General features: G+C 52.9%; 43 protein-coding genes (1 of these 43 running past the window's edge). 28 read left to right on the top strand and 15 right to left on the bottom strand.

Going from position 1 to position 57,671, the window contains the following annotated elements:
• From ACVBEF_RS03560 to ACVBEF_RS03540, 5 genes are all read right to left on the bottom strand, one after another.
• Positions 1-624, bottom strand: partial view of an insulinase family protein gene (locus ACVBEF_RS03560; RefSeq protein ID WP_447122566.1) — the 5' portion only. 2,250 nt of this gene lie to the left of the window's left edge; 624 of the gene's 2,874 nt are visible here — the first part of the coding sequence; it begins with the start codon at positions 622-624; its stop codon lies off the left edge, out of view.
• Positions 625-952: 328 nt separating this feature from the next.
• Complete coding sequence (locus ACVBEF_RS03555; RefSeq protein WP_447122565.1) at positions 953-1,372, bottom strand: type II toxin-antitoxin system VapC family toxin; 420 nt, start codon at positions 1,370-1,372, stop codon at positions 953-955.
• The gene (locus ACVBEF_RS03550) at positions 1,369-1,620 is read right to left on the bottom strand and encodes a type II toxin-antitoxin system Phd/YefM family antitoxin (protein WP_447122564.1); all 252 of its coding nucleotides are present in this window, start codon (positions 1,618-1,620) and stop codon (positions 1,369-1,371) included. Before ACVBEF_RS03550 ends, ACVBEF_RS03555 begins: the two co-directional genes overlap by 4 nt.
• 51 nt (positions 1,621-1,671) lie before the next feature.
• Complete coding sequence (locus tag ACVBEF_RS03545; protein WP_447122563.1) at positions 1,672-2,688, bottom strand: FAD:protein FMN transferase; 1,017 nt, start codon at positions 2,686-2,688, stop codon at positions 1,672-1,674.
• The gene (locus ACVBEF_RS03540) at positions 2,688-4,811 is read right to left on the bottom strand and encodes a 4Fe-4S binding protein (RefSeq protein WP_447122562.1); all 2,124 of its coding nucleotides are present in this window, start codon (positions 4,809-4,811) and stop codon (positions 2,688-2,690) included. Before ACVBEF_RS03540 ends, ACVBEF_RS03545 begins: the two co-directional genes overlap by 1 nt.
• 411 nt (positions 4,812-5,222) lie before the next feature.
• Between ACVBEF_RS03540 and ACVBEF_RS03535 the strand changes: the two genes are divergently transcribed.
• The 3 genes from ACVBEF_RS03535 to ACVBEF_RS03525 all read left to right on the top strand — a co-directional run bounded on the left by ACVBEF_RS03535 (position 5,223) and on the right by ACVBEF_RS03525 (position 9,222).
• On the top strand, positions 5,223-6,365 hold the full coding sequence (locus ACVBEF_RS03535) for a porin (protein WP_447122561.1): 1,143 nt from the start codon (positions 5,223-5,225) through the stop codon (positions 6,363-6,365).
• Between the two features lie 284 nt (positions 6,366-6,649).
• Complete coding sequence (locus ACVBEF_RS03530) at positions 6,650-8,365, top strand: PQQ-dependent methanol/ethanol family dehydrogenase (RefSeq protein WP_447122589.1); 1,716 nt, start codon at positions 6,650-6,652, stop codon at positions 8,363-8,365.
• A gap of 263 nt (positions 8,366-8,628) precedes the next feature.
• A complete protein-coding gene (locus ACVBEF_RS03525) occupies positions 8,629-9,222 on the top strand; it encodes a hypothetical protein (RefSeq protein WP_447122560.1) in 594 nt (197 codons plus the stop codon).
• A 17-nt stretch (positions 9,223-9,239) separates the two neighbouring features.
• Here the strand turns inward: ACVBEF_RS03525 and apnL are convergent, their stop codons facing one another.
• The 6 genes from apnL to ACVBEF_RS03495 all read right to left on the bottom strand — a co-directional run bounded on the left by apnL (position 9,240) and on the right by ACVBEF_RS03495 (position 16,664).
• The gene (gene apnL, locus ACVBEF_RS03520; RefSeq protein WP_447122559.1) at positions 9,240-11,156 is read right to left on the bottom strand and encodes a D-apionate lactonase; all 1,917 of its coding nucleotides are present in this window, start codon (positions 11,154-11,156) and stop codon (positions 9,240-9,242) included.
• Between the two features lie 23 nt (positions 11,157-11,179).
• Positions 11,180-12,208 carry a Gfo/Idh/MocA family protein gene (locus ACVBEF_RS03515; RefSeq protein WP_447122558.1) on the bottom strand — a complete coding sequence of 343 codons (1,029 nt, stop codon included), beginning with the start codon at positions 12,206-12,208 and terminating at the stop codon, positions 11,180-11,182.
• Positions 12,209-12,210: 2 nt separating this feature from the next.
• Positions 12,211-13,281: an ABC transporter permease gene (locus ACVBEF_RS03510; protein WP_447122557.1), complete on the bottom strand. Its 1,071-nt coding sequence runs from the start codon at positions 13,279-13,281 to the stop codon at positions 12,211-12,213.
• The gene (locus ACVBEF_RS03505) at positions 13,278-14,828 is read right to left on the bottom strand and encodes a sugar ABC transporter ATP-binding protein (RefSeq protein ID WP_447122556.1); all 1,551 of its coding nucleotides are present in this window, start codon (positions 14,826-14,828) and stop codon (positions 13,278-13,280) included. The genes ACVBEF_RS03510 and ACVBEF_RS03505 overlap by 4 nt, the downstream gene beginning before the upstream one ends.
• Positions 14,825-15,481, bottom strand: coding sequence for a DUF2291 family protein (locus ACVBEF_RS03500; protein WP_447122555.1), 657 nt, complete (start codon positions 15,479-15,481; stop codon positions 14,825-14,827). The genes ACVBEF_RS03505 and ACVBEF_RS03500 overlap by 4 nt, the downstream gene beginning before the upstream one ends.
• Before the next feature lie 241 nt (positions 15,482-15,722).
• Positions 15,723-16,664 (bottom strand): substrate-binding domain-containing protein, encoded by a 942-nt coding sequence (locus tag ACVBEF_RS03495; protein WP_447122554.1) that lies wholly within the window; start codon positions 16,662-16,664, stop codon positions 15,723-15,725.
• A gap of 486 nt (positions 16,665-17,150) precedes the next feature.
• Between ACVBEF_RS03495 and ACVBEF_RS03490 the strand changes: the two genes are divergently transcribed.
• The 6 genes from ACVBEF_RS03490 (at position 17,151) to ACVBEF_RS03465 (ending at position 23,562) form a co-directional block, all read left to right on the top strand.
• Positions 17,151-17,825 carry a hypothetical protein gene (locus ACVBEF_RS03490; RefSeq protein ID WP_447122553.1) on the top strand — a complete coding sequence of 225 codons (675 nt, stop codon included), beginning with the start codon at positions 17,151-17,153 and terminating at the stop codon, positions 17,823-17,825.
• A gap of 171 nt (positions 17,826-17,996) precedes the next feature.
• The gene (locus tag ACVBEF_RS03485) at positions 17,997-19,316 is read left to right on the top strand and encodes an MFS transporter (protein ID WP_447122552.1); all 1,320 of its coding nucleotides are present in this window, start codon (positions 17,997-17,999) and stop codon (positions 19,314-19,316) included.
• A 31-nt stretch (positions 19,317-19,347) separates the two neighbouring features.
• Positions 19,348-20,178 (top strand): phosphogluconate dehydrogenase C-terminal domain-containing protein, encoded by an 831-nt coding sequence (locus ACVBEF_RS03480; RefSeq protein ID WP_447122551.1) that lies wholly within the window; start codon positions 19,348-19,350, stop codon positions 20,176-20,178.
• A gap of 28 nt (positions 20,179-20,206) precedes the next feature.
• Positions 20,207-21,451, top strand: coding sequence for a ribulose-bisphosphate carboxylase large subunit family protein (locus tag ACVBEF_RS03475; RefSeq protein ID WP_447122550.1), 1,245 nt, complete (start codon positions 20,207-20,209; stop codon positions 21,449-21,451).
• Positions 21,448-22,824, top strand: a complete 1,377-nt coding sequence (gene oiaK, locus ACVBEF_RS03470) for a 3-oxo-isoapionate kinase OiaK (RefSeq protein WP_447122549.1) — start codon at positions 21,448-21,450, stop codon at positions 22,822-22,824. The genes ACVBEF_RS03475 and oiaK overlap by 4 nt, the downstream gene beginning before the upstream one ends.
• Before the next feature lie 30 nt (positions 22,825-22,854).
• A complete protein-coding gene (locus ACVBEF_RS03465) occupies positions 22,855-23,562 on the top strand; it encodes a transcriptional regulator NanR (protein ID WP_447122548.1) in 708 nt (235 codons plus the stop codon).
• A gap of 25 nt (positions 23,563-23,587) precedes the next feature.
• On the opposite strand, the gene ACVBEF_RS03460 is transcribed toward ACVBEF_RS03465, so the two are convergent.
• Complete coding sequence (locus tag ACVBEF_RS03460) at positions 23,588-25,498, bottom strand: sigma-54-dependent Fis family transcriptional regulator (RefSeq protein WP_447122588.1); 1,911 nt, start codon at positions 25,496-25,498, stop codon at positions 23,588-23,590.
• A 416-nt stretch (positions 25,499-25,914) separates the two neighbouring features.
• Here ACVBEF_RS03460 and pedF point away from each other — a divergent pair, with 416 nt between their 5' ends.
• The 10 genes from pedF (at position 25,915) to ACVBEF_RS03410 (ending at position 44,431) form a co-directional block, all read left to right on the top strand.
• Positions 25,915-26,358: a cytochrome c-550 PedF gene (gene pedF / locus ACVBEF_RS03455; protein ID WP_447122587.1), complete on the top strand. Its 444-nt coding sequence runs from the start codon at positions 25,915-25,917 to the stop codon at positions 26,356-26,358.
• A 78-nt stretch (positions 26,359-26,436) separates the two neighbouring features.
• Entirely contained in the window at positions 26,437-27,276 is an 840-nt protein-coding gene (locus ACVBEF_RS03450) for a substrate-binding periplasmic protein (protein ID WP_447122547.1), read from the top strand.
• A gap of 146 nt (positions 27,277-27,422) precedes the next feature.
• Entirely contained in the window at positions 27,423-29,609 is a 2,187-nt protein-coding gene (locus ACVBEF_RS03445; protein ID WP_447122546.1) for a hypothetical protein, read from the top strand.
• Between the two features lie 180 nt (positions 29,610-29,789).
• Complete coding sequence (locus ACVBEF_RS03440) at positions 29,790-31,058, top strand: hypothetical protein (RefSeq protein WP_447122545.1); 1,269 nt, start codon at positions 29,790-29,792, stop codon at positions 31,056-31,058.
• 370 nt (positions 31,059-31,428) lie between these two features.
• Positions 31,429-33,174: a hypothetical protein gene (locus ACVBEF_RS03435; RefSeq protein ID WP_447122544.1), complete on the top strand. Its 1,746-nt coding sequence runs from the start codon at positions 31,429-31,431 to the stop codon at positions 33,172-33,174.
• Between the two features lie 244 nt (positions 33,175-33,418).
• Positions 33,419-35,041 (top strand): hypothetical protein, encoded by a 1,623-nt coding sequence (locus tag ACVBEF_RS03430; RefSeq protein ID WP_447122543.1) that lies wholly within the window; start codon positions 33,419-33,421, stop codon positions 35,039-35,041.
• Between the two features lie 440 nt (positions 35,042-35,481).
• Positions 35,482-36,864 carry a hypothetical protein gene (locus ACVBEF_RS03425; protein WP_447122542.1) on the top strand — a complete coding sequence of 461 codons (1,383 nt, stop codon included), beginning with the start codon at positions 35,482-35,484 and terminating at the stop codon, positions 36,862-36,864.
• Positions 36,865-37,355: 491 nt separating this feature from the next.
• Positions 37,356-40,733: a transglutaminase family protein gene (locus ACVBEF_RS03420; RefSeq protein WP_447122541.1), complete on the top strand. Its 3,378-nt coding sequence runs from the start codon at positions 37,356-37,358 to the stop codon at positions 40,731-40,733.
• An 87-nt stretch (positions 40,734-40,820) separates the two neighbouring features.
• On the top strand, positions 40,821-43,481 hold the full coding sequence (locus ACVBEF_RS03415) for a circularly permuted type 2 ATP-grasp protein (protein WP_447122540.1): 2,661 nt from the start codon (positions 40,821-40,823) through the stop codon (positions 43,479-43,481).
• The gene (locus tag ACVBEF_RS03410; protein ID WP_447122539.1) at positions 43,478-44,431 is read left to right on the top strand and encodes a transglutaminase family protein; all 954 of its coding nucleotides are present in this window, start codon (positions 43,478-43,480) and stop codon (positions 44,429-44,431) included. Before ACVBEF_RS03415 ends, ACVBEF_RS03410 begins: the two co-directional genes overlap by 4 nt.
• A gap of 7 nt (positions 44,432-44,438) precedes the next feature.
• Here the strand turns inward: ACVBEF_RS03410 and ACVBEF_RS03405 are convergent, their stop codons facing one another.
• From ACVBEF_RS03405 to ACVBEF_RS03395, 3 genes are read right to left on the bottom strand one after another with little or no spacing between them, the layout of a single operon-like run.
• Positions 44,439-44,804, bottom strand: a complete 366-nt coding sequence (locus ACVBEF_RS03405) for a hypothetical protein (RefSeq protein WP_447122538.1) — start codon at positions 44,802-44,804, stop codon at positions 44,439-44,441.
• Positions 44,801-45,304 (bottom strand): hypothetical protein, encoded by a 504-nt coding sequence (locus tag ACVBEF_RS03400; protein WP_447122537.1) that lies wholly within the window; start codon positions 45,302-45,304, stop codon positions 44,801-44,803. The genes ACVBEF_RS03405 and ACVBEF_RS03400 overlap by 4 nt, the downstream gene beginning before the upstream one ends.
• Complete coding sequence (locus tag ACVBEF_RS03395; protein ID WP_447122536.1) at positions 45,279-46,352, bottom strand: type IV toxin-antitoxin system AbiEi family antitoxin; 1,074 nt, start codon at positions 46,350-46,352, stop codon at positions 45,279-45,281. Before ACVBEF_RS03395 ends, ACVBEF_RS03400 begins: the two co-directional genes overlap by 26 nt.
• Positions 46,353-46,594: 242 nt before the next feature.
• Here ACVBEF_RS03395 and ACVBEF_RS03390 point away from each other — a divergent pair, with 242 nt between their 5' ends.
• The 9 genes from ACVBEF_RS03390 to ACVBEF_RS03350 form a co-directional block, all read left to right on the top strand.
• The gene (locus ACVBEF_RS03390) at positions 46,595-47,602 is read left to right on the top strand and encodes an aldo/keto reductase (protein WP_447122586.1); all 1,008 of its coding nucleotides are present in this window, start codon (positions 46,595-46,597) and stop codon (positions 47,600-47,602) included.
• Positions 47,603-47,648: 46 nt separating this feature from the next.
• Positions 47,649-47,873, top strand: coding sequence for a type II toxin-antitoxin system RelB family antitoxin (gene relB / locus ACVBEF_RS03385; protein WP_447122535.1), 225 nt, complete (start codon positions 47,649-47,651; stop codon positions 47,871-47,873).
• 188 nt (positions 47,874-48,061) lie between these two features.
• The gene (locus ACVBEF_RS03380) at positions 48,062-50,257 is read left to right on the top strand and encodes a type I secretion system permease/ATPase (RefSeq protein WP_447122534.1); all 2,196 of its coding nucleotides are present in this window, start codon (positions 48,062-48,064) and stop codon (positions 50,255-50,257) included.
• Positions 50,247-51,665 carry an HlyD family type I secretion periplasmic adaptor subunit gene (locus ACVBEF_RS03375; protein ID WP_447122533.1) on the top strand — a complete coding sequence of 473 codons (1,419 nt, stop codon included), beginning with the start codon at positions 50,247-50,249 and terminating at the stop codon, positions 51,663-51,665. Before ACVBEF_RS03380 ends, ACVBEF_RS03375 begins: the two co-directional genes overlap by 11 nt.
• 101 nt (positions 51,666-51,766) lie before the next feature.
• Positions 51,767-52,879 (top strand): WD40 repeat domain-containing protein, encoded by a 1,113-nt coding sequence (locus tag ACVBEF_RS03370; protein ID WP_447122532.1) that lies wholly within the window; start codon positions 51,767-51,769, stop codon positions 52,877-52,879.
• Positions 52,880-52,954: 75 nt separating this feature from the next.
• Positions 52,955-54,061: a hypothetical protein gene (locus tag ACVBEF_RS03365; protein WP_447122531.1), complete on the top strand. Its 1,107-nt coding sequence runs from the start codon at positions 52,955-52,957 to the stop codon at positions 54,059-54,061.
• Positions 54,061-55,530: a TolC family protein gene (locus ACVBEF_RS03360; protein WP_447122530.1), complete on the top strand. Its 1,470-nt coding sequence runs from the start codon at positions 54,061-54,063 to the stop codon at positions 55,528-55,530. Before ACVBEF_RS03365 ends, ACVBEF_RS03360 begins: the two co-directional genes overlap by 1 nt.
• Positions 55,531-55,845: 315 nt before the next feature.
• Positions 55,846-56,826, top strand: coding sequence for an agglutinin biogenesis protein MshI (locus tag ACVBEF_RS03355; protein ID WP_447122529.1), 981 nt, complete (start codon positions 55,846-55,848; stop codon positions 56,824-56,826).
• Positions 56,823-57,671 (top strand): PilN domain-containing protein (locus tag ACVBEF_RS03350; RefSeq protein WP_447122528.1); only part of this gene is annotated, 849 nt, incomplete at its 3' end. The genes ACVBEF_RS03355 and ACVBEF_RS03350, both read left to right, overlap by 4 nt.

The raw sequence follows: 57,671 nt of genomic DNA, 5'->3' as shown, positions 1-57,671 counted from the left end.
AGGGTGATAGTGCTTAGCGTGGAATTCTTTCAAGGCCGCGTGCGTCAGATCGGGAATCGCCAAAGGGTCGCCGCCGGATTCCACGCTATACGTGGTGTTGTTAAACAGTTGCTGACTAATGCCCTGATCAAGCGCCCGAATCGGGTCCGAAAACGCGCCCTTCATTTCATTTAATACCACCCCTTGATAGGTCAGCTTGCCGTCCTCCAGAACCAGCCGCCAGCCTTCTTGCAAGAAGTCGTAATAATCCAGCGTAGGGAAAAAAGCCGCATCGAGGTACACATCGAGCAAATTGAAAAAGTCGGTCTTGTCGGTGGTCGCAAACGGATACACCGTTTTATCGGGATAAGTCAGTGCATTCATCCACCCCAACGAGCGCCGTGTCATTGAAAAAAACGGATCGCGCACCGGAAAGTGCGCTGAACCGCACAGTGACAAGTGTTCCAAAATATGCGCACGCCCGTCGCTGACGTCTGGAATCGTGGGAAACGCCACCAGAAATACCATTTCCTGACTATCGGTGCGCAGATGGATATGACGCGTGCCGAATGCCGCATCTTCGTATTCTTCGACAACTGCGCGGATTGCTGGGACGGGATGGAGGCGGGTCTGTTTAAAAGCCATTTATAGAATTGTTTGAAGAGTTTGATGATCGATTTTCAATAGTGCCTGAAAAACGTGGGGAAGGGTTTTCATGGTCTGGTTAACTCAGGGTAATCGCAGAAAGCGTACTTCTCGCTTCTTATAGGACGCTCACGCACAGGCTTTAGTTGCGCTAATTCGTCATTAGTCCAAGGCTGGTTGTCAGGGTCTGATAAAGCGGCTGCAGTGATTGCTGCGTCTTCTTCGACTGTGGGATAAATAATTGTATGCTTGTTTGTCATGGTCTTTCACCACTCCCAAATTCGCCTTTCTCAGGCGGATGATGCTGATGTGGCGACCTTCAGGTCGGCTACTCAAATACGATGCCACCAGCATTGCGCATGGCGTTTGCCAGTTTGTTATCAAATGTCGCCAGTACCGAGCCAGTACGCAATGCCAGGTCGAGATAAGTCGCATCGTAAGCAGTTAATCCATGCTCACGTGCAAGCGCCATCACCTGATCGCGCCGCATTTCAGGTGAAGTGTCGCTAATCGAAATGGGGAGTCGATCCAGACGCGCTAAATAATCGATCACCTGCGCTTCTGTTGCCACTTTACGGCGCTCACCGACCAGAAGTGCATTCGTGATTTCGATGTGCCAAAGTGATGGCACCACCGTTCCCGTCTCTGCTATTGCTTGTATAGCCCGGTCAGCGCATTCGGCCTCTTCCGGTTTTGTGCGTTCAAAGATCCATGCGAGTGCCATTGAGGCATCAACGACGATGCTCATCGACGGCCCTCCTTGATCCAATCACTAATGTCCTCACTCGGAATGCCACGTATCTTTTTAAAGGCCAGCATGGACGCGATAGCGGCTTGAGTGCTCTGTGCGGTTGTTGTGCTTGGCACCAGATTGGCAACCGCTTCACCCCGGACAGTGATGGTGTAGGAATGCCCCGCCCGTACTGAGCGTAGCAATTCAGATAATTTGGCTTTTGCATCAAAAGCACCGATTTCCTGGAAGGTAAGAGTTTCCATTGATATCTCCAATCAACCTAGTTTATTGAACTAGGTCAGTATATAGAGATATTAAGACTCACGCAAATTCGCCGTCTTCCAGGTCCGCCCCCGTTTATCCACCAACAACACATCGACCCGCTCCAGTTGCGCCGCCAATCGGATTGCTTTCTCCGAGCCAAGCACAAACAGCGCCGTTGACAATCCATCGGCCAGCAAGCCGGTCGGAGCAACAACGGTGACGCTCGCCAATTCCAGAGGCGAGTCGCCGGTGGATGGATCAAAAATATGATGGTGAACAAAGTCCGGCGAAAAGGTCGTCTCATAATCGCCCGAAGTCGCCACGCTGCGGCCATCCATTTGCAGCGCCGTGGTGAACGCATCGGTGTGGCGGGGGTCTTGCACGCCAACGATCCAGCGCCGATCCGGGGTTTTGGTTCCGGTGGAGATAAATTCGCCGGTATCGAGTAGCGCGTCTTGAATCCCTCTTGCCCGCACCGCTGCCAGCGCCAGATCGACTGCGTAGCCTTGGGCTACGCCATTCAAGGTAATGGCCATGCCGGTTGTGCGTAATCGGATTTGCTGTGCATCAACTGACAAGTCTTGCCAATTCACGAGGGTATTCGCATGCGCGACCTCGGCAGGGGAGGGTAGCTTATTGCTGAGCGCCGCCGTGCTGAACAATTGCCACAACGGTTGCACGGTGATGTCGAAGGCGCCGTTGGTGAGTGCAGAAAGACGCTGGGATTCTTTCAGGACCACCAGTAAATGCGGATCGGGATTGCTTAATCGGCCATCTCGATTCAACTGAAAAACCTGACTCTTTTCGCTATAGATACTCATGAGCGTATCGATTTTTTTTGCCGCATGGATTGCATCTTCAATCGCCAGCTCGGCCTGGCGCTGATCGTGATGCAATACCTGAAGGGCGATGGTGGTCCCGAACGCCAGATCGGCACCGGAATACAGTCGCAAGCCGGACGGTAATATAGCGCTACGCGTAACCGTGCTTGGTTGCAGGAATTGCCTGCCAATCACGCCAACCAGCGTGGCACCAATCGCGGCTGAAATAAATGTGCGTCTTCGCATTACGACTCCACTAACGGTTGAATAGAGACCGGCACAATAGCAATCGTTCGGGCGCGTTTTTTCTCCATGATCAGCGGCGCGCATTTGTCGTCGCTGGCGTAAATGACGACGCAATCCATGCACTGAAAACATTCTTCATAGACGATTTTTCCATCGGGTTTGATCGCCTGATAATCACAGCGATGCCGACAGGTTTGACAGGGCGTGCCGCACGCTTTGCGGCGCGGTATCCAGTTCAATAGTCGAACGCGTCCCAGCACCGCCAGCCCGGCCCCAAACGGGCAAAGAAAGCGACAAAAAGCTTTGTAGACAAACACATTGGCAAGCAAGAGCGCCAGCGCATACGCCACATACGGCCACGAGCGGATAAAGTTGAGGGTGATAGCGGTTTTGAAAGGTTCAACCTCGATCAATTTGTCAGTCAATGCGGTTGAAAACACGGCGCTCACCAGTATCGCAAAGAGCACAACATATTTGATCCGTTTGAGTTTTGCGTCGGTATTCGATTTGATGGTGAGCTGCGGAATTTTCAGAAACTGCGCCAGCTTGCCGATACCTTCCTGCAACGCGCCGAACGGGCAGAGCCAGCCGCAAAATGTTCCGCGTCCCCATACAAATAAAGACACCGCGACAATGGCCCACAGCACGACAGTCATCGGGTCATACATAAAAAACGCCAGACTACGCCTGCCGATTACGGCTTGCAAAAATCCGGTGATATTGACGATCGATAATTGCCCTTGCGCATACCAGCCGATAAAAAATAGCGTGAACGTCAGAAAGCCGCGCCGGAACCAGACGAAGGCAGCGCCGTTTGCGGTGAGCCGTTTTTGCAAGGTCAAGGCAAGCGCAAGAACGGCCAGCGCGGTGATTAGCAAAGCAATCTCCGGCCAGCGTTTGATCCAGCTGCTTTCCCAGGATTTGGCGTCGCTTTCTGCCGCGGTATAAAACCGCGACGGCAAGGTAAAGCTGAATGGGAAATTTTCGCTAAACCGCTCAGGATAAACATACCCTTTGGAGCGCGTGACGGTGAGTGAAAAATCGAGCGGCTGCGCAGGGTCTAATCCAGCCTGGCTAATGACGCGGAACACTTTCACCGAGTCCATGTTGATGAACGTACTGTTTGCAGCAAACACAAGGTCCAGATTGAGATCGCGCATTTCAATGGGCAACTTGTCTTGCTGCAACTGAAAACGATCAGGAATCGTGCCGCTGACAAACGCATCGCTGACCACGCTATAGTGGCCTTTGGACATCACCAGAATGGCGTGGTCGTCAGCATCCAGACGATTTTCCAACTTGCTCCAGCTAGCTGCATTCAACAGATTGCGACCGATGCCGGGGACTGAAACATAGGCCAGCCAGAGATCGATAAACATGGCTTTGGGATCGCTTAGCGTTTCTGGATCAAGACCTGCGCCAGCGGTTTTTTTAAACGCGTTTTCTACGTCGCTATTGCGTAAAACTACGTGTTTGATTAACCCTGCGTCGATCAATTGCGCCACGCTTTTTGTCGCAAATAGATCGGTCTTTATGCGTGCAATTAAATCGGGATCGCGGCCTTCGGCAAAGCCCAATTTTTTACGCGCCACTTTCAATGCCGCCGCCAGCACCGTCTGATTCATGATCCGCACCGAGGCTGTGGCTTTGGTGACGCCATCGAGATAGACATTCACACCATGGGTTTTGTTGGTGTTATTTTTTTGGGTCTCTATCTTGATGTTCTGGAATAAAGACAGGCCTTTATATTGGCTGACAAATTGAAACATCGGCGCTTCGCCTAAGCCGTCCAGAAACACCGGTTCGTGATGCGCGATGACGCTGACGTCGAGAAAATTGCCTTTGGGGTCAAGCGCGATAAGCAGATTGATCGGCAAACCGGAAAAGCCCGACACCGGGGCCAGATCGATGGATTCAAAAACATATCCCACCAACTCGTTAGCTGTGGCGTTCTGTTTGAACATCGGCCACACCGGTATCGCGCTGTCTTTTTCACCAATGATGAACGGCGCGGGGAAGCGCTTCACCAGTGCATCGTGCGTCATCACACCAGCCGATGCAGGGGTCTGGCAGGACGCAATGGCGATGATGAAAATGATGAAGCAATGTAACCAGAAGCGCATCGGGGGCCTTAACGATGAGTGGAAACGAGGAGGACATTGTTGAGTCGATTCCAATTGCTTTGCAATAAATGTGCCATCGCTGAGGAAAGTGGTGAGAGGGTGTTTTGTCACGCATGACGGACCGATCAAATTATGAACAAGTTGCTGCGATGTGATTCAAATTTATACATACGGTGAAGAGAAAATGCTGCCAGCGCTGTACGATTAAATGCTTGTTTCGGGGATGGCAGATGGCGGATAAATGGCGATCTTTCATATCAATTTTCATAGGGCGCAGGGCGACTATTTCACAGAAAAAAATTATTTCCGGGACAAAAATCTTTTGCCAATGGCATGCCTTTTGCCAAGTCACAGATACTGCGGGACTCAAACCCGCAGCAATTGAAAAATACAATAATGAATGGAGATTCTGTGAAAAAAATAGTCAAGGGTAAAACGTCGGCACTAGCGGTACTGATGGCGTTTGGGGCAATCGCCGGTACTGCGCAGGCACAGTCGTCGGTCACCATTTATGGCGTGGTCGATGCAGGACTCGTGTATGTCAACAATCAAAAGACGCCTTCCGGCGGTACGGGCAGCGTCACTGCATTAAACACTGGCGGCGTGACACCGAGTATTTTTGGATTTAAAGGTGCGGAAGATTTGGGCGGCGGTCTGAAAGCGAATTTCAATCTTGAAGGCCATTTCTTTGCCAGTACCGGTCAAGGCGGTCAATGGGGTGGCCTGTTCGGACGTCAATCGAATATTGGTCTGTCCAATAGCTACGGAACGATTACTCTGGGTAAACAATATTCGCCTGCCGTGCTGGCCTTTGCTGCGACCGATCCGCGCGGGTTGAAAGAAACCTTTTCGGGCCTGATTTCATGGGCGTTGACGCAAAGTCCGTTGAATGTCGGCACCGCCACTGCACCAGCGAATTCAAATACGCCGATTGATGTTTTCGTCGCCAATGCTTTGGCGCTGAGCACCAAAATTGCAGACGTTAATCTGAACGGTTCATATAGCTTCGGCGAAGTCGCTGGCAGCAACGCCGCCAACCGTGTCATCGCGTTGGGTGCGGTCTATACCGGCCCGGTCACGCTATCGGCGGCCTACCAGTCTGATAACGGTCAGAAGGCCGCATTGGTGGGTGGAACCGGCACGCAAACCAGAAAATACAGCGTAGGTGCGGCTTACGCGTTTGGCGATGCCACACTGACGGTCAACTACCTCAACAATAAAAACAGCGATCCATCTTCCGGCGTTGAGCTAGCGCAGTATCGGGTGTATGGGGCGGGTTTGAATTATCGGACCTCGGTTGCCAATACGGCCACGCTGGCTTACTACTATTCCAATAACAAAGACGGTACCAGCGATACCTCCAGAACATTGATTCTGAGCGATGACTACGCCTTGTCGAAGCGCACCACGCTTTACGGCTTGCTCGCCGGTGTGAAGGCTGGCAACGGTTATACGACTGGCGCGGCGTTTGGTGTCGCCAATAACAATGTCTACCTGGCGAGCGGCGGCAAAACAACCACTGCTGTTGAAGTGGGTATCAAGCATACGTTCTAGTTGTTTGACGGTCCTTGCCCAACGCCAGCCTTCTTCTCTTGATCTGTTCAGTTCTGAGACAGTTGCTAAGTTTTAGCGCAGTTCAGCAGGGAACATATATTGGCTTTGGTGCAGCAACCGACAGAGTTATGGGTCTTGGCGACAGATGGCATGCACCTTGCCTATAGAGCTGTGACGAATAGGCTGAAAAGAAAATATTCGATTAAAACATTCGATTAATACGTTCAATTAAAACAGTGGAGGAAGACATGCATAAGAAACTCACAGGAGTGCTGTTCGGCGCGATGCTCAGCAGCGCGTTTGCGGCCCCGGTCCCGAACGTCACCGATGCCATGATTGCCAACGACGCCAAAGCGCCAGGCACAGTGCTGACGTGGGGAATGGGCACGGAAGGGCAGCGCTATTCCACGCTCACGCAGATCAATACCAAGACGGTCAGCAAGCTCACGCCAGCCTGGTCTTTTTCGTTCGGCGGAGAAAAGCAGCGCGGACAAGAATCGCAGCCGTTGATCTATAACGGCAAGATGTTTGTGACCGGTTCGTACTCGCGCATTTATGCCATCGATATGAAGACCGGCGCGAAAATATGGAAGTATGAACACCGGCTGCCAGACGGCATCATGCCTTGCTGCGATGTGGTCAATCGCGGTGCGGCCTTGTATGAAAATCTGGTAATTTTCGGCACGCTCGACGCGCAATTGGTCGCCCTGGATCAGGATACCGGCAAGATCGTCTGGAAAGAAAAAGTCGCCGATTATGCCGCCGGTTATTCGATGTCTGCGGCACCCTTGATTGCCAAAGGTTTGTTGCTGACTGGCGTGTCCGGCGGTGAATTTGGCGTGGTTGGACGCGTCGATGCGCGCAATCCGCGTACCGGTCAGTTGATCTGGTCGCGTCCAATGATCGAAGGCCACATGGGCTATAAATACGACAAAGACGGTAAGGCAGTGGAAAACGGGATTACCGGCACGACCAATGCCTCCTGGCCGGGCGATTTGTGGAAAACCGGCGGGGGCGCTACCTGGTTGGGTGGAACATACGATCCATCGACCGGTCTGGCGTATTTCGGTACCGGCAATCCATCGCCGTGGAACAGTCATTTGCGCCCTGGCGATAACCTCTATTCATCCTCTACCGTCGCGCTCGATCTGGACGCCGGCAAGATTAAATGGAGCTATCAGACTACCCCGCATGATGGTTGGGATTATGACGGCGTCAATGAGTTTGTGACCTTTGATATGGATGGCAAGCGCTACGGCGGAAAAGCCGATCGTAACGGTTTCTTTTATGTCATTGATGCGAATAACGGCAAATTGCAAAATGCCTTTCCGTTCGTTAAAAAGATTACCTGGGCGTCGGGAATTGATCTGAAAACCGGCCGTCCGGAATACCTTGAAGCGGGACGTCCTGGCGATCCGACCAAGGGTGAAGAAGGTAAAAAAGGCTCGACCTCATTTGTCGCACCGGCCTTCCTCGGCGGTAAAAATCAAATGCCAATGGCGTATAGCCCGCAGACTAAACTGTTCTATGTACCCGCCAACGAATGGGGTATGGATATCTGGAACGAGCCGGTCAGCTACAAAAAAGGCAGCGCGTATCTGGGTGCCGGTTTTACTATCCGTCCGATCAATGACGACTACATCGGTGCGATGCGTGCCATCGATCCGAAGACAGGAAAAATCGTCTGGGAAATCAAAAACAACGCGCCGCTATGGGGTGGTGTGATGACGACGGCTGGCGGCTTGGTGTTCTATGGCACACCGGAAGGCTTTCTTAAAGCAGTGGATGCCAAAACGGGTAAAGAACTCTGGAAATTCCAGACCGGCTCTGGTGTCGTAGCACCCCCTGTGACATGGAAAGATGGCGATACGCAGTATGTTGCTGTGGTCTCTGGTTGGGGTGGCGCGGTGCCATTGTGGGGCGGTGAAGTTGCCAAGAAAATCAATACGATCGAGCAAGGCGGATCGGTGTGGGTTTTCAAATTAAGCAGCGCTTCATAAACATGACAATATTTCCTCTTCAGATTGAAGAGGAAATATCTCATTACGCGGATGGCTAAAATATTTTCTCCTCCTCGGGCGATTTGGCTGACAACAATGGTTGTCAGCTTTTTTTTATGGTGCGCGCGTGGCGTATTTTTAAACCCGACGGAGGAACGAATTTTTGAGCAGTTTGTGATATTCGGCGCTATTTTGTGGGTCGATAAATTCTCTGATTAGGGCTAATCTGACAGCCACTAATTATTTTAATATGGGAGTTTTTCATGAAGACCACGTCATTCTCAGCCCCTGCCACATCGACCACCTACACATCGCTTGAGCCCGTCTCTCAGACCCAGTCTTCATCTGCGCAATCCCAATCGCAATCACTGTTGATCAAGCGCGGCCTGTGTTCCGTGGAGGTGGTCAAATCGGGGCTGAGTTCTGCTAGTCGCGTGAGCGCGCGCTTGTCAGGAGATGGCAATAAAGAGCGTGCAAATACGGCAGACGATGCGGCGCAAAAAAAAGCACAGTCTATGTATTTCATACAAAATTTAATCTCAAGAAAGCGCGTATGGGCCGACTATTTGAAGCCCGGTGCGACGTCAAGTAAGGTCACCATTGAGGCGATACCGGACTCATCTGAAACTCCATTGCCTGCCTGCGAACTCCCGGCCGGATTTACTGAACCATCGACCGATCTGCTGAAATACCTGACACCATGGTTGCGTAGTCAGGTCGTCGAGCAAGGTGCACTCCGATCACCGCAACGCATACATCCCGCCGGATCAATTTCAGACGATGCTGCTGTGGACGAGCAACAAGCAGAAGAGGGGCCACCTGTAAAAAAGTGTGCCGTTCCTCCAGAACAGACTTAATCGGATTGATGAGTGCTTTATTTCCAGAGCAAATGGATGCAGCCGTAAGGCAGTAACTCCAGTAAGCATCCATCTTGAGCAGCGCGCAGTTCTTGCGCCTGATAACCATCTTCATCCAACACCATCATCGTTGCCAATCCAGTCGGTATCTGTCCATCGATATGACATGACTGCAAGCTAGCGCTCAGATTCGCCACCCACATCGACGTTCGTCCCTGCCGGTCGATCCCGGCAATGGCCAGTATCTTCTCAGGATGCGTGCTGCGGCATGTCATCAATGCCGCCTGGGCCAGTTGCGCCAGACCGGCGATGACGTGGAATTGCGGAGTGCGCTCCGACTGATCTAGCACGCCGCGCGGCCCGACCAGTCCGCCCAGCGTCAATACCGCCAATCCTGCGCTGGCAACCTGCGCCGCATAACCGACTAACCATGCCGCCCCAAACAAACCTTGTTGGCGTGGATCGCTGCTGGCCATCGGTATGCGCAACTGATCTGGATTTGGCATGGTCCGGCTGCCGTAGGGATTTTGTCGCATACCCAGAGTCACCGGGCCGATCCAGTAGGCTTGGTCAGCGCCGATCATGGCGCGGCAGGAGCGCGTTATATGCGGCAGTGTTTCCAGCGTTTGCATCACGCTCAGATCGTCAGCAGCGTGCACGATGGGATTGGTGGCGTGGGTCACCCAGTCCAGTTGTTCAAACGGCGCACGCTTGCGATTGAGCTCGGTAAAGTAACTCAACATGCCGCCACCCAGAGGCAGGTCGGGAAAGGCGACACGCGCTGCCTGATAAATTTCTTCAAAGCCCGGACAAGGCGGCCACGGGCTGCCCGGCGGGACCGATTGTCGGTCCACCGAAGGGCAGATCACGACGCCCTGCGGTTGAAATCCTGCCGCCTTGAGTTGCGCGGCGATGGCCGTTAATTCAACGGCGGGCGTATCGACGCAGGGTAGTGCGCATTCCAGTATGTATTGCCCGGGATACTGCGCTGCGATAGCCGCAAAGCCGGTCAGCACCTCGATCCCATGACCGCAGCCGGGATCGAAGTGACACAGCAGAACGTGGACCCCGAGCGCCTGCAGCGCGGCGATATTGTCCAGGGTCGAGGCGATCTCTTCCGGTGCAATCGCCAGACCGATTTTGGGCGCAAGCAAGGGCGCAGGGCCGGGTTGGGTGAGCGTGATGACGGTGGGCTGTACTAATGGCAGCGGTATGTCCGATGATGCGCTATGGTCCTCAATGGTAAGCAAGACCGATTGTGTACCGGTTTCGCCTTGCGCAATCAGGTAAGGCCACGGGCGTGCCAGCGGGCGCACATAGGTCTTGAACGATGCATCGGACCAGTTGCGCTGATCTTCCATTTCAAACACGTCGCCTAAAAGCGCACAGCGCGCTTGCACACCGGCTGCGACCTGATGCGTGATGACGGAGATATCTTTGAACGGCTGCCAGGGGGCAATCAATTCCGGGAATACCGCGTCTTCATGACTCCCATCGGTATGCGTGATCACCACCGCTTGACCCGCCACGCCTGCGATGGGATGGAGCACGCAAAACCCGGTGCGAGCGGTCACAAAATCGGTGGCTGCGGTGTAGCTGGCTTCGAACTGCAAACGGCCCGATGCAGTACCGATGATGTGCACCGTGTAATGCAGCAGCTGCCCTTGAGGATCGCTGCAACTGGCGTCAAAGGCGATGCGAAATTCAGTGTTTTTATGCAAGATGTGCAGATTGCGCAACGCTGGCGTATAGGTTCCCCAATCCTTGTCGCGCACGACAAAATGGATGGCGCGTAATACTTCAATTCCGGCATAGCGGATGTTGCGTAAGCCGCCATCGATAAAATCAACCGACAGCAAACCGGCGCAGAGCCGCTGGCCCGGATCGGATGCAAGCGCGGTACCGTAGTAGCGTAGATTTTGTGCGGTAGTCATCCTTACTCCCCAATAAGTCCTATTTAATCCGCGATGGCAACGCTTAATTGCTGATGCGCGGCAGAGTGATACGCCGCCTCCACCATCGCCAGTGTTTGCAGATTGTCGCGTCCTGAGGTGGCTGGCGCTTGGTTGTTGCGCAAGCAGTCCAGCCAATGCTGCTGAATATTAGAGACACTGCCCTGAATGTTGTGCCACGGTCGCTCAGCCCACGGCAACAGCGGCGGCTGGCAATCGATGGTCTGCGTGCCGAGCGCGTTGTGTATTTGCAAGCGATAACCGGAGAGCAGGCGCAAGCTGCCTTCGCTGCCGTCGATTTCCACCAACACTTGCGGGAACGGATCTTCGGCCAGCAGGGTGGCGTAACTGCAATCGACGATGCTGGTGACACCGTTGCGGTGGGTCGATAACATCGTCGCCACATCTTCGCCCACGATGTTCGGATTGACGCGTCGGGTGGTCGCACTCAGTTGCGCCACATCGCCAAACAGACAACGTGCGATGTCGAGCAAATGTATCCCCAGGTCTTGAATGATGAAACGCGCATCGGTGGCCAGATAGGGTTGGCCGCGATAGACGTCATAGGCTGAGCGAAACGATATCCGGCCCCAGAATGGCTGTCCGATCGCACCCTGTTCCAGCGCTGCACGCAAGGCCAGAATCGGGGTTTGCCAGCGAAAGTTTTCATGCACCATCAGCGCTACGCCAGCAGCGGCGCAATACTCGGTCATGGCGCGTGCGTCTGCCAGATTTTCTGCAAACGGTTTTTGGCAGATCACATTGACGCCCGCTTTGGCCGCCATTTCGACCAGAATCCGGTGACTGCCGACGGTGGTGGCGATATCGACAAAATCGAGTTGTTCCTGCGCTAGCATGGTGGCGGCGTCGGTGTAGAGTCGGGTGATGCCAAACAGTTTGCCGCTGCTGTGCAAGCGCTCGGTATCGGCGTCGCACAACGCCACGATCTCAACACCGTCCAGATCGCGCCATGCATGCAGATGGTTCTGGGCAAAGAAGCCGCAGCCGATCAGTGCGCCTTTGAATATGCGCATGATCAGCTCCCCATCAACGCTTGTTGACGCAGGGCGAAACGTTGCTGCATGCGTTGCTGAATCTGATCGATGACCACCGCGGTAATGATGACCAGACCCTTGATGACGGTTTGCCAAAACGAACTCACACCCATCATCACCATGCCGTCAGCCAGTATGCCGATGACGAACGCGCCGATAATCGTGCCGCCGATTTTGCCGCGTCCGCCTGACATGGAAGTGCCGCCCAGCACCGCTGCGGCAATCGCATTGAGCTCGAACGATTCGCCAGTAAGCGGATGGGAGGCGACCAATTGGGAGGAGATCACCAGGCCTACCAAGGCCGCACAAAAACCTGAAAACATATACACAAACATCTTGACCCGATTGACTTTGACGCCCGACAAGGTGGCGGCGCGTTCATTGCCGCCGACCGCGTAGATGTGACGTCCCAACGGTGTTTTAGCCGCCAGATACGCCGCGCCGCAACCAACCGCAATCAACAGCCAGATCAGCAACGGGATACCAAGGATGCTGGCCGTTCCGAGCAAGGGAAAGCCGGTCGTGCCATACGCCGCATTGCCGATCAGATTGGGAAAAGTTGCGCCGTCCGACGACAGCAATGCGCTGCCGCGTGCGATATACAGCGTGCCCAGCGTGGCGATGAAGGGCGCGACATTCAAGCGCGTAATCAAAAAACCATTGAGTGCGCCGATGGCAACCCCGACCAATAGCGTGATGCCGATGACTTCGACCACATTGAAGTAAAGCGTCGAGTCGCCGAGATTAATTCCATGCAAAATCAAGGCACCGGCGACCATCCCGCACAGGCCGACGATGGAGCCGACCGACAGATCAATGCCGCCCGAAATAATCACATACGTCATGCCGATCGCCAGCAGGGCGTTGAGCGCCACATGTTTGCTCATGATGAGCATGTTGGCGAGATTGAGAAAATTCGGAATCGTCAGCGAGAAGAACACCACGACGACAAAGAGGGCGATGAGCGTGCGCAGTTTGAGCAGCAGCAAGACGGCGGCTCCCTGGACGTTTTGCGGTTTCTGCGCAGGGGCAGCGAGAGTGCTTGTGTTCATGATGCGGATGTCTCCTCAATAGTGTTATGACCCATAGCCGAGGCCTTGACCAACGCGTCGCGGGTGGCGGCCTCGCACTCAAATTCAGCGGTAACGCGGCCGTTGGACATCACGATGATGCGGTCCGAGAGCGCCATGACCTCGTCCAGATCGGACGTCACAAAGAGGATGCCCAGACCTTTGAAGGCTAAGTCGCGCATGACTTTGAAGACGTCGGCTTTCGCGCCGACATCGATGCCACGGCTGGGCTCGTCCATCAACAGCACTTTGGGGTTGGTCATCAGCGCCCGGCCGATCACGACTTTTTGTTGATTGCCGCCGCTGAGCGAACTGACTTCCAGCGCCGGGTTGGCAACCTTGATCGCCAGTTGTTGGATGAAAGAGCGGATCGCGCCTTGTTCACGTTCGGCGCGGATATGGAAGCCGGTGGCAAAGTCATGCAGGCTCGATAAGGTCAGATTGCTGCTGATCGATAAGCCCGACACCAGACCTTCGGCTTTGCGATCTTCGGGAATCAAGGCCATGCCGTGCCCGATACGTTGGGCGACCGTTTTACCTGCCAGCGCCTGACCATTGAGCGCAATCTCGCCCTGCGCATGGGCATGCAGGCCAAAAATGCATTCGAATAATTCGGAGCGCCCAGCCCCCATCAAACCGTAGATGCCGACGATTTCACCGACGCGCAATGTGAGCGAGACGTGATCGACCAGATAGCCTTGCGTCTTGCCGCGCAGGCAGACATTTTTAATGCTCAGAATTTCAGGGCCCAGCGTATGGTCAGTCGCCCGTGAGAAGTCGCGGGTGTCGGCGCCGACCATTTGCCGGACGATCCATTTCACGTCGACATTTTTCATTGACTGGCTGCCGGTGATGCGGCCATCGCGCAAGACGGTGATGTAGTCGCCGATCCTGATCAATTCTTCAAGCCGGTGCGAGATATACACAATGGCCACGCCTTGCGACTTGAGTTCGGCGATGACCCGAAACAGGATGTCAACCTCGGTTGCGCTCAAGGCGGAGGTCGGCTCATCCATGATCAGGATGCGGGCATTTTTTGACAGGGCCTTGGCGATTTCGACGATTTGCTGTTGGCCGATACGCAGCTCACCCACCAGCGTGGCCGGATTGATCGGATGCTCCAGACGCACCATCAGTTCGGTCGCCAGCCGTTCTTGCTCGGCGGTATTGATGTGGCAGGCGCGGCCTGTGATTTCTCGGGAAATAAAAATATTTTCAGCAATTGACAGGTTGGGAAACAGATTGAGTTCCTGGAACACAATCCCGATCCCGTGCGCAACGGCGTCATCGATGCTGTTCAGATGGACTTCGGTGTCGCCGATCATGACGCGTCCGATGGTCGGTTGCTCTACCCCGGCGATGATCTTCATCAGCGTGGATTTGCCCGCGCCGTTTTCACCCACCAGCACGTTGACTGCGCCCTGACGCACGGCAAAGCTGGCGTTTTTGAGGGCGATTGTGCCGGGATAGACTTTGGTGACGTCTTCGACGCGTAAGACGATTGCGTGGGTTTCAGTGGCCGCGCTCATTTGGCCGCTTCCACCGAAAAACTCACCGGCATCAGCGACGGCATCTCCGCCGAACTGTCATAGGTGAAGGTTGCGGTTACTTTGATTTTTTTGCCTTTGATATCGGCGGGCACTTTGTCTTTAAGCGCGATGGCGTACGCATGATCGTTGAGGGCCGAGGCAAAGCGGGCGAAATCGATCTGATTGGCAAATTTAGTAAAGCTGATGAAGTCGAGCGCATCGCGCAACGATGCGCCGCTGAAAATTGGGCCGAGTTGGATTTCGACATCGGCCTTGCCATCGGATTGAGTGGCCACTTGCAGCGCCGGGGCGCTGGCTTCGGTATCGACATCGACGACCGTGCCTTCGACAGTGGTGACGAAATTCCAGGCGGCATCTTCACCCTTTTCGCGATACCCGTATTGGGCACCGGCGGCGTCCAGATCTTTTTCGATAGCGGCTTGCAAAATCGTGAAATCGACGGCTTTTTTATTGATGTAGGGCAGAATTTGTGGCGTCCAGAGCTGATCGGCCATGCGTACCGGATCGAAGGCGCTGCTATTGAAGGAGGATGTGTCGGACGCGGTTTTGTCGCTGTTTTTGACGAGTTTGCAGCCGCCCAGCAGGCTGCTGATAACGAGCACTGTCAACGCGCAAGCAATGCGTTTGTTCATGTCTTGAATTCCATTGATTGAATGCAGAATGCAGAGGGGCGCGGCCCCAGCGGTTGGCCAGGTCGTGTTGACGTTTGAGTTTTAAGAAACTCCGTTCGTACTGAGTAGCCCGTAGGGCGTATCGAAGTATATGCATGCGGTGGTGCGTCTTCGATACGGCACTACGTGCCTACTCAGTCCGAACGGGTTATATATCAACACGCTCTGTTCGACGATGAGTAAAGTCGTGCGTCAATTCCGCTTACTTCTTGACTGCAAACAAATCCAGTTTCGGTGCGTTGCGTGCATTGATCAGGACGCAATCCATCAACTGTTTTTCAGGCAAGCCAGTTTTGCCGGTTTTCAGGAATTTATCAGCTTGTTCAACCGCCAGTTGCGCTTGACGAAATGCCGGTTGCAGTACGGTTGCCTTGATGCCGCCATCCTTGATTGAATCGCGCACATCATTGCTGCCGTCAAAACCGACCAGAATTACATCGGTGCGATTGGCGGCTTTGAGTGCGGCCCAGGCGCCCATCGCCATCGTGTCATTGCCGGAAATAACGCCCTTGATGTCCGGATGCGCTTGCAAAATGCTTTCCATGATCTTGAACGCTTCTGGCTGACTCCAGTTGGCCGATTGGCGGGCAACCATTTTCATGCCGGTCGCGCGGTCGATGATGTCGTGATAACCCTTGGAGCGCACGCCCGCATTGATATCGGCTTCACGGCCTAGCAATTCAACGTAGTTGCCCTTGCTTTTCATCAGCTTGACGAACTCTTGCCCGCCGAGTTGTGCGCCTTGATAGTTGTTGGAGACGATCTGTGTCACGGCGATGCCGGTGGCATTGATTTCGCGGTCGATCAGAAACGATGGAATCCCTGCATCCTTGGCTTTTTTGACCGCTGCGATCGACGCTTCAGAACCGGCGTTATCCAAAATGATGGCCTTGGCCTTGCGGGCAATGGCGGTATCGAACAATTCGTTTTGCTTGTTCGCATCATCGTCATGGATCAATACCAATGTGTCGTAACCCATTTTTTTCGCTTGCGCAGTGGCGGCGTCGGATTCTGCCTTGAAGAATGGGTTGTCGTGCGATGGCGTGATGATGGCGATCAAATCTTTCGCGCTCGATGGAATAGCGGTCATCCCCAGCGTGGCAATGGAAAGGCTGGCGATAGCGAGTTTCTTGATAAACAACATTGTGTGTCTCCTGATGGGATGAAAGGACTGCCTCGCTCTGCGGCGAGGTGTGCTATTGGACTAACATTTTCGATGGTATGATGAGTATGTCAGCATGTCAATGGGGCAATTGAATAATTCCGATGAGAGATATTTGTTCCCCTTTGCATATTGATGATGGTGGGGTAGTTGTTTGACCGTGTTCGTTGGAGTGGGCCAAGCGAATTGTTGCTGGTATCAGAAACAGTACAAGAAAGTAGTTATGGCGGCGTTTGCTGTTGCACATGCCGGCATATGCTTTTGGTCTTCTGAGGTAGGAGATTACTGGCCCAAAACGACACAACCCGCCATAAGGCGGGTTGTGTTTTAAATCCGGGCGGTCCCGTGTAACGGGACCAAATCTAACCTAGTGTCATCACCGGTATGGGAGGCGGGAGAGGGCTTGGTCTAGGGCTGCTCGGCTATTGTATCATTCCCGCTCAAATTTGATCAAGGACAGTGGCACGAATGAACAGTAGCGACCTGGAAAAACATTTTTCGCCCGCAAGAATTGGACGGTATAGCGCCGCATACGGCGGTGATATCGACAAAGCGACCATAGCGTATCCCCATAATATGCTGCTCGCTGAATCCATGATGCCATTGCTGAATATAGTCGAAATCGCTCTTCGTAATGGCATTCATCAACGCCTCACGCACCTGTATGGTCGAGCCGACTGGTGGGAGCTGTGGACGGATATGGCGTTATTTGTTTGGCAGAACAAGGAGGTATCGAATGCCAAGGCAAAATTGAGCCGTCGAAGAGAACCATTGACGCCGGACAAGATTGTGGCCGAGCTCACTTTTGGTTTTTGGAGTTCGCTGTTCAATACGCACTTTCAAGATCACCTTTGGAAAGATCTGCGATTGGTATTTCCACGTTGTCCCAAACCACAACGTCAGCGAAAAACAATTTCATCAGCACTCAATCAGATAAGGGATTTACGCAATCGCGTCTTTCATCATGAGCCTTTATTATGGCTGGTTCCAACGCTCATGGATCAACATACGCTCGGCTTACAAACGATTAATTGGCTCGATCCCAAGCTCGTCGATTGGCTCAGGCCACACGACCGATTACTAACTACCTGGGTTAGTTGGAGCTGCGTTGAAAAAACGCTGATGGTCGATTCTTCCAGATAAGAATCAGTTATCCCCGCCCATCATGTCTACCGCATTGTAGATTTCCCTTGTGTCACCTCAAATCATGATGATATGCTCATCATACCAGCTGGACTGGTGTGAACGACGGTAACAAGCCGTCGTCGCTAATCAATCAAAAACACATAAAACAGCATGACCCGAGGAGACACCGTGACTACCGCACTATCTGCGATTGAAAAATCCGCCATCCGAAAGGTCTCGCTTCGGCTAGTTCCTTTTGTGGCCTTGATGTTTTTTATTAATTTTCTGGACCGGACTGCGATTTCGTTTGCCGGTCCCAACGGGCTTAACCAGGATCTCGGGCTGAGTGCGGCACAGTTCGGGTTTGCTGCCGGGGTATTTTTTCTGGGCTACATTTTTCTGGAAATTCCCAGCAATCTGGCGCTGTATCGCTTCGGTGCGCGGCGTTGGCTGGCGCGCATTATGGTGACGTGGGGTGTGGTGACGGTGGCGATGACCTGGGTCAATAGCATCCCCCAGCTGTACACGTTGCGCGTGCTGTTGGGCATCGCTGAAGCCGGATTTTTCCCCGGTGCCATTCTGTTTCTGAGTCTGTGGGTCCCGGCCAGATATCGCAGCCATATCCTTGGATTGTTCTATCTGGCGCAGCCGCTGACGATTGTGATTGGCGCGCCGTTGGCAGCGATCTTGATGAGCGCCTCGGGTCTGTTTGGCATGGCGGGTTGGCGGATTATGTTTTTTGGCGTGGGCGTGCCAGCTATCGCTATCGGCGTCGTTGCCTGGTTTTATCTGACTGACAAACCATCGGACGCAAAGTGGTTGAGCACGGACGAAAAACATTGGCTCACTACCGAGTTGGCCAAAGAAGAAAAAGTCAAACAAGCCGCAGGTCATCCGGCGTGGAGCAAAGTATTGCTGGACCGGCGCGTGTGGATTATGTCGCTGATTTATTTTGGTCTGATTTATGGCCTGTATGCGCTGGCGTTCTTTCTGCCAACCATCATCGGCGGCTTCGAAGGACAGTTCGGTAGCAAATTCAATGTATTTCAAAAAGGCTTGATTACCGCCGTGCCGTATCTTCCGGCAGCGGTGGCGCTATTTCTCTGGAGCCGTGACGCGACCCGACGCGGTGTCAGAACCTGGCATGTCGGTATTCCGGCGCTCATTGGGGCGCTGAGTATTCCGCTGGCGTTACAGATGCATTCGCCGGTCGGCATCATGGCTGTCATCACCGTTACAGCTTGCGCCATTTTTTCTGCGTTGCCTGTGTTTTGGTCTATGCCGGGACGTTTTTTATCGGGCGTTGGCGCAGCAGCCGGGATTGCGCTCATCAATACCATCGGCAATCTGGCCGGTTTCGCAGCCCCTTTTATAACCGGTGCACTGAAAGCCAGCACCGGCGGATTTCAAGTGCCGATGTTGATTGTCGGCGGCCTGATGCTGGTTTCTGCGCTGCTGAGTTTTTCGCTCAGTGGCATGGCGCAAACAGCAACCTTGCAACCTGAATAAGTACTTTTTACGCAACTAATTGGAGAGCAACATGAACGAAAAAATCGCCCTGTTTGGCGCTGGCGGAAAAATGGGTGTCCGTCTGGCGAAGAATTTGCAGAAGTCGGATTATCAGGTCGCGCACGTGGAAGTCAGCGCCTTCGGCCAGAAACGTTTAAAGGACGAGCTGGGCGTCGATTGCGTGAGTATTGAAGCCGCGCTCGATAACGTCGATGTCGTCATCCTGGCCGTGCCCGACACGCTGATCGGCAAAATCGCCGCCCAGATTGCGCCCCAATTGCGCGCTGGCGTGATGGTGATGACGCTTGATGCTGCTGCGCCATTTGCCGGGCATTTGCCGGTGCGGCCTGATCTGGTCTATTTCGTCGCGCACCCTTGTCATCCGCCGATCTTCAACGATGAAACGACGGAAGAAGGACGACGCGATTATTTCGGCGGCGGTGCTGCCAAGCAGTCGATTACCAGCGCGCTCATGCAAGGGCCGGAAGAAGCTTTCGACCTGGGCGAAGCGGTTGCCAAGGTGATTTATGCGCCCATCATGCGCTCGTATCGATTGACGGTGGATCAGATGGCCTTGCTGGAGCCGGGTTTGTCGGAAACCGTTGTTGCAACCCTGCTGCAAGTCATGCGCGACGCGATGGATGAGACGGTGCGGCGCGGTGTGCCGAAAGAAGCGGCGCGCGACTTTTTGCTCGGTCACATGAATATTCTGGGTGCGGTGATTTTTAATGAAATCCCGGGTGCTTTTTCGGATGCTTGCAATAAGGCGATTGAGTTTGGTAAGCCGCGTTTGATGCGCGACGACTGGCTCAAGGTGTTTGACCGTGACGAAATCGCGGAAAGTATTCGTCGTATTACCTGAACCGCACTTATTACAAAAAGGAAATACAGTGAGCGAGCGCATTTACGCAACCTACTGGCTGGAAACTGGCGACGATCCTGCGCGTGCCGCAGCGGTCATCGCCGGGGAACAATCAAGCGGCACCTTTGTTGCGCTGGCAACCGAAACACCGGCCCTGAAAGCCCGTTCCGGCGCACGCGTCGAACGGCTGGAAGTCATTGAGGAAGTTGCAGCCCCCAGTTTGCCGGGCGGCATCGTATCGGCGGTGTATCGCCGCTGCATACTTGGGCTGTCATGGCCGCTGGAGAATATCGGGCCGTCGCTGCCGAATCTGCTCTCGACCATTGCGGGTAATTTGTTTGAGTTGCGCCAGGTGTCGGGATTGCGCCTGATCGATTTGAAACTGCCCGCCGCCTTCGCTGCCGCCTATCCCGGCCCAGCCTTTGGTATCACTGGTACGCGTGCACTCACCAAGGTTGAACACGGACCATTGATCGGCACCATCATCAAGCCCAGCGTGGGTTTGTCGGTGGCCGAGACCGCGACGCAGGTGCGCGAACTGGTTGCCGGTGGGATTGACTTTATCAAGGATGACGAGCTGCAAGCCGATGGCGGTTTTTGTCCGTTTGACGAGCGGGTGCGTGCGGTGATGCGCGTCGTCAACGAGGGGGCTGAGCGCACTGGCAAAAAAGCGATGGTGGCCTTTAACCTGACCGGCGATCTCGACGAAATGCGGCATCGCCATGACTTGGTACTGGCCGAGGGCGGCACCTGCATCATGGTTTGCCTCAATTCGGTCGGTCTGGTCGGCTTGCGTGAATTGCGTCGCCATTCGCAATTGCCGATCCACGCGCATCGTGCCGGATGGGGTTATTTAAACCGTAGTCCGCAACTGGGCTGGGACTTTGCGCCCTGGCAAATGATCTGGCGTCTGGCCGGTGCTGACCATTTGCATGTCAATGGCTTGCGTAACAAGTTCAGCGAATCTGACGCCAGCGTAATTGCCGCAGCACGGTCGGTGCTGGCTCCGGTGATGGCGGGCGCACCGATGTCAGCCATGCCGGTGTTTAGCTCCGGACAAACCGGGTTGCAGGCAGCGGATACCTATGCTGCACTCGGCTGTGCAGATTTGATTCATACCGCAGGCGGGGGCATCTTCGGTCATCCGGGCGGCGTTTCTGCTGGCGTGATGGCCTTGCGTGAGGCGTGGGTCGCGGCGATTGCGGGCGTGCCACTGGCGCAACAAGCCAGACATAGTCCAGAGCTGAGCGCTGCGCTGGGATTTTGGCAATGACGGCTTCAACGTTGCCGCAGGGTTTGCTGCTGGCCTATTACGGTGATGATTTCACCGGATCGACCGACGCGATGGAGGCGCTCAGTGCGGCTGGCGTGCCGACTATCTTGTTTCTGGAAACACCGACGCAAGCCATGCTGGAACGTTTTCCCGGCGTGCGTTGCGTCGGGCTGGCAGGGTCGTCGCGTGGTCGTGATCCGGGCTGGATGCGCTCGCAATTGCCGGTCGCGTTCGCCAGTCTTGCCGGACTAGGCGCGCCGATTGTGCAGTACAAAATATGTTCTACCTTCGATTCATCGCCCGTGACAGGATCGATCGGCTGCGCCATCGATCTTGGCGTGGCCCACATGGCCGGGCGCTGGTCGCCGATGGTGGTCGGCGCGCCGCGTCTGAAGCGCTATCAGGTTTTTGGCAATCTGTTTGCCGCCGTCGATGGCACAGGCTACCGTCTGGACCGGCATCCGACCATGTCCCAGCATCCGGTTACTCCGATGCGCGAGTCGGACTTGCGCCGCCATCTGGGCGAACAAACACCACGCCGTATCGAACTGATCGACATGCTCGCATTGGGGCAGGGCAGTGCCGATGCAAGGCTACAAACACTTAGCGGCGATGATGTGCCGGTAGTGCTGATCGATGTGCTGGACGACGCCACGCTGCAAGCCGCTGGCAAGTTGATCTGGGAGCAGCGCGGCGCGGGCGTATTCAGTGCTTCTTCTTCCGGTTTGCAATACGCGCTGGTGGCCTATTGGCGTTCGTTGGGGCTGTTACCTGCTGAGTCCGCATTACCGGTCGCCGCTAGCGTACCGGCGATTGCCGCGGTGAGCGGCAGTTGCTCCCCGGTGACCGCGCACCAAATCGGCTGGGCGCGTGACAACGGTTTTCAGGTTGAGCGGCTTGATCTGAGGCGTGCGCTGGATGTGCGCACCAGAGATGATGAAATAGGGAGGGTAGTCGACATCGCTGCCGCCGCGATTGCGTGCAACATCAGCGCATTGATTTATAGCGCGGAAGGGCCTGACGATCCGAGTGTGATCAACTTCGACGCCATCGCAGCCGAGGCCGGACTTAGTCGGGCTGATGCGGCACGTTGTATCGGCGCGATACTCGGTGATATTATGCGCCGCTTGCTCGATCAGACCGCAGTGCGGCGCATTGTTGTTGCCGGAGGCGACAGCTCGGGCGAAGTCGTCAGTGCACTTAATATCAGGGCTCTTAGTGTGGTCGCTGCGATGGCACCGGGTGCGCCGTTATGCCGCATCTGGTCTGCACATCCGCAGCGCGACGGGCTGGAAATCGTGCTCAAAGGCGGGCAGATCGGCGGCCTTTCTTTCTTCGGCGACGTTTTGGGAGCTATAGCCGGTATGGTATAGTCAGTACGTCATCTGCTCTTTATTCCTACCATGTCCGAAATCATTCAACGCCGCAAGCTCTACCACGAAGTGCTCGATCGCTTGATGGAACGCATCCGTTCCGGGGCGATTCCATTGGGATCGCACTTGCCCTCAGAACGCGAATTAATGGAGCTCTACGGCGTCGGCCGTCCGGCAGTGCGTGAAGCGTTGCAAGCCATGGAGCGCTCCGGCATCGTTGAAATCGCCCACGGCGAACGGGCACGCGTTGTCGTGCCGACGGCGGAGCAATTAATCGGCCAGATTGCGGGTGGGGCGATGCATTTATTGCGCACCCAGCCGGACATGCTCTCGCATTTAAAAGAAGCGCGGATTTTTCTTGAAACCGGCACCGCCAGAATGGCCGCCGAACGCGCAACCGATGCGCAAATCGCAGGGCTGCAACTGACCAACGCCCGGCATCGCGCATCGATGGTCAATCTGGAAGAATTTATCGATAACGATATGGCGTTTCATCGCGAAATCGCCGACATCAGCGGCAATCCGATCTTCCCGGCGATTGTCGAATCGATGTTTCGCTGGGCGCGTGAGTATTATCAAACGATGGTGCGCGCGCCGGGGGCTGAGGAGCAAACGCTGCTTGAACATCAGCGCATTATTGACGCCATTGCGCAGCACGATGGTGACGCTGCCGCTGAAGCCATGCTCAGTCATCTGACGCGGGCTAATGAGTTGTATCGGCGGCTTGGGCAAACTTGAACGGATAAAAATAGACGCACCGCGTCTATTTTTGCAACGGGATTTTGCGATAAATCGTATTGCGCGACACGCCCAGCGCCCGGGCGGTGGCCGAGACATTGCCGCCGTTCGCGGCCAATGCTTTTTCAATCACCGATCGCTCCACCTGCTCCAGATTCGCACCGCTCGATACCAGCCATTTGGTGTCGTCGCTGTGTGCGCTGGCGTGGGTTTGCTCCATGTCTTCTATGTCTTCCAGAAAATCGTCGGGCAAATGTTGATGGCTGATTTCATGATCCGTGTCGGCCATGACGATAGCGGTGCGCAGCAGGTTGGTCAATTGGCGGAAGTTGCCCGGCCAGTTGTGCAGCTTGAACAAGCGCATGATGTCCGGGGCGACCGTGTAGCGTCCATTGGTCGATTCTGCGATGAGTATTTTTTCGATCACGACGTCTAAATCGGTACGTTCACGCAGCGGCGGCAACTTCACCACCAGTCCATTCAAACGGTAATACAGATCCTCGCGGAATTCGCCTTTGGCGATCAAGTCGCGCAGATTGCGGTTGGTGGCGCAGATCAGTTCGACATTGACGGTAATCGATTTGGTGCTGCCCAATGGTGTGACCATGCGCTCTTGCAAGACGCGTAAAAGGCGCGATTGCAGATTCGACGGCATGTCGCCGATTTCGTCCAAAAACAGCGTGCCGCCATTGGCTTGCAAAATTTTCCCGACCGCGCCCTTTTTACGCGCACCGGTGAACGCGCCATCTTCGTAGCCGAATAATTCTGACTCAATTAACGTCTCCGGGATGGACGCGCAATTGACCGCAACAAAAGGACCGCTCGCGCGCGGTGAATCGTTGTGGATGGCCTGCGCCAGTAATTCCTTGCCGGTTCCCGTCTCACCCATGATCAGAATGGGAATATCACGCCCTAGGACTTTGTTGACCTTTTCGATCAAGGCAGCGACTTGCGGGTCGCCGGTATTCAGATAGCGCAGGCCGGACATACGTCGTGCGGTCTGGTTGGCGCGGGTTATATTGGCATTGCTGTCGCTGGTATCGGGAGCTGCACTCACGCCAATATCGGCGCGGGCCAAATCGGCTGAGCGGTGAAACGGACTATTGGCGATATGCAGTTGCGCACGCCCATACACGAGTACGCCGCTGGGCATGCACAGCTTGAGCAATCCCGGTGACGCGGTTCTGTAATGGTCGAACAGGGAAGCCACCGATAAGCCGAATAGTGAGCTGAAGGTGTGCGATTGCAACGCCGACATCGGCAAGCCAAGCTGGAATAAACCGGTTCGGTTCGCAGACAGAAAGCGACCGCCAGGTGAGAACGAGACGATCCCCTCCATCAGCGTGCCGACAAATTCGGGCCGAGTATTGAAGTGCAGCGTGATCGCATCTTGAAACGCGGCTATAAATAAATGATTCTCAATCATTTGGGCCGACATGCGCACCAAGGCCATCGTATGTTTGTGAAAGCTCGATTGATCGCCTGTTACGTCAAGCACGCCGATGACATTGCCTTGATGATCGAGGATGGGTGCGGCTGAGCAGGTCAGAAAATGATTGGCGACCAGAAAGTGTTCGTGGGCATGAATTTGTACCGGCAGTTGCTCGGCAATGGCCGTGCCGATGGCGTTGGTGCCTTTGCTGGCCTCGGACCAGGTAACGCCGGGTTGGAGGGCGACACGATTGGCTTTTTCAAGAAAATCATCGTCGCCCAACGTATGCACGATCAGACCGTTGACGTCGGTCAGGATCACCATGTTGTGGGTGTTGATGATTTGCTCGTAGAGCGTTTCCATCACCGGCAACGCATGCGCTTGCAGGATGCGGTTTTGCTCCAGCAATAGTGAAAGGTCAGTGCGTGTAAGGGGACTGAAATCTGGTTTTTCAATTTCCGACAGGCCATACGCTAGCGAGCGTTGGCGGGATTCTTCTATCATCATGGGGTTTTCAGAAGCAGAAAACGTGCCACGCACGGCTTGTTTTTTGAGGTCGCCGTCGAGTGCCCTCGATTGTGCGTCCGGAGTGCGGACGTGGGTTGGCTGCATGCCTTTGTCTCCTGCTGTTTTTGTGAAGGCTTATGCAATTTACCTCTTGCGACGTTATGCGTACAACGCCGCATTGGCGTATTGGCATCAAACGCAATACATAAGTCTTATTTGTATCAAGCAATATTCTCATTAATTATTATGCTGTTCTTAAATATAGCACTTGCGTATCGGCATTGTTCAAAAATAGAACAAAAACAGTTGTCGGGGTGTGGTGTTTGCCTGGCATGACATTTGCGGATGTGTCCCCATATTTCAAATTTGAGGAGATGGGTATGAAAAAATCGCACCGTATTTTTGGCCACAGCATGGTTCGCCTGGCTTTTGCCGTATTGATGAGTCCTACGTTCGTCTATGCACATGGTGACGTCACGCCGCAACCTGTGGACACCAAAACATTGCCTGTACTAGGCGCTGCCTGGCTGGACAATAACCCTTACCGTGGGCAGAAAGAGGCGATTAATATCGGTACCTCCGCCTATGCAGAAAATTGTGCCCGTTGTCATGGCTTGCAGGCCCAATCAGGCGGCATCGCGCCTGATTTACGCTTAATCGATCGTGACTGCATGGACCTGAAAGGCGATAAACAAGAGGCGTGTTTTAAAGAGACGGATAAATATTTTCTGACTTCTATTCGCCATGGGAAAGTACGTAACGGCGCGGTCTATATGCCTGCCTTTGAGGGCATCCTCAATCAAGAAGCTATGTGGTCTATCAAGGCTTATCTTGAAACGCTGCGCACGATTAATTGATCAGGACGGGCGCGAATTAAGAGCCGATGGATGACGCCCATCGGACCATCACCATCACCAAAAAACAGGATGTGAATCATGACCAGACTTTTTTCAAAAGTACTCACCGTGATGTTAATGCTGACTTCGATGTGTGTCGGTAACGCTGCGTATGCGCAAGCGGATAATGATTTTTTGAAGATCAAACAAACCGGGATATTGAAGGTTGCTGTCTACAATGATTTCGCTCCGTTTTCAGCCAACGGTGCGGGTATTGATATTGATGTTGCTCAGGCGCTGGCTAACAAATTAGGTCTGAAAATGAGTTTGTTGCCGTTTCCCGCCGGAGAAGAGTTGAGTGACGATTTACGCAATATGGTTTGGAAAGGACACTATCTCGGCTACGGCCCTGCTGACGTGTTGATGCATGTGCCGGTCGATCCCCATTTGATCAACGAGAATGACAAGGTCAGCATTTTTGCACCTTACCATCGTGAAACGGTGCGGCTGGTCAGGGATATCCGCAAGGTGTCGGTGTTCGATAATCTTGATGCGATGGCAGGCAAAAGCATAGGCGCGGAAAAAATTTCGATTGGCGCAATGCTGATCATGGGCGCAGAAGATGGCAAATTTCGGGACGGCGTAAAGATATTTCCGAACGCCACTGATGCACTGGAAAAACTCAAAGCAGGGGAACTCGATGGCGTCGTCGCCAATCGTTCGGAAATTGAATCGGTCATCGGGAAAGATCCTCATTTTGCCATGAGCGAAGTCGCTTTTCAGCGCTTGCCACCCAAAGGCTGGGTGATTGGGATGGCGGTCAAGAAGAGCGATACCGAATTAGCTCGTGCATTGCAGGAGGCCACCGATACATTGGTCGCCTCCGGTGAAATGGCGCGGATATTTGCTAAGTATGGCGTGGAGGTCGTGAAGCCGTAGGGATGGGTGCCGGAGAAGAACGCCCCGGCGTAAGTTTAAGCTGGCCTGATAGGGTGATCTGGCGACTAAAAGAATGCTTGTTTTATGAGCGAAAAAATAGATGCGTCAAAATAAAATTCGGCCTCGTTTTAATATAAAGGTAGCCGATGCCAACTCCTCCCGTATCTCCAACGCTTGTTCGCCGCAATCCGGTATCTGAATTCAGCATCTCCTCCAATGAGCAACCAATGGATGTGGCAAGTGTAAATAACGTCCCGCTGGCACTGCCATCTGGATTGCTGCAGCCTTCTTCTGAATCGATAAACCGTGGCTCTGAGTCAATGCAGAGTTTCAGGACAGGATTTTACGCAGCTGTTCCTTCCCAGACTGTGCCGTTGGTTTCGAAGAATGCGGACATTTCTGGACAACGAGCAGAACGTGATATCAATCCCGCCACGCCGACCCAACCGAAGATGGACGTACCTGATATTGCTCCTGGTTCCAGAATCCACCCGGATCTGTACGCCGATTATCAACAGGCGTGGGAGGGTTATAAGGCGAGGGTGTTCAAGAGAGCGCCGTTATTTACCCCGCCTGTCCCATCACCATTATTTTCTGTTGTGACGCAGAAACCGCCGATACATAGCGCTGCAACGCCAATGCGTGTCTATGAAGGGATCTTTGATGGTTATAACTGGAATGATCCAATCAACTTTGTTGCAGATACTGACATGAAGGAAAATTATTCTGTCAAACAGAGTGTGCAGGTGCTTGCCGGTGTTACAGGTACTCCTGTTGACGTTTTGCTTAAAAAAGCAGGTATTCCGGCAGACACTGACGTGCGTATGACTGGCCGTGAATTCGTGGCATTTTGCGCCGTTGTTTGTGGCTATCACGGGCATACGCTCGGTATGGTCCGTGATACGTGGTGGGACACTTTCGGTGTGAAAAAATACTTTGCCGATGCTGTACGGGAACACCCTGAGATGGTGGCAAAGCTGATTTTTGGCAGGGTGAGAGAGGTATCAAATGGCGATGCAAAAGCCGAGAGTGGCAAGGTTTCTAATGCCATGACATGGAGTAAGGATGGATTGATGCACTATCGATTATTCGATTATCCGGAGGTTAAGGATGAGGAAGGTGTAAGGACTGTCAAAGCACAAGTGACATCGAGTCTTTCGCATTTACCCGAAGAGGCAATCTATTGGGTATTAGAAACCGATGAAAGGGAGATGAGTCCGCAATACTGGAAAGAGAAAGATATCGATCGAGCAGCTTCCGGCCTGCCGCCGTATGTGCACAGTACGCAGTTCCGCCCACTGATGCTTGCTGTGCATAGTTGGGGAGCAGCGTTTTCTGAACGGTTTAATGACGATGCGTCGGGAGCGTCGGATTTTTCCAAATGGCTCGATGATTTCCGCTTGTACGCTGGTGTCAGGCGTGGGTACGATTCAAAGATACGATTAGATATGGTCAAATTATTGAACTATATGGCTGGTGAGCCTGCATTACAGGCTGCGATTTACAAGATTGTTTCTCAAGCGCCGACCACCATCCCAGAGCGCTACTCGTCGGTATTGGTCGCTATGGATGGCGCTTATCGGGATAGCAAAGAGGAAGTTTTTGGTAGACAAATGCAGTTCGCTATGTCCGCAGACAATACCAATCCGTATCTTAATTATACTAAGCGGTTGTATAACAAGGACACAGGTTATGCCCTTGTACTTGGTGGCTTATTAAAAAAATCAGATGAATTGATCGCTGCAACGATTGGACCGAAAGGTCTGAAGCTGCCGTCTGGCGAAATGCAGACTTTGAAAGACGTAGAGAACCTCTACGCGGCTGCAAATTACTCCGGAAAAATGATTCCATTTGCATCTCATCATGAAGTAAAAAAGTATTTGATAAAAGCGCTACAAAAAGTACCGAAGTTAATACTCAAATTACCTTTGGGATATCTGCCGACACAAGGAGGCGCTAAGGTTGTCTGCGTTAAAGCGTGGTGGTCTACAGAAAATGGCGGGTTTGTCTGCTATGACTCAGAGGGGAAAAAGATCTGCCTCTATCAAGAAAAAGAGGGCACGAATTCTTATAAAGATGCCACAGGGAAAATGATCTACGTACAGTTAAAGGGCCAGAATGTATGCCACTCGTCAGAAGATGCGAGGTCGCAAGAGATATACAAAGGTGTAATAACACCATCGATGGCGTATAGGCTTCTTGATTTTGACGCTGAGGGCCAGCTCTCAGTTCATATATATCCGGGGTTATCTAAGTTACCTCCTTGTAATGAATTTTGGTTATACGAAACAGGTAAGCGGTATTCAGTTTCGAGTACTCTGAAAAATAAATAATCTCACTATCAAAAAACCACGTTCGCAGAATGTGGTTTTTTGTTTAAAGAGGATGGTTGTAAATGTTCTGTCATCTTGGTACAAACTAAAAACGGGGTCCCGACGAATGCACGTTTTATTAGCGACAAAATATGTTTGTAAAAATAGAATCTGGCGTTCCAATCACTGTGAAGGAACACAATGCCAATCGAATCGAAGCCCCCATCCTCAGGTGTTGTTCAAGGCAATCAACCACAAACTGATAGCATTCCTATTTCAAATCCATTCGGTGTGGCATCTGCACATGCCGTCCCAATAAAATTAGAACGTACATTACTAAGCCCCTTACCAGCTCCCGTACAGATGGCGGAGAGAGTTCGGATAGCCACAATAATGCAGCATGAAAAAAACGATCTTCCCACGTCTCATCCAGCGCGGCTTGCGGCGGCCATAGCTTCCCCCGGTGCAAATGTATTTGGTCAGAGAGATACACCTTTGTGGAGACATGAAATGGCAGGGGGAATAGCCGAAGGCAGGCCTGAAAAGAACCAGGTCCGATCCGCGAGCCAGGAGCTGCTTGTTGCTGCCAGCCTTGCTTCAGATCCGTATTTAGCGACAGATCTTCCAGCACTCGGAAAAACTAGGCAGAGTACGGTGACAGATATAGTAGCGACTAAGGTCAACCAGATCAGGATTGCCAGTCCACTGTGTGAAGCCCCACAAGCCCCGCCTGTTAATTCGTTGAGTACACATGCGAAAATTTGTGGTCTGCCAACACCGGTTATCTTCTCTGTGTCAACATTTTGTGAGCTGACCGGACCAATACATAACCATACTGCGGCTTACAAAATACTTGGCGGCCTCTTGAAAAAACCAGTTGAACAGTTAGTTAAAGAGACCGGCATCGCGCCATCCGACAAAAAGCAGTCAGCAGAAAAAATCGCGGAATTATATGCGGCTGCAAATTACCATGGAAAAATGATTCCATTTACTTGCACTGATAATGTAAAGAAATATGTCATCAGAGCAGTAGCAAAGGCGCCGAATTTAATTATGAAACTTCCGCTGGGATATGCGCCGACAGAAGGAGGTGCTACCACGGTTGTGGCAATTAAAGCGTGGTGTAAAATCCGCGAAGATGGAGCGCTTTACTACACAGATTCAAATAATATAGAACTCAACCGCTATCAACAGGAAGATGGAACAAATATTTTCAGAAACAGTAGTAATAAAGACGTCTACGTACAGTTAAAAAATAGCCTGCTATGCTACGCGCGAGAAGATGGAAAACCGCCCACATGCATATATAACGGTGTACTAACGCCACAAATACAGTACAGACTGCTCGATTTTGACGTTAAAGGAGTGGAGCAACCAATGGAGATAGCGTCGCTTTCCAAATTGCCTCTTTGTGATGAGATATGGCTTTATGAAACAGGTAAGCGATTTCCTTTTTCGGTAACTCGGTAAAAGTACTCGATAAAAAAATTTCGGCCCCAAAAACCATGTTCGCAGAACATGGTTTTTTTTGTCCCCAACTTTTGTGCTGCTGTGGCACATCGCATCAATGCGTACTATCAATTGTTGTAGTGGTGGTGACGGATGATGGTAAGAGGGCGATTACGAATATCGTATTTGCTTGCCGGTAAAGTCGAAGTATGTTCCTACCGCATGTTGGATGGGGCTTTATTCGGTCTCTGGGCATGTTGAAAGAGTGGCCAGTCAATGCGTATTTTATGAACGATAAAATACACCCCTTACAATAAAATCCGGGATCCTGATTAATGTGAAAAGTACGATGCGAACGCCTCCCTCGTCCCCACCCGCTGCTCGCGCCAATGTGCCATCAAATAGCCTGACTTGCCCGACCATAGCGTCCAATCTATCGACTGGTCTGGTAAGCGCGCAATATACGACCGACGAACAATGTGAATTATTAAACACTCAACTTCCATTGTTGTCGCCCGATTCCATGCCGAGAGTTACAGAACGATTGATCGCAGTCGGACCTGTTACACCATCCCATGACAAGCAAAAAATGACTGATTGCGGGACGAGACCTGGACCATCGGCCATAAGAATCAAACAAGAAACATATAACGCGCATCGAGAGATATGGGAGAAATTTCAGCGCAGGGTAGAGGAGGATGCACCTTCAAGAATGTCTGCGCCGCCACAGTTCATCACTACCCAGGAAATAGCGCAAAAAGCGGCGCTACATAGTAATGCAATGCCGGTAAACGTTTGTGCCGGGAGGCGTCCCGAAAACAATAAGCTACTGCGTTTCGGCCATGACATGAACAAAATTTATTCTTACAAAAAGAGTGTAGCGATACTTTCCGATATAACAAATACACCCGTCGACGTTTTGCTTAAAAAATCTGGCATCGCGTCTACTGACGTGGGTATGTCAACTCTTGAAGTCGCGGCATTGTTTACTTTTGTTGGCAGATATTATGGACAGATGAAGGGACGCGATGGTGAGTTTTCCAAAGACATCATGAAAAAATATTTCGCGAGTGCTGTGTGTGGACATCCTGATTTAAAAAAAAATATCGTTCTGGGAATGGTGCAAAAAACAGAGGAGGGTGCATATATTAGTAAGCTGGTTTTGGCCGAGGTATGGTCTGAAGATGGCAACATAAAATATGAACTCTTTGATAGTCAATATGAGAAAAATGAAAATGGTGACATCGTCACAAAAAAAGTAAAGCTACCAAGCCTGTCGAATATGCCCCTCGCTATAACATGCTGGGTATATGAGACAGATGAGTGCCAATTGCACCCGCGATATTGGGAGAAGCAAGGTACCGCACAACCCCCGGCAATGGATGCGCGTCCACTTGTGCTTTCTGCTTACAGTCTGGGAGCAAAAAATTTAGAGAGATACGATACATTGAACAAGGAGCCAGGCGCGTTTGTTTTATCCAAATGGCTGGATACTTTTCGCGTGGTTGAACATATCAATTTTCATAATGATTCAAAAATAGGAACAAGGCTGGTCAACATATTGTCATCCATCGATATGGACTCTGGATTAAGGCAGCAAATTTATGACCTTGCTGCGCAAGCTCCGGACAATCCGGAAGAGCCCTACCTGCCGGTATTAGAGAAGATGGAAAAAGTCTGCGCAATCATTCATCGCCAGAGTGCAAGTTACAGAGTACTTGGCTTCCTCTTGAAAAAAACAGTTGCACAGCTAGTTGCAGAGACTGGCATCGCGTCATCCAACGAAAAACATTCTTTGACAGACATCGTAAAAATATATATGACGGCAAAGTATCCCGGAGAAATGCTTGAATTCAGTTGTGCTGATGACGTGATGCACTATGTGACGCGTGCAGTACAAAAAGTGCCAGCACTCATCTTAAAACTGGCTTTGGGATATGTGACTGAAGATGGTGTTTCTGATGTTGTGGTGATTAAAGCGTGGATGGGAAGAGAGTCAGGTAAGCAGTATCGGTTAATACATGTTGCCGATGATGGCAGTTTGGCGAAGAATCCGTATTCTTCGTTATCTAACCTTCCTCTTTGCCGAATGTTTTGGTTGTATGAAACAGGCAAGCGATACCCAATCTCGAAATAATTGAAAAATTATTCTCATCTCCCGACACGCTACGTTCTGTGAGTGTGGCGTTGTCTCAGACTCTCCGGTAGCAAACACATTAACGGAAGATATTTAGGAAAAAAGACCACAGCGACGGTGTACTTTGGCTGACGTTACGCTGGCGAACGTGCAAATAATCCAATGCTTATTTTATGAACGACACAATAGGCTTATCAAAATAGAATTCGGGGTCCCAATTTCCTAATTAACAAAAAGGAACACGATGCTTGGAACCATATTCTCACCCCCAGTTAATGTTGGCAGCAATTCGTCAACAAGTAACAGCATTTCCCCCACCTTAAATTCATTTTGCTTAAAAGATACGTATAACCTCCAATGTACATTGGAACGCACATCGTCGAATTTTTTACCAGGTTCACCATCCGGAAAAATAAAAGATGGGCTGATAGCTGCAACAGAGGTGGGGGCAGAGCAAGCGAAGCGAGAGAATCCTTTCACATCAGGTCTGGAGCCGCCTGCACGCTGTACTCCTACAGCTTCAACTACATTTAAAGCGATAGACGTACTTCCAGTATGCGGAGAAATTGGAAACAAAATCAGACCACAGGATACAGGTCATCGAATAAACCGATGTACGTCCACTCATCCAGAGCCGCTTGCCGCCACTGCAGCCTCTACTTCACATTCATTTGGCGTAATGCGTGCACTTCGATCACTGTGGAAAACCATCAAGACAATGTGGAGTGGCTCATGTAGGCCTACAACTAACCAATTCAAGCTTGCCCGTTCAGAGTCTCCCAGACGCCATGTTCCCTCGACTTTACATGTCACGGATGCACTTTCAGCGGGGAAATTTACACAGACAATGGGCGCAGTCGTTGATGCGCCAAAAAACCACCTGGTTGACCGCGCTCCACCAGAGCCTCAAGCCAAACCAGTTCTACGTACCTCCTCGGTACAGGATGTGATGAAAGAATGGGGAGTGAGCGGCGTGTTTGACGACAATACAGAAGGAGCCAGCGTTTTTGCCGAATGGGCGCATCGTTGTAATGCCCGTCTTAGTGAGTACAATCCAAAGAGAAAAGCAGAAATGATCAAAGTATGGGAGTTCATGGCGAAGGATTCTGTACTGCAGAATACAATTTTTGCTATTGCCGCCGAAGAGTTGGGACATCCTAACGAGGAAAAACGCTACCAACGTGCATCGACTCGGATGGAGAAGCCTTATCTGGAAGCCGAGGAAAAAATTTCTGGCATGAAAATTACTCACGTCATGTCAGCTCTACCTTGCTATGCGTCCGATGCGCCCTACAAAATACTTGGCGATATTCTGAAAAAACCGCCTCAATGGGCAGTTGAAAAGGCGCAATCCTGCGACAAGCTGTCAGTGACAGACATTATCAAAACCTATTCTGCCGAAGGATATCCAGGTACACCCAAAGGATTTGTCGGGGCTGATTCAGTGAAGAAGTATTTGAATAAAGCTTTAGCACGCGCGCCCGAGAAAGGATTAAATCTGGTGATGGGGTATCGAAATGACAAAGACGAGGGCAAGGTTGGTTTTGTTGATGTACGGGTAAAAACCACGAAAGAGGGGCATTTGTTGTTTAGAGATTGGACGGGTGAGACAGAACTCTATCGCGTGCCAAAAGATGGAATGATGCTTTATAAAGATATAAGCAATGGAAAAGTGGTTGCCAAGATGGACAATAAGGGGCACCTATTCTCCCCTTATGAAGAGTCACTTGGTAATCATAAACGACCACTACCACAACTGGAGTATAAATTATGTGCTGACTATTCTAAGGACACTGAATTACGTTTAAGATCACTTTCCAAGTTGGCTTCTTGCAGAGAGTTTTGGATCTACGAGACAGATGAGTGATACCGACGAGCAGATGTAAAAAATTAATTTTACTTCACAATAAACCACGTTCTGCGAACGTGGTTTTTCTTCAGACTCCCCCAGCGGTAAAAAACACTCACACATAAAAATACGCCAGCGCAACGATGGCGTATCTGGCCGCGCATGGCTGTTCGCACGATGTCGTTGAGATGGCTTTGATAGCCCTTGCCTGCACTCTTGCGTTACGCCAACAACGGCTCGATGCATTCTATTAACTACTTTGAGAGGATGCTGGACCTGTCTGCACACTGATAGCTGGAAGGTCAGAGAAGTCGATTTTACGCTGTGTGTATTCCAGGCTTTCCGGTACTCAACAGGTTGATCGGCAGACCAACCAATGCTTATTTTATGAGCGATAAAAATCGTTTATATCAATAAAATCCGGGGTCCCAATTTTCTAATTAATACTAAGGAATACGATGCCTGGAGCCATACTCTCATCCCCCGTTAATGTTGGCAGCAATTCGTCACAAACAGACAGTGCTTCCTCTGCCCCACATTCATTCGGCTTAAAAGGGACGCATGAAGTCCCGGAGACATTAGACCGTACACCGTCGAACTCTTTAGCCGTTTCACCATCCGGGACAATAAAAGCGGAGCTGAGCGCCGCAACAGGGGGAGCGACAGGAAGCGTGCAGTCAGAAATGCCTTTCATCCCTGGCCCCGTTTTTGCTGACAGTACGCCCTCCGCTTCAACTACATTTGAATCGACAGGTGCACTTCTGGCAAGCGAAGCAATCGGAAAGAAAATGGCCGGAGTCGCAGCAGCGCCTAATACCAATCTAGTCAAACCAGTCCTGCGCACCAACCGGGTACAGGATGTTATGACCGCATTGGGAGTGAACGGCGTGTTTGATAACAATGAAGAGGACGCCAGCGTTTTTGCCGAATGGGCACATAGTTGCGACTCTTTTCTAACTACGCACTATGCACGGAGAAAGCCAGAAATGGTCAACGTCTATGCATCCATGGCTAAGGATTCTGAATTGCGAAAGGAAATATATGCTCTTGCTTCGGAAGAAAAGAAACAGGATAGCCATGCAACGCGCTACATGGCGGTATCGACCAAGATGAAAAAAGCCTATTCGGAAGCCGTGGAAAGAATTTCGGCTAAGAAAATTGATAATGGCGCGTTTGAGGAACGTTGTTATGAGCCCGATGCGGGTTGCAGAATACTTGGCGCCATCCGGGGAAAACCTATTGAATCGGTAAATGAAAAGCTAAAGGCGCAGTTCAGCGATAAGTATTCAGTGAAAGACATCGTAAAGAGCTTTGTCAACCTGAGGTATAGCGGTACGCTAAAAATATTTTCTGATGGTAAATCAGTGAAGCAGTATTTGCTTCAGGCTGTAAAAAATGCGCCGAACCATCAATTAAAACTGCCGTTGGGATATCGAAATGAAAAAAGAGACGGTAAGGTTGTTTGTGTTGTTGCGCGGGTGAATACCAACGAAGAGGGGTATGCGCTGTTTACTGATCCGCTAACGAATAAAGAACTCTACCAGGTGTCAGAGGGTAGGATTGCCTATTATAAAGACCCGACTAGCGGGGAAACAGTCATATCTGGCGAGCCGGGAAGTTGTCTATTCCGCGTTACAGCAGATGCAACGCTTGAGCCGATGGAGACTATACGACTCACACCAAAAACTGTTTATTCATTAATGGACGTTGCATCTGATGGCACTTTATTTCAGACAGATTCGCTTTCTCAGTTGACTGATTGCAGTGAATTTTGGCTGTATGAAACAAGTAAGCGATACTCAATTCTAGTAACTCAGGAAAAAAACGTCACTGCTGAATAACCCTGTTCTGCGAATAGGGTTATTCCTCAGATTCTCCAGTAATAAACACACTCACAAACACACTCACGAAAGCTCAGTGAGCGCAAAAATATGCCCGCGCAACGATAACGTATCGGTCGGGTATGGCTGTTCGCAAGATGTCGGTGAGGCAGCTTTAATCATCCTTGCCTGACATCTTGAGCCGCTCCGACACGTCGACATCAATAACTGATATATCAATTCAGGCCAAGGCGCGGCGCCTATGCCGATTGCCATCGCAATGCGCTTATTATCGATAAGTTGTCATTCTGCCTCTTCTTGCCCGGTGCATTGCAGTAGTATGGGGAATCTACATTTGCAATTGCCGTTATACCGCTCTGTAATCTGATCCCGGTTTCGGGTACGAATCCTGCTTAGAGGAAAACAGATCGTTTCCAGCGACGCTTCACTCTCACCGCCTCACCTGTTCCGCTCCCATTTTTGCGTCAACACGCATCGAAAGGCACCACCCAATGGCTATCCGTGTCGCGCTGCATCACAAAACCAGCTACCACTATGATCGCCTGGTAACGCTGTCACCGCATGAAGTGCGCTTGCGTCCTGCGCCGCATGCGCGTACCCCGATTTTGTCGTATTCCCTGAGCGTCACGCCCGAGGATCATTTTATTAATTGGCAGCAAGATCCATACGGCAACTATATCGGCCGTTTTGTGTTCCAGGAAAAAGCCGACGTACTCGAATTTACGGTCGATCTGGTTGCCGACATGACCGTCATTAACCCGTTTGACTTCTTTGTTGAAAAATACGCCGAGCATTTTCCGTTCAGCTATCCGACCCAACTGACAGCTGAACTGAGCGCCTATCTGAAGGTGGAAGAGCCCGGTCCGTTGTTGGTTAAATGGGTTGCTGACGCGCGCCGCGATATGCTCAAAAAAGCGCTCGCTACCAACGATTTTCTCGTCGCCATCAATCAGCGTCTACAGGGCGATATTGGGTATCTGCTACGGATGGAGCCGGGCGTGCAAACGCCGGAAGAAACGCTCACCAATCGGTCCGGCTCATGCCGCGACACCGGCTGGCTATTGGTGCAGATTTTGCGCGAAATGGGATTGGCGGCACGTTTTGTGTCCGGTTATCTGATCCAGCTAAAAGCTGATCAGGAGTCGCTCGACGGTCCTGCCGGGCCGGATGCCGATTTCACCGATCTGCACGCGTGGACCGAGGTATATATCCCCGGCGCGGGTTGGATTGGTCTGGATCCCACTTCCGGCATGCTGGCCAGCGAAGGCCATATTCCGCTGGCGTGTACGGCCATGCCGTCGTCGGCGGCACCTGTGAGCGGCTTTACCGACAAGGCAGAAGTGACGTTTTTTCATGAAATGACGGTCACCCGCATCCATGAAGATCCGCGTGTGACCAAGCCGTATTCCGAGGCTGACTGGAACAAGATCGACAAGCTCGGCCAACTGGTTGACGCTGATTTGAAGCGGCAAGATGTACGCCTGACCCAAGGCGGCGAGCCGACCTTTGTGTCCATCGATGACATGGATGGTAAACAGTGGAATACCTTAGCGCACGGGGACGATAAACGCGCCTTGGCCGGGCAATTGATGCATCGCCTGAAAAACCATTTTGCGCCCGGCGGTATGGTCCATTACGGGCAAGGAAAATGGTATCCGGGCGAGCCGTTGCCGCGTTGGGCCTTGAATATTTTCTGGCGCATCGATGGTCAACCGATGTGGACCGATGCAACGCTGTTTTCGGATGAAAACAAGAGCGATGGCTATACCAGCGAGCAGGCCACGCGCTTTGCCGCTGAACTGGTCAAGACGTTAACGTTACCAGTCAATAGTCCGATTCCGGCCTATGAAGACGTGATGCGACAAGCCCAGCGTGAGCAGGGGCTGCCGGTGAATCTCGATCCGCTCAAGGCGGACCTGGATGCGCCGGAAGAACGACGCAGTCTGGCGCGTTTGCTAGAGCGTGGTTTGGGCCAGATTGTGGGCTATGTATTGCCGCTGAAAGCCCGGGATTTCGAACCCGGCGTGTCGCTGGGAACGGTCTGGAACACCTCGGCATGGCCGCTCAAGCGCGAGCATTTGTATTTGACCGAAGGCGATTCGCCGATGGGTCTGCGCTTGCCGCTCGACGCGTTGCCGTGGGTCATGCCGGACGACAAGACCGAAGATTTTGATGTGGATCCGTTTGCTGCACGCACAGCCTTGGCTGCAGCAAAAAAACGCCCGATCCTTAGCGTTGAGCCGGAGAAGGCTGGTAAAGCAGGCATTGGTGCGGCCGTGGCTGCCGCTGCTGCTGCGGCGGCAGCAAATATTGCCGTAGTGGAGCCCAAACCCGCGCCCAAAGAAGTCATTCATACCGCTTTGTGCGTACAGGTGCGTGGCGGGCGTTTGCATGTCTTTATGCCGCCGCTCAAGCGTATCGAGGATTATCTGGCCTTAGTCACAGCGGTAGAAAACACCGCCGCCAGGCTCAAAATCAAGCTCTGGGTTGAGGGTTATCCGCCACCACGTGACCCGCGCATCAAATTGCTCAGTGTTACGCCCGATCCGGGTGTCATTGAGGTCAATATTCACCCGGCGGCGAGCTGGAACGAGTTGGTCTACAACATGACCACGTTGTACGAAGAGGCGCGTCTGACCCGTTTGGGGACCGAGAAATTCATGGTCGATGGACGCCACACCGGCACCGGCGGCGGCAACCACGCCACCCTTGGCGGTGCCACTGCCGAAGACAGTCCGATGCTGCGCCGTCCGGACATCCTCAAAAGTCTGATCACGTATTGGCAAAATCATCCGGCGTTGTCGTATTTGTTCTCCGGCACCTTTATCGGACCGACCAGTCAGGCCCCACGGGTGGATGAAGCGCGTGACGATAATCTGTATGAGTTGGCGATTGCTTTCCAGCAAATGGACAAAGTGTTGCCGACCATGCATCCCGGCGACAAGCCGTGGATGGTCGATCGTTTGCTGCGTAATTTGCTGGTGGACTTGACCGGCAACACGCATCGCTCGGAGTTTTCGATCGATAAACTGTATTCGCCCGATGGTCCGACTGGGCGCTTAGGTCTGGTCGAATTCCGCGCCTTTGAGATGCCGCCGCATGAACGCATGAGTTTGTTACAGATGTTGCTGCTGCGGGCTTTGGTGGCGCGCTTCTGGCGCGAGCCGTATCAGGCCAAACTGGTGCATTGGGGCACAGCCTTGCATGATCGCTGGATGTTGCCGCATTTTGTGGCGCAGGATATCCGCGACGTGGTCAAGGATTTACGCGCCTCCGGTTATGCGTTTGAAGAGAGTTGGTTCGATCCGTTTATTGAGTTCCGCTTCCCGCGCTTTGGTACGGTGGTCTATGAAGGCGTGGAGATGGAGTTGCGCCAGGCTATCGAGCCGTGGAACGTGCTCGGCGAAGAAATGGCGGCCGGTGGTACGGCGCGCTACGTTGATTCCTCGCTTGAACGCATGCAATTGTTTGTACGCGGGTTGACCGATGGGCGTCACGTCGTCGCTTGCAATGGCCGCATGCTGCCCCTGCATCCGACTGGCATCCCGGGCGAATTCGTAGCCGGCGTGCGGTTCCGCGCCTGGAGCCCGTGGTCAGCGTTGCATCCGACCATCCGCGTGCAAGCGCCGTTGACGTTTGATCTGGTCGATACCTGGAGCGGTCGCGCCATCGGCGGCTGTACTTACCACGTTGTGCATCCGGGTGGCCGTAGTGAGACGGGTTCGCCGGTCAACGCCAACGCTGCCGAAGCGCGCCGTTTTGCACGCTTCTGGGCGCACGGCCACACGCCGGGACCGATGACGGTGCAGAAAGAGGATCGCAATCCAAGCTTCCCTATGACGCTTGATTTGCGTTGGAACGCCTATTGATCGTATCCTTCGGCATTAAGGTATAGCGGGGTGGCCTGGTCCACCCCGCATTCCGTTCGGATCGCAGGTCACAGGAATACGCGCCACATGTATAAAAAATATCTCACCAATTACAGCGCTCCTCCGGGCAGTTTTGATGAAATGCTGTACCAGTCCGACCTGCTGCATCAGCCGCGCCCCCATTGGCGCACGATGCTGGACCGTTTGGGATCGGAAGCGCCCGGGATTATGCGCGAACGTATCGAAACGGTGCAGCGTCAGGTTAGTGAAAACGGGATTACCTACAATATTTATACCGATGCCAAGGGCATGCAGCGTCCCTGGGATTTAAATGTCATCCCGTTTGTCCTGCCGCAGGATGAATGGGCGGGTATCGAAGCGGCGGTGATTCAACGCGCCACGCTGATGAATCGGATCTTGGGGGACATCTACGGCGACCAGAAAATGCTGGAAGAGGGCTTGTTGCCACCGGCATTGATCCACGGTCATGCCGGATTTTTGCGCCCCTCCCATGGCATGCAACACCCCGACGATACCGCCCTGCATTTTTATGCTGTCGATCTGGCGCGTGCGCCCAATGGTGACTGGTGGGTAGTTGCCGACCGTACGCAAGCACCGTCCGGGGCTGGGTATGCCTTGGAAAACCGGGCCATTATTGCGCGTACTTTTCCTGATTTGCTGCGTGACCTTAACGTTCAGCATCTGAGCGGATTCTTTAACACCATGCGCGATAGCCTGGCCTATTGGGGGCGCATGTGCGCCGCTAACGGAACCGATGGTAAAGCGCTGCGCAGCAGCGAGCAGCCGCTCATTGTGTTGCTCACGCCCGGCCCCTATAACGAGACCTATTACGAGCAAGCCTACCTGGCCCGGTATCTGGGTTTTCCGTTGGTGGAGGGCGGGGATCTGACCGTGCGCAATGGCATCGTCTATCTGAAAACCTTGTCCGGCATGCGGCGCGTACACGTCATCCTGCGTAGAGTTGATGACGATTTTTGCGATTCCCTGGAATTACGGCCTGACTCCGGCTTGGGCGTGGCCGGATTGACCGAGGCTGCCAGACGCGGCAACGTGCTCATCGCCAATAGTCTGGGATCCGGCTTGCTGGAGTCGGGTGCATTGCTGGGCTTTTTGCCAGGACTATGCGAGCGCCTGCTCGACGAACCGCTGAAAATGCCGTCCGTTGCAACCTGGTGGTGTGGCGAACCGGCAGCGCTGGAAGAGGTCATCGAGAAGCTCGATCAACTCGTCATCAAGCCAAGTTTTCCGCAGCAACGTCAATATCCGGTCTTCGGGCAAGATCTTAAAGGCGTCGAGCGCGATACCTTTATCGCCGCCATGCGCGCCAATCCGGATAATTACGTAGCGCAAGAAATGGTGCGCCTGTCGCAAGCGCCGGTATGGAATGCGGAGTTGACAGGAGGCGGCCTGAGCGCGCGCGGTATCGGTCTGCGCGTCTACGCCTGTGCCACGCCGCAAGGCTATGTGGTCATGCCGGGCGGCTTGACGCGGGTGGCAACTGGTCCGGATGCGCGGGTCATTACGATGCAACGCGGCGGCGGCAGCAAGGACACCTGGGTATTGGCGAGCGGGCAGGTCGCCGCGCAAAGTCTGTCCAAACGCACCACGACCAGCGCCGACCTGGTGCGCGACGATACGCATTTGTCGAGTCGGATGGCCGAGAATCTGTTTTGGTTCGGTCGTCAGGCCGACCGTTGCGACAACGTCACGCGCCTGTTACGGGTGACGCTCAATCTTCTGTTTAATGTCCGTCCCGCCGATCGCGGTACTGAATGGCCGACGCTTGAGTCGTTGTGCATCTGGTTTCGCCTCATTGATATTGAAGATGACGAGAACGCTGAAGATAGCGCTGCGGTAGCGGCAACTGTAGCGGCAATCGCCCCTGCGCCTAAGCAGGAGCAAACGCAGACGCCGATTCAGGGCCAAAGCCAAAGTCAGGGTGCCATTCCTGTTCTGCTACCGAAGGCGATTTTCAGCGATGCGCAAATTGAGGCCACGCTATTGCGGGCCGTGATCTCGCCCGACGTGCCGGGTCTGGCCAGACAGCAGCAGCAACTCTTCGGCATTGCCAGCCAATTGCGCGAGCGCTTGTCGGTCGACAACTGGCGTGCGCTCAATCGCATGGTGCAGCGTGAGGTCAGCGACGAACACCGACTCTCGCAAGCCGAGGCGATGACCATTCTTGATGACGCCACCGAATCCCTGATGACGATGGCCGGGTTTGCGCTCGATGGCATGACGCGTGACCTGGGCTGGCGCTTTCTCTCCCTTGGTCGGCGTCTGGAACGGCTCCAGTTTGAAAGCATTCTTTTGCAGCGGGCGCTGGGAATGGATGCCAATGGCAGCCTGGACTGGGTACTGGAATTATCTGACAGCATCGTCACCTACCGCGCCCGTTACAGGGCACAGCCTGAGTGGTTGCCTGTGCTCGATTTGTTGCTATTGGACGATACCAATCCGCGTTCGGTGCTGTTTCAATTGTCCGGAATGTTGAAGAGCCTGGGCGACATAGAGCTGACCTACGGTGCTTGCGGTGCAGAACGGTTGATTCCGCTCAAAGAGGAGTTACTGGCGCTGATCCCGGAAACCGACTTGTATTGCGGCAATGCGCATCTGATCGACTTGCTGGGACGCATTCAACTCGCCAGCGAGGCGATGTCCGAGCAAATCAGCGTGCAGTTTTTCAGCTATACCAATAACTCTCCATTCAGGGGCAAAACAGCATGAGCGATTTACCAGCGAGTGTCCTGGTGCCGGTTACACCAGTTGCACCAGTTACACTAAATGCACCCTGCGCACGCTATCGCGTCGTGCACGAAACCCATTACACCTATCAGAGTACGGTCACGCTATCGCAGCAATATCTGCATTTGAGCCCGCGTGCCTTTCTGTATCAAGAATCGCAATATCATCACATCAGCATTACACCGACGGAAGAAGATGGTGCCGATGGCACCGATTATTTCGGCAATATTACCCGCCACATCGCCATCACTGTGCCGCATAAAACGCTGCTGGTGCATGCCGAATCGATCGTCCTTCTTACCCCCCGCTTAACGCTGGTGCAGATCGAAGGTTCGTGTCGCTGGGAAACCGTACGCGATAGTATCGGCCAAGACAGAACACCCGCAGCGCTTGAAGCATGCCGCTATTTATACGCGTCCCCGCACGTCAAGATGAGTGCTGCGCTCAAGGACTACGCCCTGACCAGTTATACGCCCGACAGACCGATACTCGACGCCGCGCTGGATTTAACGCAACGCATTTTTGAAGACTTTGAATTCGACGGTAAAGCGACCGATATTTCAACGCCATTGGAAGAGGTACTCAAAGGTCGGCGCGGCGTCTGTCAGGATTTCGCCCAGTTGATGATCGGCTGCCTGCGCAGCCTCGGCCTGCCCGCCCGTTATGTCAGCGGCTATATTTTGACCCACCCGCCAGCCGGGCAACCGCGCATGATAGGCGCGGATGCATCGCACGCCTGGGTATCCGTTTTTTGCCCGGATGTGGGCTGGATTGATTTCGATCCGACCAATCGCTGCTTAGTCCAGAGCGAACACATTACCTTGGGTTGGGGGCGGGATTTCAGTGACGTTACGCCCATGCGCGGGATAGTTCTGGGGGGCGGGGAGCAGACGCTTGAGGTGCAGGTGACGGTGACGCCGTTACCTTTTTGAGTCCTGGTTATGCACGCATTTTCATCCCGCGTTTAAATAATTCCAGTAGTGTGCGGGCCTGCGTCAAAGCCGTGCCATCAAAATGAATGGGGCCCGCCATGTGAATAGCCAAACGATCCATTTGAGACGTACTGTCAATAATCGCCATTAATTTCTTGTGCGTTTCCTCGTTGGCAAGCATGGCAACATCTTTGCCCAGGAGGCAGGCTCCTGCATGGTCTGGATCATAATCGGTTGCTTTGAGAATATCTATTTCTTCTTCATACAATCGATCCATATTTCCCGCCGCGCCATAACCTTGCATGATTTGGCATGAGTCTTGAGCATCCTTAGCATTGACCAAACCGCGCTCTGACCAGGCAAATAATTTCAATATTGAAAGTCCTGCCAAGGATGCGACGCGCACAGTTTGATTGGGTGCCACCTCGACTCTGCGCTTGCCGCTAGCACTTCGCCATACCCCGTAACGGTCATCATTGTCGCCATATCAGGCGGCCATGCAATGACGTTGTCTGGATGCTCGACGCCGCCGAAGGGGATGAGGTCAAATGGATATCCATACCCGCTATGTGTACTTCTGTAAAACAGTCGCTGCTTTGATGTTGCGGATGCGTAAAAATGATTGACTTGTATGAGACTGCTTTTTATATTTTCAAATTGCGCCCAATCCTTCACTGCGATCGCAAAATCGACATCAGTTGTTGCACGACGTATGTCCATTCCAAATACGTGCGTAAGTAGAATGTCTCGGGCTGTAGCGCCAACGATGAAGTAATCACTATTCCATTGCTTCGTTGCCCGTACGACTTCCTGCAAAATGATTAAAGCAATCGGATCTAACGGACGATCAGCTGGTGTGTAGTGTATTTTCAAACCCCCTTTCCTTGATAAGTTGCGCCAGCTCAATGTTTCTAGGCTCTAGCGACGCCATGAGATCGGCATACACCAAAATAGGAGGGGCCAGATCCTGATGTGTATTTGCTTCCGAGAATTCCCAAAATCTTTCCAGAATGTCGATGGGGCCTTCAGGGTCTGGTCGCAATCTATATGTTCTGATCAGTTCATGTAATCGCGTTGACATTGCCGTTTGTTTTACATATAGGGTCTGCGTGGCAGGCTTAAGATATGTTGTCATGCGCTGCGCAGCAACTTCGCCTCCCCAAGATATGTCGCCGCCATCAAAATGGACATCTTTCCACCAATCAGGATCAGGCGCGCGAAATCTGCGGGCATGGAGTTTAGAGCGTAATGTCGTCGGATAATTAGTCACCCACTCATCGAGCAAGCGTGATGGGTCAAGCAGTTGTCGATCATTTTTTTTCCGGGAGTCAATCAATAAGCCCCGTTTTTCGAGATCGGAAAATACCGGGCCAACAGCACCCAGTGAAATATCTGCGACTTTCACAATCTCTCGGTATGACGCATGTATCAGCTCCGGACGGCATAGCAATGCAAAAATCATTCTCATTGTTGTCGGATTGTTGGTCGTCCGTCCGGTCTCAGATGTTAATTCAAGGTTCGTGCCTTTGAGACCTTTCACGAAGACATATAAGCCAGGTGCGTTGAGATAAACATTACCAACGGTATCGATGAACTCAAGGTGTATCGAACGACAATACTCGGCCATTTCTGCGCTGAGGTAAGGGACAATCAGCAGCCCTTTAGATGTCATATTTTCTAATTGCGCTTTTACGTTAGCGATGATTATTTTTCTATCGAGGAAAGACTTACATTCAACAACGTATTCGTATTGATCATCACCGACTTGAAGCGTGATAACAGCATCGGCAATGTAATGTGGACTTATCCTTTTTTGCGTTGCAAGAATCCGTCCTGTGATACCCGCAGTGGTTCTTAATGCAGAAAGCGCTGCGGTAGTGAGCTCTTTTTCTCTGTAAGAGTAATCGTGGTTTGGAGGCATGGCATTCTTTATGTTCAGTTTTCAATAATGTTCACGTAACGTGAACATTATTATAATTAGAACAAAATATTTTTTTGTTTGGAGATGCATTTTGTTCACATAGCATCAGGTCCCCAAAAACAGCCCTCCTCAGTGCATTCTCCATTTGTTCTCCATAATAGGTCACCGGAATACCCGGCCAGATCAGCATGGATCAGCCGCCATCGGTTTTCCTCAACATCAAACAAGGAGATCAATCAATGATGCAATATCGACGTCTCGGCAACAGCAATCTGAAAGTGTCTGCCCTCTGTCTGGGGACCATGATGTTTGGCGATCAAACCGAGCTTGGGGAGGCGCAGCGCATTGTCGACTCAGCACGTGACCATGGCGTCAATTTTATCGATACGGCGGACGTCTACAGTAAGGGCGGCTCTGAAGAAATGGTCGGCAAAGTCTTGGCCGGTGATCGCCATAACTGGGTACTCGCCAGCAAGCTGGGCAATCCGATGAGCGACCGGCCGAATCAATCCAATTATTCTTATCACTGGATTATCAGCGAAGCCCAAAGCAGCCTCAAACGTCTGGGCACCGATTATCTCGATATCCTCTATCTCCATCGCGACTATCACGGAGAAAATCTGGAAGAAGCGGTACGCAGCATCGGGGACTTAATCCGGCAAGGAAAAATCCGCGCATTTGGTTTATCCAACTTCCGTGGCTGGCGTATCGCCGAAGTCGTGCGTTTATGCGAGAAACTCGGCGTGCCGACGCCGATAGTCTGTCAGCCGTACTACAACTTACTCAACCGGCTGCCCGAGGTAGAAATCGTGCCAGCGTGCGCGCATTACGGTCTTGGCGTCGTGCCTTACAGCCCGATTGCACGCGGCGTACTGACCGGAAAATACCTGCCGGGCCAGCTCCCGCCGGAAAATACCCGCGCCAGCCGTGGCGACAAGCGGATTATGGAAACCGAATTCCGCGAAGAATCGCTGCTCATCGCGCAGCGCCTGAAGCAACACAGCGAAGCCCGTGGCATCGGGCTGGGACATTTTGCCACCGCCTGGGTATTGGCCAATCTCCATGTCAGCTCAGTCATCGTCGGGCCGCGCACCCTGGCGCAAATGGAAGACTATTACCCGGCTGTAGACGTCAAAATCTCGGTCGAGGACGAGACGCTGGTCAATAGTCTGGTCCCGCCAGGGCATGCTTCGACACCGGGGTATACCGATCCGGGGTATCCGTTTTTTGGGCGAAAGACCGCTGTTTAGAATGGAGCTATATTTAAAGTGCGGGGTTTAATTGGAGGAGGTCGTTATGTTGACAATTCACTTACCGGAAGAGATCGAGGCCAGACTGGAAAGCCTTGCTATGCGTACTGGTCACAGCAAAGCTTTTTATGTCCGCCAAGCCATCTTGGCGCATCTGGATAATTTGGAAGACTTGTACCTGGCCGAGCAGGTTATGCGGCGCATCCAAAGCGGTGAAGAGCGTACTTTCACGTTAGATGAGGTGGAGGCGGGACTTGGTTTGGAAAATTAAAGTATTGTCCGCAATCCCCCAAAGCAGCCTGTCATACCTGACAGGCTGTTTTTTTTAATCACCAGACTACAATAAGCCTCCCAATGTTTCCTTGGGGAATCTTATTGAGGGGGCCAGATGCTGTACAAGCTGTCTGATACGCACACCAGCGGCATGGATCTGGTCTGTTTTGTCGTTGATTACCATCCATGATCGGTGGGACGGTTGATCCGATCCACAACGATGTAGTCGCATCAGGCGCAGCACAAGCGGCAGTGCATGACTGCAACGACAGCGGCATTTCCGCGCTCATAGTGGTCGCGCAACTAGCAGGCGTGGCCGCCAGCGCCCTGCGGCTCAAGCATTTATCCGGCACGTCCGACAACGTGGATGCGATCACCTTGGTGCGATTAGCACGCCAGCTTGCGCTCAAGGCCCGGTTGGTCACTAGTCATTCCCTGCGTCTCGCCCACACACCGTTACCCGCCATTGCCGAATACAAAGACGGCAGCTTTCTGGTCCTCGCCAAATGCGCCAACGACACGGTGTTATTGCACGATGACGTCGGACAGCGTACTTATTCACTGCCATTAGCAGATTTTGCCCAGCTTTGGTCAGGGCGACTGATTTTGATTACCTCGCGCGCCATTCTGGCCCAAGGCGGTGGCAAGTTCGATGTGTCGTGGTTTATCCCGTCTATCGTCAAATATCGCAGGCAATTTCTGGAAGTGCTGACCGGTTCTTTTTTCCTGCAATTGTTCGCGTTGGTTTCCCCTTTATTTATGCAAGTCGTGATCGACAAAGTGCTGGTCCACAAGTCGATGTCTACGCTCGACGTACTGGTCTTTGGTCTGATAACGATTTCCGTGTTTGAGGCGCTGCTGGGCGGTTTGCGCACCTATGTGTTTAGCCACACCACCAACCGTATGGATGTCGAATTGGGCAGTCGTTTGTTCGATCATTTGCTCAATTTGCCGCTGGCGTATTTTCAGGCGCGGCGCGTGGGCGACAGCGTCGCGCGCATCCGCGAGTTGGAAAATATTCGCAATTTTTTGACCGGCAATGCGCTCACCGTGGCCGTGGACTTGTTATTTACCGTCGTGTTTTTCGGTGTGATGCTGGCGTATTCCGGCGTGTTGACGTTGGTGGTGTTCATTTCACTGCCGTGCTACATCGCCTTGTCGGTGCTGGTTACGCCTGCATTAAAAATCCGTCTGAATGAAAAATTTCGCCGCTCGGCAGAAAACCAATCCTTTTTGGTCGAGGCGGTCACCGGCGTTGAAACCATCAAATCGATGGCAGTAGAACCCTTGATGCAGCGCCGCTGGGAAACCCAATTGGCGGGCTATGTCTCCGTCGCCTTTAAAGCGGCCAATCTGTCGAATGCGGCCAATCAGGTCGCCTCACTCATCAGCAAACTGACGACCGCAGCCTTGCTATGGTTTGGTGCAAAACTGGTGATCGCAGGCGGCTTGTCGGTGGGCGAGTTGATCGCCTTCAATATGCTCGCCGGGCGAGTCAGCGCGCCGGTATTGCGTCTGGCGCAGCTCTGGCAGGATTTCCAGCAGGTGCGCTTATCGATGGACAGACTTGGCGATATTTTGGATAACAAGGCCGAGTCCAGTGTTGCCAGCGGCCAGACCTCGATGCCGCCGGTCAAGGGCGAAGTCGTCTTCGACAATGTCATCTTTCGTTACCGTCCCGATGGTCCGGAAATCCTGCGTGGCCTGTCACTGACGGTCAACGCGGGCAGCGTGACGGGCATCGTCGGTCCTTCCGGTTCCGGAAAAAGTACCCTGACCAAACTGATCCAGCGGCTGTATTCCCCCGAGCGCGGACGCGTGCTCATCGATGGCATGGACTTAGCCGTACTGGACCCGGCTTCGCTGCGTCGCCAAATCGGTACCGTCTTGCAAGAGAACATGCTCTTCAAAGGCACGGTGCGCGACAACATCGCGTTTGCCGCTCCTGGCATGCCGTTCGACAAAGTGGTCGAAGCCGCGCTGCTAGCTGGTGCGCACGAATTTGTACTGGAATTGCCGCAAGGTTATGACACTGAACTGGGCGAGCGCGGTACCGGTTTGTCCGGCGGGCAACGGCAACGTATCGCCATTGCGCGTGCGCTGGCGACGAATCCCAAGATACTGATTTTTGACGAAGCAACCTCGGCCTTAGATGCCGAATCCGAGGCCGTCATCCACAGCAACATGGACCAGATTTGTGCAGGGCGCACCGTCTTTATCATCGCCCATCGGTTGTCAGCGGTACGCATTGCCGAGCGGATTATCACGGTCGAAAAAGGCGAGATCGTGGAAGAGGGCACGCACGATGAATTGATTCAACGCTGGGGCGGACGCTATGCCTCGCTGTGGCAGCATCAGACGGGGTATCTGCATGCCCATTAACCGAATAGTCGATAAAGTGCGCCATTCCTGGGCGATTGCCCGTGCCGCCCACGCCGAAGAAAAAGCGCGCGGCATACCGGCTCGCCGTCAACGCGATGAAGTTGAATTTCTGCCAGCCGCGCTGGAGGTGTTGGAGACCCCGGTTTCGCCCATCGGGCGCAGCGTGATGTGGTCGTTGATGACGCTGTTTGTGATCGCGCTGATCTGGTCGATGATCGGGAAAGTCGATGTCGTCGCTGTGGCCCAAGGGAAGATCGTCCCCAACGGCAAGAGCAAGACGATTCAACCGTTAGAAGCCGGTATCGTCAACGCTATTTTGGTAGAGAACGGCCAGCACGTCGTCGCCGGTCAGCCCTTGATTGAACTCGATCCCACCAACGCCGCCGCCGATGTCGGCAAAGCCCGCACCGCACGCATTGACGCCATGCTCACAGCCCGGCGGGCGCAAGCGTTGCTCGACGCACAGCGCGATAACCAATTGCCGCAATTAGACGCCTTGGCCGAGGCCACGCCAGAGCGCCAACACGATACCCAATATCTGGCCGAAGGCGCTTACACCGAATATCGCAGCAAGCTGATCTCGTACCGCGCCACGCTGCAAAAGCGCCAGCACGCCTTGCAAACGACCCGGCATAAAATCGCTAGTCTGCAACAGACCTTGCCGATCGCCCACGCGCAAGAAAGCGACTATCACGCCTTGCTGATACAAAACTACGTACCGCGCCACGCCTGGCTGGAAAAACAGCAGGCCCGGATTCAGGCCGAGCAAGATCTGGCCGCACAGCATAGCTATGCCAGCGAACTAGCCGATGGGATCGCCGAGCAAAAACAGGACATCGAGACCGCCATCGCCCAGTTCCGGCGCGAACAACTCGACGCCCTCAATGCCGCGCAGCAGCAACTCGCGCAAGCGCAGGGGGATGAGGCGAAGTCCGAGCAACGGCATCTGCAAACACACCTGATCGCGCCGGTCGCCGGGACGGTCCAGCAATTGGCGATCCATACGGTGGGCGGGGTGGTGACTGCGGCGCAAGAATTATTAGTCGTGGTGCCCGATGACGCCAGTCTGGAAATCGAGGCGCAGATACTCAATCAGGATATCGGTTTTGTCCGACCCGGGCAGGAGGCAGAAATCAAGCTCGACGCGTTTCCGTATACGCATTACGGCACGCTGCCAGGCAGGGTGATGTCGATCTCGCAGGATGCGGTGAAGGACGAACAATTAGGATTGATTTATCCAGCCCGGATTACGCTGCTGAAAACGACTATCGTCGCCGATGGAAAATCGCAACCGCTGGCCCCCGGGATGGTAGCTTCGGTGGAAATCAAGACCGAGCAGCGGCGCATTATTGAGTATTTACTCACCCCCTTGTTGAAGTATCGAAGCGAGGCACTGCGTGAACGCTAGTGAGCGCTAATATGCATGCGATGAGCCGAAAATGGTGGCACATAGCAAGCTGCGCCGCAGGGATTTTTTTTGCAGGAACCATCACCGTACAAGGAAGCACCATGAAAGAAGCTACTGCACTAGTGGTCGTCTCCCAAGACGCCATTGCAATACCGCAGAAGGACGTTTTGGCGACTGTTGAGCACGTAGCCTGGCACCCAAATGGCCATGAATTTGCTGTTGTAGCAGGTCTGCAGGTGTTGATTTTTAATGCGCATACGCAACAATTAGTACGTGACTCTGCGCCCATTTCAAACGGCTGGGGAAGTGGCAGCCCGGCGCTGGCATATAGCCCGGATGGGCGTTATTTAGCCGCAGGCAAAGATGTGATCAGTATTTTTGACGCCAATACGGGCGTCAAGCTGCGCGACATTGACGGCCCTTATCAAGGCGAAGGCAGAACCGATCCGACTAGCGCCCGGGCCAATGTGCAAAGCCTGGTATTTAGTCCGGATAGTCAATTTCTGTGTGTGATTTACAAAGATTATTGGCCCGCAACGGCCGCTGGCGCGACCGACATGGTGGCGGCCTGGCGGGTCGATATCGGTCAACTGCTGTTTTTCGTGGCCGCACCTGTGTATCAAAGTAAAGGATTGCTCACCACCAACATCGTCTACAGCCATGACGGTAAGCATGTGTTGGTTGGCAGGATGAATATTGCCGATACGCGCATTCCCGGACAGAAATTTCAGTACTTCACCTACCTCGACACCATCGATAGTCAGACCGGAGAGTTCAGGTCGGCGATTGCCTCCGTGCATGCGATGCAAGCCACCGCGCTGGCCATCAGTGCCGATGGCGGTACTCTCGCAACCGGCACACAAACCCTCTCCAAAGAAACCCATAGACGCGGTTTTACCGACGACTGGGACACCATCGACAATCAGGATCCGGTGCGTCTGTGGGATCTTGCCAGCGGCAAACTGGTGCGCGAATTGGGGCCGATTAACAGCACCGTGCGTGCATTGGCGATCAGTCCTGACGGCCGCTATGTCGCGGTGAATCATTCATTGGAAGTGCTGATATTCGATCTCGCCAGCGGACAACTACTGCAAACCGTTGCGCTGCCGGGCAAGCGTGGGTTTTCTTTATCGTTGCAGCTTGCTTTTAGTCCGGATAGCAAGTTGTTGGCAGTTCCTTTAGATACGAAAGTGTATTTACTCAACATGAAGTAAATATTTTTTATGAAGTGTTACGTCCCGTAACTCCGAGTACTACCGCCGCCTGCTCTTTCATTGGAGAGAAAATTTATGACGACAATTGCGATTGCCGCTACGCTTATTAACGATGCTTACCACGCATCCAACGACAAATACGGTCACCCGATACTGGAGCGCGGGGCGATCAAACCACCAGCCGGTTGGGTTCTCACCAATGTGATTGATCACACCAGCAAGGGTGGCGACTACGCGGCTATTTTTGTCAACGCGACGACGCAGGAAGTATTCATTGCCGGACGCGGCACAGCGCAATTGAGCGACTTTAAGATCGATGCAGAAATCGTCTTAGGCTATCCCCCGACCGACAGAATCGTCGATGCGCAAGCCATACTCTCGAGTATCAGAAGAGACCCGCTCTATAGCGGTTACACCATCCAGGCCGGTGGTCATTCATTGGACGGTCTGGTCTGGGCCAAAGTCAGCGAGCGTGATGACAATCCCCATCCGATTAACGTATTGGTGATTAACGCACCGAACATCGCCATCAATAACTTCATCGATATCAATGGCGACAGTCATGTCACCTCCATTGTTGAAAAAAATGATGTTATCGGCCATTTCGGGCCAGACTTTTCCAACACCATTTATGTTGATGGCAACGTATTAGGCGGATGGTTTAATCAAGCCGGAACGCACGGCATCACCAATACTCTGGTCGAAGGAGTCGATAAGAACATCGATTTGGCCAATCAAGATCTGGCGCATGTCGATCCAAAGGTGATCGCCAATAGCGGTGTTTCCGGCCTGACGTGGGGTGGTCGCGTGATTGTGCCTATGCACCAGATGCTGGCGAACATGCAGCCCGATGGCTCTATGGCCACCTCCGGCAACGACGGTGTCAGCCTTGCCGGGCAGGCGACGCCGATGGATGTATCGCTTGCCCATGCCGAGAGCCGTAACAAGCTCACCGTCGCGACCCCGATGGCGGCTAGCGCGGTTAATTTAATCAGCACGATCGGCACGATTGCGCCGAGCATGTCCGGCGCACCAGCTTCGTTAAGTCACTTGATTCAGACAATGGCTGGTTTCACCGATGGGAATACCGGTATCGATCCCCATTTCTCATTGGAGCATGTTAACCCTGCGCTCTATACCTTGGTTGCCGCACAGCATAGCGGGCAAGCAAGAAGTATGTGATGACGGCTTGTGCGCCGCTGCTTTCCTGCATCAAGCACGCCGCTCAGCTGGCCTTGATCGGATGCGTAGTTGGCACGCCAGCGTGTGTCGGGTTTGAGTTGGGACCGCGCGATCCGCTGTTTGCGCTCGATGCGCTCCCTGCCAGCCCGGCGGGTGCCATGCTGGTGTCGGCAGTGGCATTGTGTGCCGACAGGCCGGTGACAAGTTACACCTTGCAGGATGTTGTCGAGCAAGCCCTGTGCAACAACCCGAAAACGCGTGCGGCGTGGGCCAATGTCAAAGCACAAGCCGCGCAAGTCGGTGTTGCTAGGGCCGGGTATCTACCCACGCTGTCGGGCTCTGCACAGATAGCTAAAAATCATTCTGTCAGTCAGGGCAGTAGCACTGCACCCTTCTACGTAGCCTCAGACAACGCTTACCACAACAACACGTTGACTCTGAATTGGGTGCTCTACGATTTCGGCTTGCGCTCGGCAGCGGTGCAGCATGCCGAGAAGACGCTCAGCGCAGCGCTGGCAAATCAAGACAACGTGCTGCAAACGGTGTTTGCCAATGTGGTCAACGATTATTACGCCGCGCTGGTCGCGCAAAAGAATATTGCAGCCACGACGACGATGGAAGCGGATGCTAAACAGGTGTTGCGTGCGGCGACGGTGCGCGTGCAAAGAGGCGTTGCCGCCATCAGCGATCAGTTGCAAGCCAATACGGCGTATGCACAAACCGTCTATAACCGCAATAAGGCGCAAGGCGATGGACTCTCTGCGCTGGGTACGCTGGCGATCGCGATGGGCCAGCGCCCGGAGGGGGCGATTGTGCTGGTGGACGCGGACTATACGGCTACGCCAGTCTCTGCGCTGGTGCGCTCAGTGGGGGAGTTACTGCACGCAGCCCAACAAACCCATCCCGCTTTGCGTGCTGCCCGGGCCGAACTGGCGGCAGCCCGAGCGGGCGAAAAAATGGTACGCGCACAAGGGCGCGCAACCATCAGTCTGATCGGTCGCTTTAACGCTAACAATCAGTCGCAGAGTTCAGGCGTCGGCCAGCCCTATATTGGTGCGGCCACGCGGGAGCGCTATATCGGGATTCAAGTCGATATTCCCTTCTTTGAAGGATTTGGCCGAACCTACAAAATCCGCAACGCTCAGGCGCAGGTAGAGGAAAAAGACGCCAATCTGAGCGATGCCGAGCTGCAAGTGGCGGTGTATGTCTGGACCAGTTATCAGGGGCTCAAAGTCAGTGCCGAGAACCTGCGCACCGCGCAAGAAATCGTGGAGAGCGCGCAAGCCGCATTCGAGGCCGCTCAGAGCCGCTATCAAAAAGGCGTAGCCGACATTCTGGAGGTGATCACGACCCAAACGGCGCAAGCGCATGCGCAGCAGCAGAAGATTGCGGCCTTTGCAGGATGGCAAAATGCGCGCATTGCGCTTGCTGCAAGCGTGGGGAGTGTGGGGTTGTCGCATCTGGATTAGTTATTTCATGCCCGGCACGGTAGCGTTGCCATCGCTTCTTTAGTCCGTCTTGTCAGATAAAAAATCTTCACATTTTCCATCCCTGCTCCTTGCTAACTCCTCATAACCGCTCGCCCAATCGAAATAATCTTCTCCACTAGCCTGCATCAAATTTGTTAAATCTTGGTCAGACAACTACCTTGCATGTCAATGTCGTTTCGACAACACAACGGTTTTCCCTCAAAAAACGTATGGATACAAAAATGCTGCATAAAGTTAAGCAGTTGTATGCAAAAATGGACTTTTAGTACGTCGTATTAACTCAACTCAATCAGTATGTTGAGTACAAGCACGGGTTCATTTGTGAATTTATTCGGGAAAACCAAGAAAAATGCGGGTTGGTTAGCGATCAGTTGTCAGGTTGATGGGATTTTCGTCGCCCATATAAAGCGGATGACATCCGGTCGGCCCATGGTGGAACTGGCTTCCTTTTACCCGGCCGATAGCGTCACGTGGCCCGGTGCGCTCGAAAAAATGGCGAAAGAATGTCAGGCCGATCGTCACCAATGCCTGCATTTGCTCACCTCTGGCGAGTACCAGTTGTTGTCGATCGACGCACTCAATGTACCGCCTGAAGAACTCAAAAAAGCCGTGCGATGGCGTCTCAAAGAGATGCTCGATTATCACATTGACGACGCCACCATCGATGTCTTAGCCGTCCCGGTGAATAAGGTCGGCCCCTTGCATAGCAACAACACGCTGTTTGCCGTTGCGGTGCGCAATGCGTTAATCCAGCAACGCCAGAAGCTCTACGAGCACGCCAAAATCGCCTTGCGTGTGATTGATATTCCTGAGATGGCACAACGTAATATGGCGACCTTGCTTGAGGAGAAGGAGCGCGCCCTGGCATTGCTGTCCTTGAATGCGGAAGGGGGATTGATTACCTTCACCTTTGAAGGCGAACTGTATCTTTCGCGCCGTCTGGACATCACGCTCAAGCAACTAGAGCAGGCAGATCCGGTGCAAAAGCTGGTGCTCTATGAGCGCATTACATTGGAGTTGCAGCGCTCGCTCGACCATTTCGATCGGCAATATCATGCGTTACCGTTATCAACGCTGATGCTCTCGCCCATCGGATCAGAGGGTGCTGGTCTGCAAACGTTTCTTTCTGCTAATTTGTATATTCCCGTAGAGACGCTGGCTCTTGAGACAATTTTGGATATTTCCAAAGTGTCGGAACTCAATGACTCGGATTATCAGCAACGGTTTTTCATGATATTAGGTGCCGCATTGCGCCTTGATGAAAGAACGCTTTGAGTCAACAGATCAATCTGTTTAACCCGATTTTCCTGACGCAAAAAAAATATTTTTCGGCAGTTGCCATGGGGCAAGGTCTGGGCTTGATATTGCTCGGAGTGGTGTTTTTTTTAGCCTACTCTCACTTTCAACTTTCCAGCCTTCAGAGTCAGGAAAATCAAACCATTGCACAAGCCGCTGTGGTCGATGCGCAGTTGAGTAAGGTGAAACGCGAAAACATACCGCATTCAAAAAACTTGGTACTGGAAAATAGTGTTGCCACAATGGATGCTGAAATCCAATCCTTGCAACAGGCATTCGATATTCTGAAAAAAGGCGATATCGGCGATACCGGAGGATATGCCGTATTTTTGCGAGCATTTTCTCGTCAGATAGTGGATGGCGTATGGCTAACCGGTTTTAATATTGTTGGTGCCGGTAACGAGATGTCGTTGCAAGGACGTGCATTACGTCCTGAATTGGTGGCTGCTTACATTGGCCGTCTTAAAAATGAATCAATCATGCAAGGCAAAAACTTTTCTTCTTTGGATATCCGTATGTCGGGACCGACACCCCCAGCGCATTCGGCAACGATTCCTACCGTCGAATTTGACCTGCGATCTCCCACCATAGGAACGCAGCTGGCGACCTCGTCGGTGGATTTGTCTCCTGCGGTTGTTCCATCACCGGCGGTTGCCCCTGCTGCGCCGGTTGTTCCATCTTCATCGGTTGCTCCGTCCAAGTCGGTGGCCCTTGCTGCGCCGATTGTTTCCTCTGCGCCGACTGCATCATCAGCCTTACCATCCGCATCGACCATCGATTCGTGCTCGATGAACCGGGCGCTTAGAGAAGCTATCACCGACTGC

The organism is Glaciimonas sp. GG7 (assembly GCF_052976905.1).
The sequence above is the reverse complement of the archived record's forward strand: the minus strand, read 5'-3'. Positions and strand labels throughout refer to the sequence as shown.

Bases quoted from the DNA above. Each gene is read 5' to 3' on its own strand.
- ACVBEF_RS03445 (WP_447122546.1), top strand. From the start codon at position 27,423: ATGCCAACTCCTCCCGTATCTCCAACGCTTGTTCGCCGCAATCCGGTA.
- ACVBEF_RS03505 (WP_447122556.1), bottom strand. From the start codon at position 14,828: ATGAGCGCGGCCACTGAAACCCACGCAATCGTCTTACGCGTCGAAGAC.
- ACVBEF_RS03430 (WP_447122543.1), top strand. From the start codon at position 33,419: ATGCTTGGAACCATATTCTCACCCCCAGTTAATGTTGGCAGCAATTCG.
- oiaK (WP_447122549.1), top strand. From the start codon at position 21,448: ATGACGGCTTCAACGTTGCCGCAGGGTTTGCTGCTGGCCTATTACGGT.
- ACVBEF_RS03440 (WP_447122545.1), top strand. From the start codon at position 29,790: ATGCCAATCGAATCGAAGCCCCCATCCTCAGGTGTTGTTCAAGGCAAT.
- ACVBEF_RS03480 (WP_447122551.1), top strand. From the start codon at position 19,348: ATGAACGAAAAAATCGCCCTGTTTGGCGCTGGCGGAAAAATGGGTGTC.
- ACVBEF_RS03420 (WP_447122541.1), top strand. From the start codon at position 37,356: ATGGCTATCCGTGTCGCGCTGCATCACAAAACCAGCTACCACTATGAT.
- ACVBEF_RS03380 (WP_447122534.1), top strand. From the start codon at position 48,062: ATGATCGGTGGGACGGTTGATCCGATCCACAACGATGTAGTCGCATCA.
- ACVBEF_RS03355 (WP_447122529.1), top strand. From the start codon at position 55,846: ATGTTGAGTACAAGCACGGGTTCATTTGTGAATTTATTCGGGAAAACC.
- ACVBEF_RS03530 (WP_447122589.1), top strand. From the start codon at position 6,650: ATGCTCAGCAGCGCGTTTGCGGCCCCGGTCCCGAACGTCACCGATGCC.
- ACVBEF_RS03365 (WP_447122531.1), top strand. From the start codon at position 52,955: ATGACGACAATTGCGATTGCCGCTACGCTTATTAACGATGCTTACCAC.
- ACVBEF_RS03545 (WP_447122563.1), bottom strand. From the start codon at position 2,688: ATGCGAAGACGCACATTTATTTCAGCCGCGATTGGTGCCACGCTGGTT.
- ACVBEF_RS03490 (WP_447122553.1), top strand. From the start codon at position 17,151: ATGAACAGTAGCGACCTGGAAAAACATTTTTCGCCCGCAAGAATTGGA.
- ACVBEF_RS03360 (WP_447122530.1), top strand. From the start codon at position 54,061: ATGACGGCTTGTGCGCCGCTGCTTTCCTGCATCAAGCACGCCGCTCAG.
- apnL (WP_447122559.1), bottom strand. From the start codon at position 11,156: ATGACTACCGCACAAAATCTACGCTACTACGGTACCGCGCTTGCATCC.
- ACVBEF_RS03510 (WP_447122557.1), bottom strand. From the start codon at position 13,281: ATGAACACAAGCACTCTCGCTGCCCCTGCGCAGAAACCGCAAAACGTC.
- ACVBEF_RS03555 (WP_447122565.1), bottom strand. From the start codon at position 1,372: ATGAGCATCGTCGTTGATGCCTCAATGGCACTCGCATGGATCTTTGAA.
- ACVBEF_RS03410 (WP_447122539.1), top strand. From the start codon at position 43,478: ATGAGCGATTTACCAGCGAGTGTCCTGGTGCCGGTTACACCAGTTGCA.
- relB (WP_447122535.1), top strand. From the start codon at position 47,649: ATGTTGACAATTCACTTACCGGAAGAGATCGAGGCCAGACTGGAAAGC.
- ACVBEF_RS03515 (WP_447122558.1), bottom strand. From the start codon at position 12,208: ATGCGCATATTCAAAGGCGCACTGATCGGCTGCGGCTTCTTTGCCCAG.
- ACVBEF_RS03390 (WP_447122586.1), top strand. From the start codon at position 46,595: ATGCAATATCGACGTCTCGGCAACAGCAATCTGAAAGTGTCTGCCCTC.
- ACVBEF_RS03425 (WP_447122542.1), top strand. From the start codon at position 35,482: ATGCCTGGAGCCATACTCTCATCCCCCGTTAATGTTGGCAGCAATTCG.
- ACVBEF_RS03525 (WP_447122560.1), top strand. From the start codon at position 8,629: ATGAAGACCACGTCATTCTCAGCCCCTGCCACATCGACCACCTACACA.
- ACVBEF_RS03465 (WP_447122548.1), top strand. From the start codon at position 22,855: ATGTCCGAAATCATTCAACGCCGCAAGCTCTACCACGAAGTGCTCGAT.
- ACVBEF_RS03460 (WP_447122588.1), bottom strand. From the start codon at position 25,498: ATGATAGAAGAATCCCGCCAACGCTCGCTAGCGTATGGCCTGTCGGAA.
- ACVBEF_RS03500 (WP_447122555.1), bottom strand. From the start codon at position 15,481: ATGAACAAACGCATTGCTTGCGCGTTGACAGTGCTCGTTATCAGCAGC.
- ACVBEF_RS03415 (WP_447122540.1), top strand. From the start codon at position 40,821: ATGTATAAAAAATATCTCACCAATTACAGCGCTCCTCCGGGCAGTTTT.
- ACVBEF_RS03550 (WP_447122564.1), bottom strand. From the start codon at position 1,620: ATGGAAACTCTTACCTTCCAGGAAATCGGTGCTTTTGATGCAAAAGCC.
- pedF (WP_447122587.1), top strand. From the start codon at position 25,915: ATGGTTCGCCTGGCTTTTGCCGTATTGATGAGTCCTACGTTCGTCTAT.
- ACVBEF_RS03395 (WP_447122536.1), bottom strand. From the start codon at position 46,352: ATGCCTCCAAACCACGATTACTCTTACAGAGAAAAAGAGCTCACTACC.
- ACVBEF_RS03540 (WP_447122562.1), bottom strand. From the start codon at position 4,811: ATGCGCTTCTGGTTACATTGCTTCATCATTTTCATCATCGCCATTGCG.
- ACVBEF_RS03450 (WP_447122547.1), top strand. From the start codon at position 26,437: ATGACCAGACTTTTTTCAAAAGTACTCACCGTGATGTTAATGCTGACT.
- ACVBEF_RS03370 (WP_447122532.1), top strand. From the start codon at position 51,767: ATGAAAGAAGCTACTGCACTAGTGGTCGTCTCCCAAGACGCCATTGCA.
- ACVBEF_RS03495 (WP_447122554.1), bottom strand. From the start codon at position 16,664: ATGTTGTTTATCAAGAAACTCGCTATCGCCAGCCTTTCCATTGCCACG.
- ACVBEF_RS03375 (WP_447122533.1), top strand. From the start codon at position 50,247: ATGCCCATTAACCGAATAGTCGATAAAGTGCGCCATTCCTGGGCGATT.